Below are 57,671 nucleotides of genomic sequence, written 5' to 3' on the forward strand. Positions count from 1 at the left end.
TGGAACACTACAGTTACCACCCTACCGCATGTTTGCCGTCGTTTGCATTCTTTTGGGTACAACAGCGACTAAACGTCACCATACGAACACCTCAATGCTTTATGCATCAAATAATCTGCACTTGTGGAGGCGCCGCCTCCACAGAATTTTGTACCATGGATTAGCGTCTTCGACCATGGCTTTTAACTACGACCAAAGACACTAACCTATGGCACAAATCCGTAACCCATGACCGAATCTCCGGCTACGACAGGTAGGTGAGAGTTGGTTATGGGTTATGCCTTGTCGTCGATAGGTTAGTGTCTTCACGGCGGGTTAAAGACTCGCGGCGAAGACACTAACCTATCGAAAACCTCGGTCTAAAAAGCAGGCGGCCCCGAACGCTTATAAACATTCGGGGCCGCCTGCTGCGGTTATTCAGACCTTACGAGGCAATCTTCGCGATCTGGAACATGGACGCCGGCATTGGGCGGTCCAGCGACCAGCGAATATGCATCGGCTTAGAACCCTCGTGAGAAATGTATTTCACGGTGCCCAGGCACATGTAGGGGCTGGTGCCTATAGCATCTTTCTTGTTGCGGCGAACGAAAAGAACGATGCGGCGCCCCAACTCTTCATGATGCTGGAAGAGCTGACCCAGCTGACTTTCGGGAGTCGTTGCGTTCTGTGAATCCCACGCGAACTCCGAGGCGCTGATGGCGTAGTCCTTGTACATGGTGGTCGGTGAGAAGTGCTTTTCAGACTTCTCCAAATTCACTAGTAGTGCGGTGGTATTCGTCGGGTTGAAGGGTACGACACCGTTAACTGAGACGCCGGGGACCTTGAAGTTTTCCTCTTGGCCGCCCAGGCCTGCGAATAGTTCCTCACGGGAGTAGAGCGCGTGAGTGCGCAGGGGAATATCTTCGCCCTCAAAGAGCGGCAGGGTGGAGGTGGTGTCCGTAGCGGCGTTGAAGTTCCAGACGCTTTCTAACTCTTGCAGAATACCGCGGTTCTTACGCAGGGTTGCCAGGCCCTCGTCGAGGCTGAACTTCTCGGTAGAACCGTCCCACTTGGCGTAAGGCCAGATGGAGAAGAGGAGCATCCATGCGTGGCGGCGCTGTTCGTCGGTCATGTCCTGTTCCAGGACGTCCGTGTTCAGCAGCTCCAGGTAGGCGTTAATGCGGAACGTGTCGTGCACGTGCGTGAGCGCCTTGACGCGCTTATTCGTCTCGACGGATACGTTGTCCTGGAAAGGAAATACCAGGTCGGGGTACAGCTCACTCGCGGCCTGGAGGCTGGTCCAGGTTGTTGCGACGGGCTTAGTTACACCGGGCAGGGGTACCTTGCTGCTACGGCCGTAAATATGGGGTAGACCCATGCCGTAGCGGTTGATGAAGTCAATGACGGTGGGGCGAATGTCGGCGCCCGCGGAGTTTCGCCGCATATCTTCCAGGTAGCTTTTGGCTGTGTCGATAAGGGCATGCTGGTTCATGCGCAGGGACTCACGAATCTTCTGGATGACCTGCTTCTGGGTCAGCTCATCCAGGTGGAAGTGGCAACCGGCCGGCAGTTCGGGGCTCTCAATATCATCCACAGTCAGGGCACCTTGTCGCGCAAAAGCGCGGTACTTGCTGTGAACCATAAAGTTCTTGTTCTGGTGTCCCACAAAGTCGAGAACTGTCAGAACAGACTTCAACGGTGCACGGCGCAGGCCGCGACCCAGCTGCTGCAGGAAGAGTGTGAGCGACTGGGTGGGGCGCAGCATCAGGAGCGTGTCAATGCTTGGAATGTCGACGCCCTCGTTGAACAGGTCCACGGTGAAGATGGTCGTCAGCTCGTGGTTGTCATCCGCAAGATTCCCCATAACCTCGGCACGACGCTCGGCGGAATCCGTACCCACCAAGCAATCTGCTGGGATTCCTATTTCGTTGAACTTCTGGGCCATGTATTTGGCGTGCTTCACGCTCACACAGAACCCGAGCGCCTTCATGCGCAGGGGGTTGTCGACCTTCTCGCGTAGCTCCTCCACGATGATGCGCAGGCGGCGTTCAGCCTCGTCCTTGGTGTACAGGTTCTCCAGGGCGTTTTCGTCGTACCGGCCACCCCGAACGTTGATGCGGCGCAGGTCGGTGCCGTCGGCAATACCGAAGTACTGGAAGGGTACGAGGAGGTGGTCTTCGAGTGCGTCCCACAGGCGGATGGAGGTTGCCACGTAACCGTCAAAGTACTTGTCAGCGATGTTTACCCCGTCTTCTCGCTCGGGGGTTGCGGTCAGGCCAATAAATTCGCGGGGCTCAAAATAGTTGAAAACTTTGTCCCAGCTGGCGGCCTTAATGTGGTGGCATTCGTCCATGATGATGACGTCGAAATAGTCCGGTGCATAATTTTCGAGGGCGGCACCTGACAAGGTTTGAATGGTGGCAAAAACAGCCTCATTATATTCAGGCTTTTTGCCGCCGGTCAGGAGCTCACCGAAATTACCTTTAAGCATGACGTCGCCGAAAGTGCGGCGCGCCTGGTCAAGGATTTCTTTTCGGTGTGCAATGAAAAGCAGCTTCAGCTTTTTGCCGGACTGCTCGCAGAGGCGCCTGTAATCGAGAGCCGAGAACACAGTTTTGCCGGTGCCGGTTGCGGCCACGGCGAGGTTGCGGTGACGACCCTTAGAACGAGCGTTCTGCATTTCTTCAAGCATGCGCACCTGATGCGGGAACGGGTGCACATCCAGTAGAGACGAGTCGATATCGTACTCCAGGCCCTTGCTTTTACGGCCGGTAATATCCGCCTTGGCCAGGGCAGTGTCGAGCTCCTGTTTCTCCTTGTCAGAGGCGGTGTAAGAGGTGAAATCACCGCTCTTCCAGTAGCTTTCAAATAGGCCTTCAAACTGGCGGATCAGGCCGGGTGTAATCGGGTTAGAGATGCGAACATTCCACTCCAGGCCGTCAGTGAGCGCGGCACTGGACAGGTTCGAGCTACCCACATAGCCGGTGGACATGCCGGTATTGCGGTGGAACAGCCAAGCCTTCGCGTGCAGGCGAGTGCTGTCGCCCTGGTAGCTGATTTTCACCTCCGCACCGTACTCTTCAACGAGGCGGTCAATAGCCTTGCGGTCGGTCGCGCCCATGTAGGTGGTGGTAATAATGCGGAAAGGAATACCGCGATTTTTAATAGCTTTAAGCTGCTCACTCAAACTATTAACACCAGACATTTTCAGAAAAGAGCAGAGCAAATCTACACGGTCTGCACTTTCTAATTCTTTCTGAATTTCAGTATTGAGATTCAGGTCTTTAGAAGTATTCGTCATCAGAGCAACGTCGCTCAGAGGAATATCGGGGCGCGTAGTTTTTGCATCAGTGAGGGTGAGCTCGCGCATCTGAATTACGTTACTGTCGTCATCGGTCAGCAACGAATCGTTCTGCTCTTCGGCATCCTGCGGTAGGAGCTCCATCATGCGGTTGATGAGTTCCACCTGGTCGGCGGGGTTTTTGAGGCTTTCGAGGGCGGGAGCCAGTTGGGTAGCGAAGAACTGGGTGAGCAGTTCGGGGATGTTGTAGTCGTCTTTTTGGAGGATTTCTTCCTGCCATTGCGCGCCTTCGGGGATGGCGCGGCCCATGAGCGATGCGCTCTTGAGGTGTTCGTAGAGCCCCAGGGGGAGAGTTTCGTCAGTCGTGGTCATAGCAGCAGCCTAGCAGCCCGGGCGGTTTGCCGCTGCTTGGGTGGTCACCGGTTCACGGGGGAGGGGTGGTGGAATCCTGTAATTACAAAAATCCCGGCGGCTCCTGCATACATCCTTCCTCGAAAAGCCACATGTGTTTCGAGAAGCCACGTAATATGTTGCTTTTCGAAACACATGTGGCTTCTCGGCGATTAAACTCGGCGCACCAAACACCCCGCCCCGCACGCAGAACACACCAGCCCAAACGCTATTGATTCGCATCACACACCGGCGTTCTTAGGTATCCTTGGGGTAACACTCAGACAGAAGCCCGCCCTCCATCTCGAAAGGGGCCGCATGAAAACCTTCTGGACTAACCTACCCCTCACCATCCGCGCGGCAGTCATCTTCTGCTACGCCTACGCCGCGGTGCGCACCCTCAACCTCTTCTCTGAGGCAGGCACCGCACCGCTGACCCCGCGCACGCTCCTTGACGGTGCCCTCACCGCCGCGCTCGTCGTCGGCGCTCTCGCCCTGTACCTGGGTAACGCCCTGGGTGCCGCTCTACGCGCCCGGCGAGAAGGCTACGAGCCCCGCCCGGTCGGCATCATCGTCGCCTACGCGCTTTTCGTGGCGGTGTGCACCTACCTTATCTGCCGCCTCATCGCTTACACCGTGGAGGCGGGGCTCACCTGGCTCTTCCCGCCCGCCCTCGACCCGGTTCTGACCGCCGTGGGCATGGCTGTTCTTGGCGTGATTAACTATGTGCGCCTCGACCGCCGTACCCGCAAGGTCTGACCGGGGAGTTGCACCAGAAGAAATCCCTGTAATTACAAAAAATCTCCCGCACCGGGTGGAGCACACCTTCACGGCATGCCCCCCAGTGCGGGAGATTTCTATATCAACGGAACGCCGCAGCCTTCACGCTACAGCGCCGCGTGCACCTTACAGGCTCTGTGCCTGAATTGCGGTGATCGCAACAGTGTTGATGATGTCCTCAACGGTGGTACCGCGCGACAGGTCGTTCACGGGCTTACGCAGACCCTGCAGAACCGGGCCCACAGCGGCAGCACCCGAAGACTGCTGAACAGCCTTGTAGGTGTTGTTACCGGTGTTCAGGTCGGGGAAGACGAACACGGTAGCCTGACCAGCGACCTCGCTGCCGGGCAGCTTGGTCGACGCAATGGACATGTTCGATGCAGCGTCGTACTGAATCGGGCCCTCGACCGCGAAGTCGGGGTTCGATGCGCGCACGATCTCGGTTGCCTCGCGCACAACGTCCACGTCTGCGCCAGCGCCGGAGGTGCCGGTCGAGTAGGACAGCATAGCAACCTTGGGGGTGACGCCGAACTGGCGTGCAGTCTCTGCGGAAGCCTTCGCGATGTCGGCGAGCTGCTCTGCGTTGGGGTTCGGGTTCACTGCGCAGTCGCCGTAGACCAGAACGCGGTCTTCCATCAGCATCAGGAAGACGGAGGAGACGATCTTGGTGCCGGGGCGGGTCTTGATGAACTCGAGCGAGGGGCGGATGGTGTTCGCGGTGGTGTTCACAGCACCGGAAACCATGCCGTCGGCGATGCCCTTGTAGACGAGCATGGTGCCGAAGTACGAGGGGTCGGTCATGCGCTCGCGAGCAGCCTCAATGGTGACGCCCTTGTGTGCACGCAGCTCAGCGTAGGTTGCTGCGAAGTCCTCGGTGTACTCGTTGTTTTCGATGTCGATGATACGAACGGTGCTGGGCAGTTCGATACCTTCGGCCTGGCAAATCTCTGCGATCTTGGCGGGGTTGCCGAGCAGGATCAGGTCGCAGAAGTCGCGGCGTGCAATGATTTCGGATGCACGCAGGATTCGCACGTCGTAACCCTCGGGCAGGACCACGGAGCGGCGGTTTGCGCGTGCGGTCTCGATGAGGTTGTGCAGGAAGCGCAGCGGGGTCATGGATGCGGGGCGCTCAATTTCGAGGCGTGCGAGCAGTTCGTCCTTGTTGACGTGCTCGTCCCAGCCGCCCATTGCTGCTGCGAGCTTGCGCTGGTGGCCGCTTTCGAGGGCGCCGCGGACGCGGGAGACTGCGCGTGCAGACTTGAAGGTGTCCTTGGTGGTGGACAGCACGGGGAACGGTGCGTTGTCGATGAGGGAGCCGACTGCGGTGTTCTTGCCGGGCAGCGCGTCCAGGCCGCCGGTGAGCAGCACGCCGGAGGGTGCGGGGAAGGTCGGTGCCAGTGCGGATGCGAGGGTTGCTGCAACGATGTCTGCACGGTCGCCGGGGACGATGACGAAGTCACCGTCGACGAACTGGTTCAGGAAGTTGGAGACGTTCATTGCTGCGACCTTGATGCCGTGGATGTCGCGGCTGAGGTCTTCTGCCTTGATGCCTTCGGTGTCGAGCTTGAGGGCCTCGGCAACTTCACCGACGGTGGGTGCGTTCAGTTCGGGGATTTCGGGCAGTACGTAGACGGGCAGGTTTGCGTCGCCGCGCTTGACGGACTTTTCGATTTCGTCGCGCAGTTCGGGCTCGGCGCGGCCGACGATGATGGCGAGCAGGTCTGCCTTGGAGGCGAGCAGCTCGGTGCGTGCCACGTCAACGGCGGTGACTGCTTCTTCGACGGTTGCTTCCTGTGCGCCGACGATAGCGACGACGGGCAGGCCCAGGTCGCGTGCAATCTGGACGTTCAGGTCGAACTCGACGGAGAGTGCGTTAGCGGGCAGGTAGACGCCGTCGACGATTACGACGTCGCTGTTTGCTGCGACCTTCTCGTAGGCGGAGACTGCGCGTGCGGAGATCTCTTCAGTGTCGCCTTCTGCGATGAGTGCGAGGGCGTCGGGCATGGAGACGGCGCCGCCGACCTGCTCTTCGGCCAGGCCGAAGTGCTCGCGGATGAGGCGTGCGACGGGGTCGTCAGAGATGGTTGCACCGTCGAAGACGGGGCGGAAGAAGCCGACGCGGTCTGCGCGCTTGATGAGGGAGTCTGCTAGGCCCAGGGCGACGAGGGACTTGCCCGAGTTCTGGGACATAGCGGAGAGGTAAAGACCGGTGGTCATAGTTTTACTTTCCTTCTATGCGGATGTTCGGCGCTGGGTCCCGCGGCTGCGCAGGGGTGTATGTGCTCCTGTGCGCGGGTGCGTCGAGCTTATAGGTCATCTTCTATCTTAAGGCGTTGTGGGGGTGGCGCCTAACAGGGGGTGCGGTGCGCTGCGTCATGTGGGCGGATGCGCGGCTGTTGTTGGGGCAGGTTGCACGAATGTTTGTGCCGCCTCCCTGGTGTGGCTTGCCCGTCTAGGGGGTTGTTTACGGGTTGAGGATGCGCGTGTATCGTACGCTGTGGCCGGGTGCCCAGATGCCGCGTGCTTGGAAGTACACGCCTTCGTTGCGGTAGCCGAGCCGCTCGTAGAAGGAGAGCGCTCGTTCGTTTTCTGCCATGACCCACAGGTAGGAGTTTTCGTCCGGGTAGATGACGGATTCGTAGAGTGCCCGGCCGAGCCCGGTGCCGTGCGTGTGGTTGAGGGTGTACAGGTGCGTGAGTTTGCGGGTGCCTGCGGGCAGTTCGGTAAGGCTGTCGGCGCGTTCGAGTTCCCAGGAGGACTGCTCGCACAGGGAGAGCGCCAGGCCGACCGGCTTATCCCAATCGATGTGTGCGCCGATGGAGCAGGAGAGCCCACCGTCGGGGGTCCATCCGGGTACGTCGTAGGCGAAGAAGCCGCGCACGGTGGGGGAGGAGATGTGGCGGCGGAAGTCTTCGAGGTATTCGTTGCGTTCGGCGCGGTGGCGGGCGGTGAAGCTTTCCCCGAGCGCGTCGAAGTAGAGCGGGTCGTAGGTCTGCTCCATGCAGTCCAGCTGCAGGTTGACGTACTTTTCGGCGTCGGTCGGTTCAATCGGTGCGAGCGCGTAGCGGCCCTGACATACAAATCCCATGGGTTCTAGTCTACTCAGCCTGTTTCTGCGGAGGCGGTTCCCCGCGGGTGCGTACGCTAGGGGCGTGCGGGCTGTCGGCTAGGCTAGTCGGCTAGGCTAGAGGGTATGGCGAAAAAGAGCAGGGCACCGAAGAAATCCCAGAAGGCGCAGAAGCAGCAGAAGAACCGCATCGACGATACCGAGAGCACCCCCGTGCAGGGTGCTGCCGCTGGCGTGTACCCGATTTCCACGGGTGAGGCGGAGCTGGTCCCTGACGGCTACCACGCCGACGGCTGGCTCCTGCTCATTAACGGCGTGCAGTCTTCCCACGTGATTGTGGGCGAACCCCGCCAGCTGGATTTCGAGTACATGCGCTGGATTGCGGCGGTTGTCTCCTCCCACGTGGAGGAGCACCTGGATGCCGCTAAGCTGCGCATCACCCACCTGGGCGGCGGTGCGTGCTCCATGGCGCGCTATTTCGCTGACCTGTACCCGACCAGTCGCAACACGGTCGTTGAGCTGGATGCCAAGCTCGCCGAGTACGTGCGCGCCTGGTTCGACATCCCCAAGGCACCGCGCGTGAAGATTCGCGTGGGCGAGGCGGGTGCCGTCACCGCGACTTTCGCGCCTGCATCCCGTGACGTGCTGATTCGTGACGTGTTCGCCGGGGATACCACCCCCGAGGCGCTCACCACCGTGGAGTTCACCCGCACCGTCGCCGAGTCCCTGGCACCCGGTGGCCTGTACATCCTGAACTGCGGCGACGGGCCGGCGCTGACCGGTGCCCGCGCTGAGGCGTCCGCCCTGCTTGAGGTGTTTGAGTACGTGTGCATTGTGGCGGATTCGGCAATGTTGAAGGGCCGCCGCCGCGGCAACGTCATTATTGCCGGCTCGCACGCGCCCCTGCCGGAGGCGGGATCCGTGCAGGCTGCCGCAATCGCCCGTGAGCTTATGGGCGGAGGCGTGCCCGCCCAGTACTGGGACACCGCGCGGGTTCGTCAGTTCGTGAGGTAGCGGTTTTGGCGGTAGCTTACGTTCTTCAGTAATGACTTAAATTTTTCGACCATAGGTTAGCGACTTTGGTAGGGGCTTTTAACTACCGCCAAAGACCGTAACCTATCGCCCAATTCGGCGCCCCCTCCACGGCAGACGCTACTATAGTGGCATGCGATACACCTACCTCGGCCCCTCCGGCACCTTCACCGAATCCGCCCTGCTGAGCGTCCCCGGCGCAGCCGACGCCGAACGCATCCCCGCCACTAGCGTGCCCGACGCGCTCGCACGCCTGAACGCGGGCGAGGTGGACGCCGCCATGGTGCCCATCGAAAACTCCGTGGAGGGCGGCGTGAGCGCCACCCTGGACGCTATCGCAGCCAGCGAGGGTGTACGCATTATCCGTGAGGTGCTCGTGCCGATCCGTTTCGTGCTGGTCGCCGCGAAGCCCCTCAGCATTGAGGACGTCAAGACGATTTCCACCCACTCGCACGCCTGGGCGCAGGTGCGCGGCTGGGCGCAGGAGAACGTGCCCACCGCAGCGTACCTGCCCGGCTCCTCCACCGCGGCGGCGGCTGTCGGCCTGCTCGAAGAGGGCTGCACCTACGATGCGGCAATCTGCTCCCCGGCGCTACTGAACTACCACCCCGAACTGCACGTACTGCAGGACAACATCGGCGACAACAAGAACGCCGTCACCCGCTTCGTGCTGCTCTCCCGCACCGCCGATATTCCCGAACCGACCGGCTCCGATAAAACCACCCTGACCGTGCCGCTGCCCGCCAACCGCGCCGGCGCCCTGCTCGAACTGCTCGAACAGTTCTCCGTGCGCGGCGTGAACCTCTCCCGCATCGAATCGCGCCCCACCGGCGAAGGCATGGGCTCCTACTCGTTCAGCATCGACGCCGACGGCCACATCTACGAGGCACGCATGCGCGATGCACTGCGCGGCCTGCACCGCGTCTCCCCGACGCTGAAATTCCTCGGCTCCTACCCGCGCGCCGACCACGAAAACACCGAAGTCGACGCCATCCACTCCGACGGCTCCTTCGACGCCGCACACGAATGGGTCGAGTCGCTCTTCCCGAACGGCCGCCCCGCACAGCTGCAGCGCCACTAGCCGCCCCGCCGCTAGACACCCCCGCACCTACCCGCGCCCCACCAGCGCAAACCCCGCCCACAACCCACCGCAAGATTAGGTAGGATAAAACAGTGATTGATATTAACCTCCTCCGCGAAAACCCCGACGTCTTCCGCGCCTCCCAGCGAGCACGCGGCAAGGACGAAACCCACGTCGACCGCATCCTCGAAGCCGACACCGCACGCCGCGCACTCATCGGTGAATACGAGACCCTGCGCGCCGAACAGAACGCCTTCGGCAAGACCGTCGCAAAGGCACCCAAGGAAGAAAAGCCCGCCCTCGTCGCACAGGCGAAGGAACTCGCAGCCCGCGTCAACGAAGCAAAGGCAGCCTCCGAAGCGAAAACCGCCGAATACGAGGAACTGATCAGCAGCATCGAAAACCTCATCATCGACGGCGTACCCGTCGGCGGCGAAGACGACTACGTAGTTGTCAAGGAAGTCGGCACCCCCCGCGACTTCACCACTGAAGGCTTCGAACCGCGCGACCACCTCGAAATCGGCGAACTCGTCGACGGCATCGACATGGCACGCGGCGCGAAGGTCTCCGGCGCACGCTTCTACTTCCTCAAGGGCCAGGTAGCACGCTTGGAGCAGGCACTCATGTGGATGGCGCTCGACCTCGCAACCGAGCACGGCTTCACCATGATGACCACCCCCACCCTGGTACGCCCCGAAATCATGAACGGCACCGGCTTCAACGTCAAGCACGACGACGAAATCTACCGCCTCGAACGCGACGACCTGTACCTGGTCGGAACCTCCGAGGTGGCGCTCGCCGGCTACCACACCGACGAAATTCTCGACTTTGAGAAGGGCGCGAAGAAGTACCTGGGCTGGTCCTCCTGCTACCGCCGCGAGGCTGGCTCCGCAGGTAAGGACACCCGCGGCATCATTCGCGTGCACCAGTTCAACAAGGCTGAAATGTTCGTCTACTGCCCCGTCGAGCAGGCAGAAGAGATGCACGCAAAGCTGCTGTCCCTCGAAGAGGAAATGCTGCAGCGCTGCGGCCTCGCATATCGCGTGATTGACACCGCCGCAGGCGACCTGGGCACCTCCGCAGCCCGCAAATTCGACTGCGAGGCGTGGGTCCCCACCCAGGGCACCTACCGTGAGCTGACCTCCACCTCGAACTGCACCACCTACCAGGCGCGCCGCCTGAACATTCGCGAGCGCACCCCGGACACCGTGGACGAGGCAGGCAACGTGCGTAAGGGCCGCACCCGCTCCGTGGCAACCCTGAACGGCACCCTGGCAACCACCCGCTGGGTGGTTGCCCTCCTGGAGACTCACCAGCAGGCTGACGGTTCTGTTGTGATTCCTGAGGCTCTTCGCCCCTACATGGGTGGTGCCGAGGTTATCCCGGCAGTAGCTGCTGAGTAAGGGATTCCTGCTGGAGTGAGTCTCCACTCCGGCGGGGGATTTGGTACCTCGCGCGCTCGGAATCCCCCACCTCCGTCCCACCAGCAGGCAGACGGTTCTGTGCGTATTCCCGAGGCTCTTCGCCCGTACATGGGTGGCGCCGAGGTTATCCCCGCAGTAGCCGCTGAGTAAGGGAAACCCCGCCTGCTAAGGCGTATCAAAACCAGCTGAAAAACCCGCTCACCGCGTAAACGGTGGGCGGGTTTTTGCGTGGGCGGGTAGTCTAAGGACTATGCCTCTTTACCGTAAACTCCTTGGTGTTTCCGCGGCGCCCTCGCTACCTGCCTTCTCGAGTTTTCTCCGCGCGTGCGGGGATGAGCCTGGTAAACTAGTGACACACAACACAACACGCCCGTTTTCTCTGCGCATGCGGGGATGGGCCCGACCTCCAAGCCCGTTTTCCGAACGACGAACTTATTAACGAGGCCGTACACCTGAACTCGAATACCGAATGACTGGAAACATAATGGTGATCAATCACAAGCGACGGGGCGAAACACAGAGCGCTCCTAGCCTGCATCTGAGAGACATGCCCATCGAACACTTGTATGCGCGCTATCAAAGGATAGTGCGGAACCTGCCGAGACGGATTCGCTGGCTTGCTTTGGTATTCGCGCCAACGAGCACGAGTTTCACCGTCTTCACCGCTGGCCTACTGAATGTTGCAGGGGCTCTGATGATTACGGCAGGTATCGGCCAGGTAACGTCAGGTGAGAGGACCCCAGGCAGTGCAATTTGGTTACTCATCTTCGCTTTCCTGGCTGAAAGCCTAGGGTGCTGGGTGAAGGAACGCCAAGAGCTTATTCTCACGATCGCGGTTCGACAGCTCACATACCGCCGTTTCCGGGACATCTTTAGTAGGTCATCCCATCCGCCGGAAGCTCACGGGCATGTTCTCACATACCCAGGACAGATCAGCCAGTTTGCCTTCGTTGTTGATTTCGCCGTTTCAACCGTTCAGATTATTGCCTTTCTCGCGGCTTCGCTCGCGCTATATGGTGCAAGCGGCGCCATCGCTGCGTTGCTCATCACTGGATTGGTATTCGTCAGCGTCCGTCTCATCAACTTGGTGGGCCGACTATGGGAACAGTACGTCGCTCTAGAGGGAGAGCGTAGGCAGTGGATCCAGCGTGTAGCAAACGCGCTGCCTCGAGGGCAAAGCATCCCCAGCTGGGGTACCGCCCTAGACAAGGTCGCTAGCATCCGAAACACCGAAGAGCAGCTTCTGCGCAGACGGGTCCCGTTGCAGGTCCTGAATGGATTCCTTGAACGGGGAGCACTAACTGCGGTGCTCGCTGTGGTTGCGGTTCTCGGCGCGTGGCTCTGGCCATCCGCTCATTTCGGTATTGGAATTATTTTGGCAGCCCGCTACCTGTACGCAGCGGTGCAGAACAACATCGTAAACTATCGGGTTATTCGGCTCGCTGTGCCAATGATGCGTGAGCTCGACAAGCTCGAGTCGTCTCCAAATTGCACGGTTAAACAGCAGGACTTGGTGGGGCAGCCTTCAAATTCTAGAGAGGTGCTTGCATCTACGTCTGAGCGCGCTGAAGCATTGCGCACATCCGTGACCACCCCCGATTCTGCTTTCGTACCACGCAACCCGGAAGTGTCCCATTCGGTGTTGTCAGCGTGGCGAGCTTCTGCTTCGCCACATCAGGTATCCCGGTTCACTAGCCTCGCTTTAGGTATGGGGCTCACTGAGGATGTGATCGGGCGGTTCTGGCAAGACGCAACAACCTTGTCGTCAGGAGAGAGACACCGTGCTGCTGTCGCTATCGTTTTGGCAGACAAACCGGACTGGCTAATTTTGGACGATACGTTCGCAGCGCTTGATCCTGTAACACGAGAAGTGGTTGCCGAGAGGATCTTAGAGTGCGTGCCAACGTGCACACTTCTGGCAAGCTCGGAGGAGTACGTACCGAGTGCCTTCACCTCCGGCAATGATGCGAGGGTAGACCCTCTTGAGTTGCAGGCTCATAGCCCCGGGGCAGCTAAGGAGGCAGATGCTGGTTCGACGGATGTGAGCGAGGGACAGGACCTTCCTGACCCTGAGCCGAAGCGTGCCACATTCCGACGATCGGCCCTGTTGTTGTTTGGACCGCATTTGGTGTGGATTACGTGTGGCGCCCTACTCTTGAGCGGATCCGAAGTTGCTTTTGCATTGACGATTGCTCACAGTGATGGGCTGTCTGCTCAGGTTGCTGGAGTGTCAGCTGCTTGCGCACTGGCAGCAATTGTTGGGTCCGTCATGTTCTTTGGCCCGCTCTACTGGGCTCCCATCGCTAGGCTGAGCGATTTGCACGACCGGGTTATACGGAGGCTCGATCGATTCGCTAGTCCTAGAACAAGCGGTGCGGTCATGGGGCGGATGGGTGAAGACTTCTCCGACCTTCAGATGTCGGTGCCTAGCGCCCTGGGTTCGGTATTTATGGTCATTCTACAGACCTTTATGCTCATCGGAGGCGCAGTGGCTGGCGCCCCGCTGTTCATAATCGTTGTGTTGGCGGTAGCACCCCTAGCGATGCTTGCTATGCGTCAGGGTTCAAAGTGGATTCTCCCTGCCTCGACGACGGCTGCCAATCGCCGAGGTGACTTCATCGGGGTGGTTGGTGCCCAGGCTGGCTTACACGCTGCGCCCGTCAGTGCAGGGCTACGTCGGGCTGGAGAAGAAGCCTACGCTCATTCGGAGGCTGCATACGTCAGCAGCTCGATTCAGTTGGCGAACGCCTACGCACTGCGTACGGGACTGATTCAGTCGCTTGTGTTGTCACTGAATGTTTCTGCAGTGGTATTGGCACTGATGGTCGAAGGATCGAACTCAGTGGTTGCTCCCGCGGTCGTAATATATTTTGCAGTAACTCTGTCATCTGGCATCCAATCTACGGTGGAGACGCTGCAACAGGTTGGTGTAGTCAGCTTGACTGCGGAGCGTGTTCGGATGCTTGAAGAGTACCGGGCCGACCGTTCTTATCCGCCCGTGCGGTCTGCTGACCTGGCTCTGCTTGAGAGCGTTCTTGACTCTGGGTGTTCTATGGTTGCCTTGATTGGACCAACTGGCGCGGGGAAGTCCGTCATGCTTGATGCTCTATACCGCCGGTATCCCCAAGGCGAAGTGGTAATCGTACCAGATATCGATCCGTTCGCATCTGAAGCATCGAATTCGAGCGGGCTCATGCTTGCGCGTTCCGTGTTACGTGACGGCGCTGCCCGGCTTGTGTTGCTTGATGAGACCTTGAAGAGTCTCACTCCGTCAGAGGAGCGCACTGAGCTCGAATCGATGGCGTGCGCTATCGAAGGCAGTGACAAGCAGGTTGTGATTGTCCTTCACTCGCGCTCTAACCTTGCTTGGTTCAAAGAAGTGGTGAATTTAGATGCGTGAGCTGACCCAAGTACTACGTTTTTCTCCAAGAACTATCGCAGTAGCTGCTGAATAAGGGATTGCCCGCCTGCTAAGGCGTATCAAAACCAGCTGAAAAACCCGCTCACCGCGTAACCGGTGAGCGGGTTTTTGCGTGGGCGGGTAGTCTAAGAACTATGCCTCTTTACCGTAAACTCCTTGGTGTTTCCGCGGCGGCGGCGTTGACCGCCTCCGTCACTCGCGCCCGCAAGAACGCACGTCGCCGCGCTATCGAATTGGGTGCGCCCTTCGGCGTGCTGCCGAGCCTGCCCACCGGTGAGGCGCAGCGCGTGGGCGTGGTGTACAACCCGAGCAAACCCGGTGTTGCGGCGGCTATCGAGATTCTGGAACGTACCCTCGCGGCGAACGGTCACCCGCAGGCGCTGGTGCGCACCACCCGCGTGGACGAACCCGGCTTCGAAGCGGCGGGTGAGCTGATCGCTGAGGGTGTTGACCTGCTGATTGCTGCCGGCGGTGACGGTACGGTGCGTGCTGTGGCGGCGGCGCTGGCGCATCATGAGGGGCGCAAGCCGCGCCTGGGTATTCTGCCGATGGGTACCGGTAACCTGCTGGCGCGCAACCTGTATATTCCGGTCAGTGACGTGGCGGCGTGCATTGATATTGCGCTCAACGGTGCAGGTCAGACCGTTGATGCGATTGAGATGACGACGACGAGCACCCCCGGCGAAGAAACCGAACACACGTTCTTTGTAATGAGTGGTGCCGGCTTCGACGCGCTCGTCATGAATGACACGAACGAGGATATTAAAGCGAAGTTCGGGTGGGTGGCGTACGTGCAGTCCGGCATGAAACACATGCTGGGCAGGTCGCACCCGGTGAGTATCAGTGTGGACGGTGGGGAGCCCCGCATCTTGCCGATGCGTTCGGTGCTGATTGCGAATTGTGGCCGCCTGCAGGGCGGTATTCGTCTGGCGGATATGACGGACGTGAATGACGGCAACCTTGAGGTGATTGTGGCGTCCCCGCGTGACCTGGTGGAGTGGGGGCTGCTGATGGCGAAGGTGATGCGCCGTACGATTCTGGGTTCGCCGCGCATTGAGCTACCGGTGATTCGCCACCTGGTCGGGTCTGAGGTGGTGCTGGAGTTCCCGGATGGTGCGCAGCCGGTTGAGGTGGATGGTGACCCGGCACCGTCGGCGTACCGTATTAGCGCGCGGGTGCTGCCTGCCGCCGTGGAGGTGGCGGTTCACCCGGATGTGCTTTAGCTGGGGTGGTTTGCTTACTCGCGCCTGTTTTTTGAGGAATCGCCCAGGTGGGTGACGTATTCTCGGGAGTGTTGATGTATACACCGAGTACGTCAGGAGACAACCACCTATGAGCAACCAGCCCGCCCTTCAGCAAACCGCACCGTATCTTTCGCACCCCGCAGATTATCTGCAGGAGAAGCCGCACCGTGGCTTCTGGAAGACTGTTCTGCGTATCATCGCCTGGGGCATGTACGTTGTGAGCGTGCCCGTGTGTTTGATTGTAACGGGGGTTGTTATTGTCGGCCTGGTGTTGCTTGGCGGCTCGATTGATAACGTGATTCTTCACTTTGTGGTCATGCTGGTGATGCCTTTTGTGGCTCTGGTCCTTGGTTGTGTTGGGCTGTATTTCTTTGGTGTGAAGATTATTGGTGGTCTTTTCACGTATTCGCGGGCTGATAGCGAGGTGGAGGACCGCAGTGAGCGTTTTGTGATAGGTACGTACGAGCTCTTTGCTGAGATATTTTCGGGCCTCCCTGACATTGACTTCTTCTGACGGAGGCGGCGTCTAGGGTCTGAGCGAAAGTTAGCTCTGGACCCTAACCGCCTATATGTGACCTGGATTATGAAAGAAATCGCCGATTTTTCACTATTTCCTGAAAATCAGGGGGATAGTGAAAAAATTGGCGATTTTTTACACTATTTTTCTTACAGCCCACCTTGGTGCAGTCCTCACCTCTAAAGGCTACGACTCGGCAAAAATCCCGATAGCTAGTGGACCAACCCGCAAACGTAGGGGAGGGGCCGCACCAGAATGCGTCTTCTCCCCTGAGCTGTAGTTAAACAGAAAAGGCACCCATCGAGGGTGCCTTATGCGCAAGGTCCGAGCTTCGACCAGAATCCACCAGTACACCCCGCTACGGCTCACCCAGTATACTTCCCTGCCACGAAGTGGCAGTTACCTCAGGGTTCTTGTGTTACCTTGCTAGTTCCAACTATACCTAAGCTCTGAAAACACGACCAGTAACTAGGTTATTCCTAAAACCTAACAACCCGTCAGCCGGTCACGGGCACCGAAAAGAAAAGTACCCACCCAACTCCGCGCCTCCTGACCCCGTTAATGCTCTGATACCGCCCGCGATAAAAACCCCCGTTAAAAACACGGTCGGGGCCGTCTCGCACGCAGGCTCGAAAAGTGCGAGAATGGAGCAGAAAAGAAAACTACGAAAGAAGATACTTTCATGCTTATTCTCGTTGTGAACGCCGGTTCTTCCTCCCTGAAGTACCAGGTGCGTGACACCTCCCTGCCCGAGGCAGAGCAGATGCTGACCTCCGGCCTCGTTGAAAACATCGGCACCGACGTGCCCAACCACGAGGTCGCATTCGACATCATGTCTGAGAAGCTTGAGCCCGTCCTGCACGGCCGCGAGCTGCAGGCAGTCGGCCACCGCGTGGTGCAGGGTGCAGAGAAGTTCACCCACCCCGCCCTGCTCACCGAGGAAGTTGTCCAGCAGATCGACGACCTCTCCCCGCTGGCACCGCTGCACAACCCCGCACACGTTCAGGGTATGCGCGCAGCAATGCACAAGTGGCCCTCCCTGCCGCAGGTCGCTATCTTCGACACTGCGTTCCACTCCACCATGCCCGAAGAAGCATGGCGCTACGCAATCCCCTACGACCTGGCTGACAAGTACAGCATCCGCCGCTACGGCTTCCACGGCACCAGCCACGAGTACGTCTCCCACGTTGCAGCTGACATGCTCGGCATTGCACGCGACGAGTTCAACGGCGTTGTCGCACACCTCGGTAACGGCGCGTCCGTGACCGCTGTGAAGGGCGGCAAGTCCGTGGACACCTCCATGGGCTACACCCCGCTGGCTGGCCTGATCATGGGTACCCGCTCCGGCGACATTGACCCCTCGGCACTGACCACCATCCTGTCCCGTGAAGGCATTGACGGTGAACGCCTGGACACCATCCTGAACAAGGAGTCCGGCCTGCTCGCACTGGCTGGCTCCAACGACATGCGTAAGGTCGTTGAGGCTGCACAGTCCGGCGACGAGCGTGCACAGCTCGCACTGGACATGACCTCCTACCGCCTGATGAAGTACATTGGCGGCTACAACCTGGTTGTCGGCGGCGCGCAGGCACTGATCTTCACCGCAGGTATCGGTGAGAACTCCGGCGACTTCCGCAAGCTGGTCCTGGACCGCCTCGGCGCTCTCGGCATCAAGTACAACGAGGAAGAGAACGCTAAGCGTTCCCCCGAGCCGCGCGTGATTTCCACCGAGGATTCCGCTATCAAGGTGCTGGTCATCCCCACCAACGAGGAGAAGGCTATCGCTGAGGCTACCGAGGAACTCGTCAAGAGCCTCTAAGCCCCACGCACCCCGCCGTGTAGGCGGCTCAGCGTAAAGTAATCCGCCGCGGCACCCGTCCTGTACGGGTGTTGCGGCGGATTTCTTATGCCCGCAAGGCTGCGCGCCTCTGAGTCTCTGCACTGAGCACCGCTGCACTGCGCGCCCCGGCACTGCGCATTCCGATGCGGTGTATTCCGGCGCTGTGCATTTCGATGCTGTGGCGTACTGTAGCGTCGCGAATGGGCATTCTATGAGAAAAAGCGCATTCACATTCACTAGTAAGTGCCCAAAAACGATAGAGTGGAATCAGATAACACTCGATACGAAGCGGACGAGACATGACTCAACCCCCTGAAAACCACCAGCAGCCCGGCGGACAGTTCAACGCCCAGCCCGGCCAGCAGGCATTCCACGCCCCCGGTGAGCCCCTCCCGCAGGACCTCTCCGCCGGCTGGCTCCCCGAAGACGAGCGCCAGAAGCCGGTCAGCCCCCTGCCCCAGCCGAAGCTCTTCGCCTACCAGTCGATGCTGCCGCCGAAGGTGCTGCACGCGCTGCGTCACCCCTCCGAAATTCCGTGGCTGGTCGCCGCCTACGCGGTCACCGCGGTCGGCTACATTGTGCTGTTCATGGCGCTGGCTGACCTGTTCAGCTCGATGATGCGTTACGTCTTCAGCTCAACCGGTGAAGGCTCGGTTCGAGTACCTTCCGGCAGCACCTCCGCGAGCCTGGAAGACCTGATTTTCCAGACGGTTGGCCTGCTCATCCTGGGCCCGATTGCCATCTTTATCGTTCGTGCAATCTACTACGCGCAGCAGCGTGTTCGCGGTGTGCGCATCACCCCGACCCAGTTCCCTGAGGCGTACCAGATGCTCGCCGAAGCAGCGGAGGCGGCGGGTCTGCGCCGCGTGCCGGACGCGTACGTCATCCTCGGTAACGGCGTGATGAACGCTTTCGCGGCAGGTCACGGCTTCCGCCGCTACATCTGCCTGTACTCTGACCTGTTCGAGATCGGTGGTAAGTCCCGTGATCCGGAGGCGCTGCGCTTCATCATTGGCCACGAGGTGGGCCACATCGCCGCAGGTCACGTCGGTTATTTCCGTCTGATTTTCACTACGCTGTTCAACCAGATTCCGGTGCTGTCGAGTGCGCTGTCCCGCTCGCAGGAATACACCGCCGACAACTTCGGCTACCGCTTCTGCCCCGAGGGCGCTGAGGGTGCCGTCAAGGTGCTTGCGGCAGGTAAGTACCTGAACAAGCAGGTCAACTTCGATGAGCTTGCCGACCGTGCCGTGACCGACCGCGGTCTTGCCGTCTGGTACGTGAACCTGCTGGCAAGCCACCCCATCCTCACGTGGCGTGCGCACGCGCTGCGTGACCGCACCCAGCCGGGCCGCCTGTTCTGGCGCCCGACGGAGAACCCGGTCAAGGATGCCGCACCGCGCGTTCCTGTGCTGATTCCGGCGTCTGAGCCGGTGCACATGTGGCCTGACCCGATTCAGTCCACCGAGTTCATGCGTGAGCACCAGGACACCTGGGCTGACCACACCCTGGAAACCGTGGACGTGTACTCCAAGCCCGAGAACGCCCCCGAGTTCGATGCGAACTCTACGCTGTTCGCTGGCTGGCTCACCGAGCAGGCTCGTGCCTTCCACGGCCAGCGTTGGGATGCGTACGCTGCCGCCGGTGGCGTGCCGGCACCGGGTGCTCCCGGTGGCCCGCAGATGCCCGCACCGGGTCAGCCCGCCTACGGTCAGCAGCCTGGCTTCGGTCAGCCTGCCGCAGGCCAGCCTGCCGCAGGCCAGAACGGTGCAACCCAGAACGGTGCAGGCCAGTCCGCCCCTGAGCAGCCCTCTAATGGCCAGCCTGCTCCTGAGCAGTACGGTTACGGCCAGTACGGCAACAACTCCTCTGAGGGTGGCTCGTACGGTTACGGCTTCGACGGTGATAAGAAGTAGCCGCTGAGCCTACTCTGAACGTCTCATCTGAGCCGCACAGCTCAATAACCTTCACGAACCCGCCGGGGTGCTAACGCACTCCGGCGGGTTCGGCTGTTAACCGCCTCCTGCACACTCCTAAGCTCTCCCTGCGTGACCCCCAGGTGAGAAGGTGCGCCCGCCACGGCATCCGCTGCATGCCGCAGGCATAGAATGGACAGCATGCTTTCATCACTTCGCTCTATCAAGCTCGACCCGCTGCTGACCATGCTCATTAGCGCGGTCATCCTCGCAATTATTGTGCCGGCGCGCGGCGACTTCGCCGAATGGTTCAGCACCGGAACGAAGTTCGCGGTCGCCCTGCTGTTCTACCTGTACGGCGCTCGCCTCTCCACCGCGGAGGCTATTCGCGGCCTGACCCACTGGCGTCTGCACCTGATGATTCTCAGCTGCACGTTCGTGCTGTTCCCGCTGGTCGGTTTGGCGCTTTCACCACTGCGTTTTGTGCTCGGCGATGGGCTGTACATGGGCATCCTGTTCTTGACCTTTGTGCCCTCGACCGTGCAGGCGTCGATTGCGTTCACCTCGATTGCGGGTGGTAACGTGGCGGCGGCGATTGTGAGCGCTTCGCTCTCTTCGATTGTGGGCGTGGTGGCGACCCCGCTGCTCGCCATGCTACTGATGAACACGGGCCATATTGAGTTCTCTGGAACGGTCTTCCTGGATATCGCCATTCAGCTGTTCCTGCCGTTCGTGCTCGGTCAGCTGACGCGCCGCTGGGTGGGGGAGTTCGCTAAGAAGCCGACGACCAAGTGGCTGGATAAGTTCTCGGTCATGATGATTGTGTATTCGGCGTTTTCCGCTTCGGTGGTGCAGGGCGTGTGGACGCGCGTGGCGTGGTGGCAGATTGTGCTGCTGGTCGTGCTCATGGCGATTATTGTGGTGTTTATGCTGTGGCTGACTGACCAGTTGGCTAAGCGCCTGGGCTTCAACCGTGCCGACCGTATTACGATTCAGTTCTGCGGTTCGAAGAAGTCGCTGGCGGCTGGCCTGCCGATGGCGATTATTATTTTTGGTGCGGGCTCGCTGGGCCTGATGATGCTGCCGATCATGATTTTCCATCAGGTTCAGTTGATGATTTGTACCTGGCTTGCGGGCCGCTATGCGCGCCTGGATGTGGTGGGTGCAGCCTCCGCAAAGGAAGTTCAGTAGGGGCTTGAACCCTATCTGCCGGGGTGCTCGGCGGGTGCTATTGGGGGCCTCTGAGTCTGTGAGATAAGCCTCTGATGAGGGGTTTTAATGGGGGACTTTGGGCCGTATCAATCGGTTTATGAAGTGATGTGGCGCGCACTGCCAAAAATTCCCTGACTAGTGCATTTGTGTGCAAAATGTGGTATTTGTACTGGTCAGTTGGGTTTTTGTGGGGTATGTGCACTCCACTGCATAAAAGTGACCGAGGAGACAATCAACACTATCGGGCGTTGAGCGGCGAAAAAGCCCCAAATTTGCCCTAGAATGTTTTGTCGTGGGTTAGACAGATTCGCATCCTGTATGCAAGAATTTATGACTCACATGGGAACGGTTGAGATTCACTCCCTCACACCGCCCACGAGCGTTGATGCAGCGGATTCACTCCCCGCCCGCATCCCACATCGGAAGAGATTCACTCACTCAACCGGAAGGAAGCTCAAAACCATTTATTCACTCAAACACAACTGGATACACTCAGCTTAATGACGCGCTTAGATTCTATCTATGCGCTAATCGCTGTTTGTATCCGCCAAGAAAGAGGACACTCCATGGCTACCATCATGAGCGTGAACGTATGCGATTCCAAGTACAACGCTGACCCCACCGGCGTACGAGATTCCACTAGTGCTATCCAGAAGGCTATCGATGATGTTGCTGCGCAGGGCGGCGGCTCCGTGGAGATTCCCGGCGGCATGTACCGCGTCTCCTATCCCTTCATCGAAATGAAGCACCGCGTCGAGATTTTCGGCCACGGTCAGGCAACCCGAATCGTTGCTTTCACCGACAAGAGCATCCCGTCGTCCAAGAACGGTAGCTACGAATGCACCGGCGTTTTCCACACCGGTAGCTACACCACCCCCATGAGCGGTGGCACCAACCAGAACAAGCCCATGCGTATGGGCGTGCGTGACCTGTTCATCCGCACCAACAAGTACAACCTGCCGCTGGATTCTAAGAGCAACCAGATTTTCCTGGAGAAGCACACCCAGCCCGTCGACAACGTTGCAGGCGTTATCTTCCACACCCGCATTGCGGACGCTAACCCCGGTGAGCCGGATGCAGTTCCCACCCTGTCCAACATCGAAATCTGGGACACCGCCATCGGCGTTGCAATCCTGGGCCTGGACGACCAGGGCATGAAGATCGACAAGCTGCGCATCCGCCAGACCCTGCGCCAGGGCCTGCTCGTCGGTAAGCCCGTCGGCCACCCGCTGCGTGCCCGTGAGGGTGACACCCCCGGTGCGGCAGATAACAAGTTCTCCATGATTGACGTCTCTGACGCAAACATGAGCTTCGGCACCTACGCGGGTATCGAGATTTACACCTCTCAGTCCAAGTTCGAGGCGTCCACCAGCTGGTTCAACAAGCGTAACCAGGGTAAGAACGCCCTGTACGAGGTGAAGACCCGCCACGTGGGTGCAGGCTGGTTCATTCAGGGCACCCGCAACATGTTCATTGGCTGCACCGCCCAGGAGAACGCCGGTCACGGCTGGCTCGTGGAGTGGGGCAACAACCAGTTCATTGGCTGCCTGGGCGAGTCCTCCAGCTTCCAGGACGCTGTTACCGGCGCCGCTCGAGGCGACGAGGCGGCAAACTGGTACATTGGCCGTAACGCACGCGGTAGCCGCTTCGTGGCTCCCCGTTCGCACAACCCTTACAGCTGGGCGAAGGCTTCCCTGTACGGTTTCTACATTGAGAACAACATTCGCGATATGCACATTACCACTGCGTCCGCGAAGGATGACCGTATTGGTGATAACAACATGGTTGGCCGCCGCGTTCACGTGACCGGCGCGATGGGTGATAACGTGCTCATCGAGGTGGACCACATCCGCCACGCAACCTTCGCGCCGAAGCAGCTGGAGAAGCGCGGCAACGGCGTGTTCATGGGCTAACCCTCGCGGGTTGAGTCCTGCGAGCTGAGGCTCGTGATCACAAAATCTTAAAACGCATACGCTTGAGGGGCGGGGAGTAATCCCCGCCCCTCAAGCGTATGCGTCATATTTTATTTGTGGGTTCCGACGACCTGGTACCCGGAAGTATGAAAATCTCGAATCATTGAATATACCGTCCTCCTGTCAAGGATGGTGGTGGGTTTAGCGGTCTTGAGATTATCCGGTTCGTTTTCGTTAACGGGTACCTTGGGGTACGGAGCGATAGCTACGGTGTACCAGGAAGTTTCTTTCCAGAAAGGTTTTCCGATGGGGGTAATATCTTTAGCTGCGTAGTTGTAATGTTCCCATGTGCGGTACCACAGCTTTTGTGGGCTGCCGGCAGCACGGTAGAGGAAAGCGATGACGGTGCTGGTAGTTGCACGATCATCGGGATGGAACTTGCCATCAGACCAACCATTTGTAATTCCCTCACGTGATGCCCAGATAGCAAGAGGGTAGGTGGGCTCATAGGTCTCCACGTCTGCGTAGGGGGATACTGCGGGTAGGTTTTTGACTTCAGGGTATCCTGCTAGACGGTATAAAGCAGCGATAACGTCCATTCTGCTGGCAGAACTATTGGGAATTTCGTAAACGTTTGTAGAAATCAAGCCATTACAATATGCCCAGATATCTGCTATCTGGCCGCGTCCGTATTGCTTATCCAGGAGACAGTCACTAACTGCGCCAGTATAAAATTTACTGGGGTTGCGGTAGAGGTTGTTCCCTTCCGCATGTGCGGGGAGGGGTGCCAGCATCAAGGATGCGGCAACGCCTGCTACCCCCAATGCTTTGAGGGGGCGAGGGAGGGGGGTCATGTTACTCTCCAGAAATCGGTGATGTGAGAACGACATGTTGAGTGAATCAGCTAAATACTAGCACCACATTAAGGAATCTGAATCCCGTTGCATGTAGGCAATGTGTCACCTGCATCTTTGCCTGTCAGAGATTAAAAGGTGAAAGTATAATCCTCACCTTTAAGATTTATAAAAAATAACCCTCATGTAGAAGATGATATGAATTTATATCTAAGTGCATAAATACCCCATTGATTTCTCGGATATTGCCGTAAACTACCCATATAAGCTGCTGACTAGCAGATATATTCACTCACTACTTCTTGAATTGAGGATTCATGGCCTCTGAGAAAACAAGCCCTATGGCGGTTAATGCTCTTAACTATGATGCTGACCCTACGGGGACTAAAGACTCTACCGCCGCTATTCAAAAAGCTATTAATGAAGTAGCCGCACGAGGCGGTGGCTCAGTGGAGATTCCCGGTGGCATTTATCGTGTCACCTACCCCTTCATTGAGTTGAAGCATCGTGTAGAGGTGTTTGGGCACGGTCAGGCAACCCGCATTATTGCCACGGGTGAGAAAACCGTTGAATTTACAACTGGGGTTTTCCACACGGGAACATATAGCGTACCCATGACAAACCCAAATGAAGGTGAAAACAAACCTATGCGTATGGGTGTTCGAGACTTATTTATCCGTACAAACCCGTCTAATCTGTCTCTCTCAGACCCTAATGGATCATTCTGGAAGGAGCTTCATACGACTCCTCTTATGCCCAAGGTCGTGGGAGTCCTGTTTCATACTGAGATGCCAGATAAATCCTCAAATGAACCTGATGCTGTTCCTTTACTTTCTAACGTTGAAATCTGGGGTACTGATATTGGAGTAGCTATTCTCGGAAAAGACGACCAAGGTATGAAGGTGCACAATCTCCGTATCCGAAAGGCCCTCCGTCAAGGTTTACTAGTCGGCAAGCCTGTTGGTCATCCGTTGCGAAAGTCTAAAGACCAGAACGCTGATGGTGCAGACAATAAGTTCTCCATGATTGACGTCTCTGGGACAAATCAGTCCGGTGGTGTATACGCTGGCATTGAGGTGTACGCTTCCCAAACGAAATTTGAACTCTCCAGCAGCTGGTATAACCACCGCACCCTTCCTAAAAGCACTATCTATTCTCCTGAGAATGCTCATGCTGGTGCCGGGTGGCTCAACCGTGGCGAACGAAACATGTACATTGGTTGCACCGCCCAGGAAAATGGGGGCCACGGCTGGGTTCTGCGTCTCGGTAAAAGCCAGTTCATCGGCTGTCTAGGTGAGTCCTCCAGCTTTGAAGGAACTTTGATAGAAGGTCGTCAAGCAAAACCGATGGAGGCCGCAAATTGGTACATTATGAAGTGGGCAACAGGTTTACGGCTTGTAGCTCCACGTTCACATAACCCTAAAGACAATCTTAAAGCTTCACTGTATGGGTTTTATATTGAGGGTGGAACGAACGACCTGCAAATTATTGGTGGCTCAGTCATTGACGAGCGAATGAGCGAGAGCAACCTGAAGAATCGTAGGGTCTGTGCGGCTGGACCCCTTGGCAACCAAGTCATCTTGCAGATTGATGCGCTACAGTACCAAAAATTTACTACTGAAACCCTTAAAGAACTCCCTGGTGGTACCTGGGTCTACTAATTTACAAAATATTTAAACGTTTGAGGGGCGGGGAGTAATCCCCGCCCCTCGGCGTTTAACACCCCGCACGATGCGGCGGCAGAGGGCGCTGGCGAGAGCCGCGTGAGGCGGCAGGGGAGCGGGCATCACAGCGCCCGGTCATCGCCTCCACACGCGCAATGCGGTACCCTTGAGCAGGAGGCAGGTCTGCCGGTGCACAGACCCACACACGCCAACACATCCGCAGAAATGCGCCCAACACACCGCACCACACAAACTCAACACTGCACCCACGCAGCACCGTATTCACTTACAGCCGTATTCACTCAATTCACTCACCCGCGCCGCCTTCAGCACCGAACGCGGTACCCATCGAAAGAATTGAGCCCATCATGCCCGATACGCCCATGAGCATCAACGCCATCAACTACGGCGCAGACCCCACCGGTGCCAAAGACTCCACCGCAGCCATCCAGCGAGCAGTCGACGACGTCGCCGCACGCGGCGGCGGATCCGTAGAACTGCCCCGCGGCATCTACCGCGTCTCTTACCCCTTCATCGACATCAAACACCGCGTCGAAATCTTCGGCTACGGCTCCTCAACCGTCGTCATCGCGCACTCCGACCGCGCCATCCCCACCACCACCAACGGCCACACCGAATACACCGGCGTGTTCCACGTCGGCAGCTACACCACCCCCGTCTACGGCAGCTACAACGCCAACAAGCCCATGCGCATGGGCGTGCGCAACCTGCACATCCGCACCAATGCCGCCAATACCCCCATCAGCAGCTACTCGCTGGATGCACACACCGCCCCGCTGAACAACGTCGCCGGCGTCATCTTCCACACCCACCTGACCGGCGACCTGCTCAACGAACCGGACATCGTGCCCGTTATTGCCGGCGTGGAAGTCTGGGACACCGCCATCGGCGTTGCTGTGCTCGGCCTGGACGACCAGGGCATGAAAATTGACGACGTGACCATCCGCCGCACCCTCAACCAGGGTCTGCTGCTCGGCAAGCCCGCCGGCCACCCCCGCCGCCCCAACGAAGGCCAAAACTCCGGCGCGGCAGACAACAAGCTGCGCGGCGTAGACGTTGCCGAAGCGAACCTCAGCGGCGGCTCCTACGCCGGTATCGAGGTGTACGCGGCGCAGGCGAAGTTCGAGAACTGCTCCAGCAACAGCAACCACCGCACCAGCAACAAGAACGCCCTCTACGAGCCCGCCACCCGCCACGCCGGTGCAGGCTGGATCGTGCAGGGTGAACGCAACATGTTCATCGGCTGCACCGCACGCTCGAACGCGGGCCACGGCTGGATTGTCGAGTGGGCGCACAACATCTTCGTCGGCTGCGAAGCGGAAGGCTCCAGCTGGGCTGGCACCGTCAGCGGTGCCGCCGGTGCCGACGAGGCCGCCAACTGGTACATCAGTCGCAACGCGCGCGGTACCCGCATGGTTGCGCCCGTCTCCTACAACCCGCCGGAGAAGCCCGCCTCCCTGTACGGCTTCTACATTGAAAACAAGATTTACGACCTGCGCATCACCGAAGGCACCGCCAAGGATGACCGCATCGGTGAGGGCAATATGCTCGGCCGCCGCGTGTACATTACCGGCGCAATCGGTGCGAACGTGGTCATTGAGGTTGAGGAGTTGCGCCACTCCACCTCGCCCGCCGGTCAGCTCACCAAGGAAGCCTACAACGTGATGCGCGGTTAGCGGAGGCTGACGGAGGCTAGCAGACACGCCCGAACCGGTTCGGGACTTTCCTGTGAATCGCGGGGGAGGTGCGTGTGCCCAAGTGGGCGCGTTATGCCGCCACATATCGGCTAAGAATCAGGGCAGCTGCGAATGGAATACATACCATTCGCAGCTGCCCTGTCCATTTAAACAACATTTATGGCGCGGTTGATATAAGTCTCAATTAAATATTGAATAAAATATGAAGAGATACTTTAGACTTTCTAAAGGCGGCAACAAACAGTCCATATCACTGCACGCCAACCCCCTTTTCCTATTCGCTCCATTTGGCGACCCCGCGGTCGACCCAAAAATCGGTTCCTTCCGGCCGGTTCCCAACCACAATTACATAAGGACAGCCCATGCTTCCGGTTATCTCCCGAGTCCTCACGCCCACCACTCGCGCACGCCGCGTCTTTGCCCTCACCCTCGCACTCGCCCTCGGCGCCGTACCCGTCACCGCCGCAGTGAATGCACAACCCGCCGCCCATGCCGCTAACGCCGCAGAACCCGCAGCCAACCTGCAGCTCGTCGTCAAGGCACAGCAGCCCAAGGACGACCCCAGCTACGCCGAATGCGTCGCCACCTTCCTCGGCACCATGAGTGCCACCCCCGGCGTGTGGGCAGTCTGCCACGGCTACCTCGACAGCGAAGAGTACACCGTCACCCGCCGCCACAGCACCGCAACCGTCACCCGCGGCCAGCTCGTGCGCATGCTCTACCGCATGGCGGGTTCCCCGACCGTCAAGGACCTGCCCAAGACCTCCCCCTACAAGGATGTGGCAACCACCGACCCCGGCTACGCCGCCTACATTTGGGCAGCGGACGCGGGCATCACCTCCGGCTGGGATGACGGGCTCTTCCATGCGGACGAGTACGCCACCCGCCACACCCTCGCCGCGTTCCTGTACCGTGCCGCCGGTAGCCCCGACGGTGCCGCACAGTTGCGCCAGATCCGCCGTCCACTACGTGCCGAAGCCAAGAAGGCTGAGCAGTTCAAGACCGAAAACCGCTGGGCAGCCCGCACGCTCGGCACCTACCCCGAAGTGGACCGCGACGGTGACGGCGCGGCAGACGTGGTGGACCCCGCCAGCCCCCTGTACTTCTCCGATGCCCTGTACATGCTCAAGGCGTACGGCGATAAGGGTCTGAAGGTTGTGGGCACTCCCGCTGTTGACTAGGAGTAATACCGACCAGCTCAGCGCTAACTAGATTCAGCGCTGACTAGCGCATATATTCACCGCCTGCCGGTGCGACCCAATGGGTTGCGCAGGCGGGCGGTGCTCTGTTCCGGGTGCTGTGCTGTTCTGGCAGGTTGCGAGCGTCCGTGCTCGCCGCGTAATCGCCTCCGTGCAATGAAAGGCGCCTGCGCTGCACCCGCTAAGCTAGAAGGCATGAAGATTGCCACCTGGAACATCAACTCAATCCGCGCCCGCGAGAACCGCGTCGAAGACTGGCTCGACGAACACGACGTTGACGTGCTCGCCCTGCAAGAAACCAAAACCAAGGACGAAACCTTCCCCTTCGACCTTTTCGAATTCATGGGCTACGAGGTTGCGCACTTTGGCCTGAATCAGTGGAATGGCGTGGCAATCGCCTCCCGAGTTGGCCTCGAAGACGTGCAGCGCGGCTTCGATAACCAGCCGCACTTCGGCAAGCCCGGCGAACCCGAGGTGCTGGAGGCGCGCGCTATCGGTGCGACCTGCGGCGGCGTGCGCGTCTGGAGCCTCTACGTGCCCAACGGCCGCGGCCTGACCGACCCGCATATGGACTATAAGCTCCACTGGATGGAGGCGCTGTGCCAGAACGTGCACAACGAACTGGCTGCTAACCCGCAGTCGCAGCTTGCCCTGGTCGGTGACTGGAACGTCGCCCCCGAGGATGCCGACGTGTGGGATATAGACTACTTCCTGCGCAACGAAATGACCCACGTTTCCGAACCCGAACGCCGCGCCTTCGCCGCCCTACTCGAAGAGGGCATGGTGGACGTAGTACGCCCGCACACTCCGGGCGAGTACACCTACTGGGACTACCAGGCGGGCCGCTTCACCAAGGATGAGGGCATGCGCATTGACTTTCAGCTGTTCTCGCCCGCGCTCGCCGCACGCGTGGAACGTGCCTGGATCGATAAGGTGGAACGCGCCGGTGAAGGCGCAAGCGACCACACGCCGGTCGTGGTTGAGATTGCCGACTAATCCGAGCGTATAGCTTGCCGTAGAACCGCGTGCAGTAAGGAGGCGGGGGAGGGGTCCCCGCCTCCTTGCTGTATATGCCGGTGCTTCTGTCCTGTGTTTCTGCGCGCCTGCTCCTGGGTTTCTGCCAATATTTCAAGGTTTTCTGTGTGGCTTAGTTGAAAAGTTCGGCTAGCCGAACTATTGTTAAATTCCGCCCGGGACGACAGGCAAAAGCGCATTATGATGCCTGCGCAGACACCACCGTGTCCCTAGCGTCCCGGCGCGGTACATCCCACACATCAACCACATACTTAAACCCGTGACTTCCAATGAAGGATGCCTCATGAACGCTTTCACCCCCGCAGGCAGCAACGCACGCCGCCTCGTCCAGGCGCTCTGCGCCGCCCTCGCACTCACCCTGCTACTCGTGCTCACCGGCTGCGGTAGCACCTCCAGCACCACCGAAGGCGCTAAGAGCAGCAGCGGTAAGAAGACCGTGCTCACCACCTTCACCGTGCTCGCAGACATCGCCCGCAACGTGGCAGGCGACGACCTGAACGTCGAATCCCTCACCAAGCCCGGCGCAGAGATCCACGAGTACGAGCCCACTCCCTCCGACCTGAAGAAGGCGCACGCCGCTGACCTGGTGCTCGACAACGGCCTGAACCTCGAATCCTGGTTCGCGAAGTTCGTTGAAGAATCCCACGCTAAGCACGTGACCGTCTCCGAGGGGGTCACGCCCATCTCCATTACCGAGGACGCCTACGCGGGCAAGCCCAACCCCCACGCCTGGATGAGCCCCAGCAACGTGCAAAAGTACGTGGACGTGATGATTCGCGAATTTAGCGCCCTCGACCCGGCCCACGCCGCCGACTACAAGACCCGCGGCGAAGCCTACAAGAAGCAGCTACAGGGCGTGCGTGACGAGCTCGTCAAGGAAATCTCCACCCTGCCCGAGAACCAGCGCGCACTCGTCACCTGCGAAGGCGCCTTCTCCTACCTGGCGGCAGATGCGGGCCTGAAGGAAAAGTACATTTGGGCGGTCAACTCCGAACAGCAGGCGACCCCCTCGCAGATTTCCTCCGCGATCGACTACGTGCGCGAGAACCAGGTGCCCGCCGTGTTCTGTGAATCCACCGTCTCTGACAACCCGATGCGCCAGGTCGCAGACGCCACCGGCGCACGATTCGGCGGCGTGCTCTACGTGGACTCGCTCTCCGAGGCGAACGGCCCCGTGCCCACCTACCTGGACATGATCCGATACGACGCACGCACCATCGTTGCGGGCCTCAAGGGCAACTCCTAAACCCGGCATAAACCCGGGCTAAACCAGGGTCAAATCCGACCTCGAAAACCCCGGGTAAACCCCAAACCCCCGATAGGATAGGAGGGGCGGTCGACTTCATGGCTCCGCTCCTCCCACGCCGTTAACACCCACTCACACAAGCAACTCATCAACACACCGAAGAAACCCCGAAAGAGCCACCGAATGTCACTTCTCACCTGCGATAACGTGCACGTGAACTACGGGCCAGTCCGCGCCCTCACTGGCGCATCCTTCACCCTGGACACCGGGCGTATCTGCGGCCTGATCGGCATGAACGGCTCCGGCAAATCCACCCTCTTCAAAGCCATCATGGGGGTCGTGCCCATGCACGCCGGCAGCATCACCCTCGACGGGCAGCCCGTCGGCGGTAACCATGGCAGCCGCGGCAAGAACGCACACCACCACCGCGCTGGACTCGTCAGCTACGTGCCGCAGAGCGAAGAAATCGACTGGACCTTCCCCATCTCCGTGCGTGAGGTCGTCAGCATGGGACGCTACCGCAACCTCGGCATCACCCGCCGTCTGCGTGCCGCAGACCGTGCCGCCGTGGATGAGGCGCTCGCCCGCGTGGAACTGACCGACCTTGCCGACCGTCAGATTGGGGCGCTTTCGGGCGGTCAGCGTAAGCGCGCCTTCGTGGCACGCGCTATCGCTCAGGGCGCCCAGCTGCTGCTGCTGGATGAGCCTTTCGCCGGCGTGGACAAGCGTAGCGAAGCGATGCTCATTCAGGTCATCGAACAGCTGCGTGACGAGGGCGCGACCGTGCTGGTTTCCACGCACGACTTGGCGAGCCTGCGCCAGTTCGCCGACGAGGCGCTACTGCTACGCGGCGATATTCTGATGCACGACACCCCCGAGAAGGTGCTCGCCCCCGAGAACCTGGTGCGCGCCTTCGGCATGGAAGTGGACGCCGGCGCGTCGGTCGCTACCGGCGCTGCTACCTCCGGCACTACTACGATCAGCTCTGTGGAAGGGAAGAACTAAATGGACATCCTCAACTTTCTGGTGGAGCCGCTGACCCTGCCCTTCATGCTCCGCGCATTCGTGGTCACCGTCATCGCCGCCGCCGTCTGCGCCCTGCTCTCCTGCTGGCTCGTGCTGCTCGGCTGGTCGCTCATGGGTGACGCAATCTCGCACGCGGTACTGCCCGGCGTGGTGCTCGCCTACATTTTCGGTGCGCCCTTCGCGGTGGGTGCGGTCATTGCCGCGCTCCTGGCAGTGGCGCTCATCGGCGGGGTACGGCGCAGCGGACGCGTGCGCGAAGACGCCGCGATCGGCATCGTGTTCACGACCATGTTCGCGTTCGGTCTGGTGCTGATTTCGGTCACGCCGTCGAATACCGACCTGAACCATATCCTCTTCGGTAACGTACTGGGCGTGTCCTGGTCGGACGTCTGGCAGGTCGCCATCCTCGCGGTGGTGGTTGCCGCCGTGCTGCTGGTCAAGCGCCGCGACTTCGTGCTGTACGCCTTCGACCCGGGCTTCGCGCAGGCGGTGGGGCTGCGTCCGCGTCTGCTCGGCGCACTGCTGCTCATTATGCTGGCGCTGACCTCCGTGGTGGCGCTGCAGATCGTGGGTGTGGTGCTGGTCGTGGCAATGCTGGTTATCCCCGGCTCCACGGCGCGCCTCATCACTGACCGGTTCGTGCCGATGCTCGCGGTGAGCGTGGGTGTATCCCTGGTGGGCACGCTGACTGGCCTGTACGCCAGCTACCACGCGGATGTGTCCCCCGGTGGTGCCGTGGTCGTCACGCAGGGCATACTGTTCGCCCTGGCGTACGTGTTCGCCCCGCGCTACGGTCTGCTGGGCAGGATGCGCGCCCGCCGACTCAGCACCGTTGCAGCAGAAGCTGAGCCCTCAGCTTCCTAAAAACTAACTCAATACAGCGCTAGGCGGAGGCCCCATCTGGGACCTCCGCCTAGCGCTTTTTCTGAAATTCTTGGGGTGCGTTCCCGCCCGGATTACCGGGCTAGAAACCCGCCGCTAACGCCCTGTATCTAACGCACCGTGCGGGACACGAACAAGGAGGCGGTCGCCTCCGCACCCAACGGAATGATGGTGCCGCCGGGCTTCACCGCGCCCTCCGCGTCCGTCTCGTGCAGGTTGCCGGAACCGGCGCCGACCACGCTCACGTTCACCGCCTCCGAGAAGGGTGCACCCTCCTCAATGTGCAGGCGCACGCCGGGCACAAAGCCGTGGCCCTGCAGGTAGCGCAGCAGGCGCGGGTCGTCATCGTTAATGCGTTCGAGCACGACCGTTTCGCCGGGTTCGCACTGGCTCAGTGGCACAGTCTGCGGAAAACTAATATGCCCCGAAGAGTCCGGGATCGGGTCGCCGTGCGGGTCGCGGGTCGGGTGCCCCAACAGGGTGTCGATGCGGTCCACCATGAAGTCGGATACCGCGTGCTCCAGAACCTCCGCCTCGTCGTGTACACGGTCCCACGTGTAGCCGAGGGTCTCCACGAGGAACGTCTCAATGAGGCGGTGGCGGCGAATCATCGCCAGCGCGTAGGAGCGGCCGGTTTCAGTGAGCTCAATAGCGCCGTAGGGCTGATGCTCGATCAGGTCGGCGGCGGCGAGGCGCTTGAGGCCGTCAGATACCGAAGAAATGCGCAGGCCCATGCGTTCTGCCAGGGCGGATGCGGTGGCAGGGGTTTTGGTCCATTCTTCGAGGCTCCAGATTTCCTTGAGGTAGTTCTGGGTGCTGACGGAAAGTTCTGAAAGAGGCATAAAGATAAGTTTACCTTTTCTCTGGTTTTGCCCGTCGAGCTACAGGGTATTCAGCGCGGGCTTAAAAAGCGTCCCGCCCGGATAGTTCACCCCTGGCAGGGGGCGACCATCACGGGCGGGATCAGGTGTTCGGTTCCGCGCCGGCAGGTACAGAAGGCTGGCAGGTACCAGGTACGAAAGGCTGGCAGGCGCGAAAGAATGAGGGATGCGCGGCGGCGGTTAGGTGGCGCGGCGGCGCGAACGGTCAATACGGGTCAGCAGTTCGATGAGTGCACCGCGTGCCGCCTGCTCCTCGTGCCAGAGGGAGCGGACGAGGGTGCGGCTGACCGCCTGGGTGGTGATGCCGAGTGCGGTTGCGGCGGCCTTCTGCTGGCCGCGCACACCGGGTACAAGCAGGTTTACTACGCGCCATTCGGCGTCGGTGCGGTCGGCGCATACGCGGTAGAGCAGGCGCGCGGAGCCTGCGGCGAGGTCGGCGAGGTGGCGGTTATCGGCGCTGACGCTGATGCAGCGTACGGGTGCGCCTCCCTGTGCTTCTTCGACGGCGAGGCGTGAGAATTCGAGGGCGTCGCCGGTGCAGTCGGTGGTGCTGACGGCGCCGAGTGCGCCTGCGAATCGGGGGATGTTGAGCTCGCCGATTCCGATGCCGACCCAGAAGCCGTTATCGCGCGCGGCAATGAGCGCCGCGTGCAGTGCGTCGCTGGCGCGGTCGAAGGCGCCCTGAATTTCGTCAGGGTACGTCTGGGCGAAGGCAACACGCGGGTTGAGCTTTGCGAGTTCGTCCGACAGTGCAGTGAGTGAGTGCTGTGCGGAACGTTGAATAAAGGTTAGAACGAACACCTTCCTATTATGCCGTAAAACCTTCAACAAGCGGCGTAAGGTTCGCCGTAATACCGGCAACATTTAAACCCCTAAAAATACGCATTGATAAGGGGAATTATCGTGAGCGTGCACTGTGTGCAGAAATCCTCGAAAGGACGTAGAACACCCCCGAAAGGAAAATAATTTTCATGCAAGTGCACGTTGAATTATTCGCTTTCGGGGGCGTTGAGTGGAGTTGATAGACGGGGCTACCGCGGAACTACTGTGCGTTCGTTACCTGCGAGATATGCGGCAGCTGACGCAGCGGCTTCTGGAATACCATCACCACCAGCGACAGGAAAATGAACACCGCGTAGAACAGTGCCGTGTACGTAATACCCCAATCAACAATGAGGAAACCAGCCAGCAGAACAGCCAGCGGGGTCAGCGCCATGTTCGGGATGCCCTGCACCGAGTGCACGCGACCGATCATGTGCTCCGGGGTGGATGCGTTAATGTACGCAATGATGCTCGAATTGAAGGAGGGGAGCACAATACCCGCCAGCACAATCAGCAGGCAGACCGCCCACAGCATCGAATGAACCACCGGCAGCAGCAGGTAGCACGCCGACATGATGGCAAGTGAGGTAATACCGAGCGGGCCGAGCGCAAATTTCTCGGTCAGCGGGCCGACCAGGAACGAGCCGAGTAGCACGCCCACGCCGAAGGCGCTCGCAAAGATGCCGATGAAGAGCGGGTGTGCGCCCTCCAGGGTGTAGTAGTAGATGAAGGTGAGCGGAATACCGACCGTTCCAAAGTTCGCAAGCGTTGAAACGAACGCGATGGACACCAGCACCTTGTTCTTCAGGATGTACTCGAAACCGGCTTTTGAGTCCTGCCAGAAGCTGGTTTTCTCTCCTTCTTCCTCTTCTGCGGGCTGCCGACTAGCACCGTAGCTCTTGGGTGCGACGATGAATGCCAACAGGTTAACGACCGCATGAACGGCGGTCATGAGCACGGTCGAGAAACCGATAATAATGCCCGCGACCGGGCCGCCCAGCAGGTTGGCGGTGGACTCGCGCGTCTCACCCATGCCGGAGGCGTACCCCAGGTGTTCCTTGGGGACCACGCGGGTGATGATGGACTGTTCACTCGGGTAGTCGAAGGTAGAAATAATGGCGGCGAGAGAAATCGTGATCACCAAAACGTAAATATTGGTGACGTTGAAAACGAGGTAGAGAAGAATCGCCACCCAGGACAGTGACTGGCCAATACAGGACAGCGCCAGGCACTTTGAGGGGCCGATTCTATCAACCCACGTTCCGGATATTGCCCCGGCGCAGGTGGCAAGAACACCCGCAACGAAGAGGGTGATGCTCGCGGCCTCGGGGGAGCCGGTCAGCGCCAAAATAATGATGGGCGTGGTGATATAGCTCATCGAGTCTGAGAGCTGGTTGGCTCCAATGGCGAAAAGAGTATTTCGAAAATCTCTATTCTTGAGTAGCTCGGTGTTGACACTCATGGGGGACCTCCACGATGGGGTTTATGGTGTCGCGCGGTGTGCAATCCGTCGTGCGTAGTTTGTCGTGCGCAATTGTATGAGTGAATCTTGACAGTCGGCTGTGCCCGCCTGTTTCTGCTTGTGCTCGCCGGTCATGATGGGGTGGTTGAGGATGCACGGAGCGGCTCATCGGGAGCCACCCCCCCCGCACAAATAGTGTGTCGCGCGATACTTTAGATTCTATGAGAGATGTGAATCATATGCATGAAGTCACGTCGAAAAACTTTCCCCATTTTGAGTATTGACATTAGGGTTAGGGTGACTATAATTCAGTCTTGGTGCTTCCTCCCGGTTAAGCCCTGACTGAACCCGGCTGAGCCCGAATCAGGGCACGCCAAAGACACCCGCTACCAGGCTCCGCCAGACCCCGCAACGCAGCGAGCGGGGGAGTGTAGAAGAGCGCAAAATAAGGGCTACACTAGGCGCTACTCCACCAGACCCGCGAAACCCGACAGAGCCAGCACCTCCTCAACATCCTGCGGCACCGAGCGTGCCACCCACGGCGAATGCACCAACACCGCCCGCCACTGGCCACGCGACACCGCCACATTCAAACGATTCGGCGAGAGCACAAACCCCGCACCGCGCCCGGAATCAACCCGCGACGATGCCAACGACACCAACACCACCGCAGCCTCCTGACCCTGGAACTTATCCACCGTGCCCACACGCACGCCAGCACCCGAAGAATCCGCCAAACCAGCTGCAATCAGCGCCTCACGCACACAATCAACCTGCGCGTTATACGCCGCCACCACAATGCAATCCTCAGCCGCCAGCGGGCGCGGCTCAGCACCAGCCGCCGGAACCCACTCACTGCCCAACAACTCACGCACGCAATCCACCACCGCCTGCGCCTCCTGCACAGAACGCACCGAACAGCCCGAATGCTCCACCGGATACGACACCACACCCGGCTCAACACCCCGCATGGTGCGACCAGCCGTCGCCGCAGCGCTCGCCAACGCGTCATCATAAGACAGCCACGAAACCCGCTCGCACAACGCCGAATCCATACGCCACGACTCACCCAAGAAATAGCCAAAACGAGGATCCAGCGCCGCCGCCCCGTCAGATAACCAGCCCAGTGCCGAAACATCCACCGGGTACGGGTGCACACCCGTCGACACCTGCGGCAACTGCTGCGGATCGCCCAGCAACAGCACCGAACGCGCCGCACGAGCCGCCGCCACCGTATTCGTCAACGAGAACTGGCCCGCCTCGTCAACCACCAGCACATCCAGCGACCCGGCGGGCACGCGACGCTCACTCACGTAATCCCACACCGTGCCGCCAAAGAGCAGACCGCCCTCACCGGAAATCAGCTCGCCCAGCGCGGAATCAGACACCTCAGACCACGGGGCGTCCGGAGTCACCGACTTGCCGCGCAGACGCACCGCACGCGAAACATCAAAACCATCACGGGCGCAGCACGCCAGCATGAGATTCTCAATCACCGCATGCGACTGAGCGACCACGCCCACCTTCGCACCCTCCGCCACCAGACGCGCAATCACATGCGAAGCGAGGAAAGTCTTACCCGCACCGGGAGGGCCCTGAACCGCCACATAGGAGTGGTCGAGAGCGCGAACCGCCGCGTGTACGGCATCCACCGCGGGCAGGTCAGAGCCGGGAAAATCAACCTCACGGGGTAGATTTTCTGCATTTTTAGCGTTTGCGGCGCTCTTTTTGAGGCGCGGGGTGCGGCGGAACAGCAGGTCCGCGGAGGCGCTCTCCACACCCGTCAGCGAAGCCGCCGCATCGAGTACGCTCGGCAGGGCGCGGGACGAGGCGGGAGCACAGGAAGCGTCATCGGATACGGGGAGGTCAGGCATGAGGGCACCGTTGAAAAGCAGCCCGTGCACATCGGACTGCAGAGCCGCCTCAATCGTCGCCGTAGATACCGGATCGCCAGGACCAATACCCGAAGGCAGGGCGCGGTGCGGATCATCCTTCACGCGGATGCGCTCCTGCAGAAGCACCTCCAGGAACTCGCTGGTCGACTCTTCGGCAACCTCTTCGGGGGCTTCGGAGTCCGCAGAATTCTCGGATCCGGCACCGAAACCGCCCTGCGCCACCGCCAGCACACGCATGCCAAAGAAGCCCGTCGCCGCCAGCTCGGCGGGCACACGCTCACCCGGATTCGACGCACGGAAATAATTCAGCTGCGACTCCATACGGTCCAGCGCAATCTGCGGGCTCAACCTAGCCTCATACGCACAAAAAACCGCATGATCCGACGGCGCAATCACCAGGCTCGGGTCAGCCTCAATTCGCGCACGCAACAGACGCACCTGCGCGCCGCGCACACGATACCAGCCGGGGGCGTCCGGCACCTCGGCGGGCTCCTTCATGGCGGCGGCAAGCGCCTCCAGGTCGGCGGGGGCGTTCAGAAGAGCATGCGCATGCTCCGCCGAGAGCACCTGCACCCGGCCAAGGTGCGCGTAATCGCGACTCGCCACCCACGCCGTCGGGCCGTCCTCCAGGCGGCGAATATGCTCACGCCAGAACGGGGCACGCTCGCGGCGGTGATAGTTCGTCATGGACAGCAGCATCGCCGCCTCCAGCTCGCCGGCACCCCAGCCGTGCTCCGCCGCGTGCTCCTCCAGGGAGGCGAGCTGGGCATCCAGCAGGCACTGCAGGCGGTACTGTTCGCTGTCGTTCTCCACGGCGGCGGGCACCCGGTACATGACCGGATGCTCCTCAGTTTCCGTATTCTCGGCGGTATCTTCGGCAGTGTCTTCGGTGACGAGTTCCGGGGCTTCGGTCTCAAGGGCAAGGGAAGCCGCCGCGTTCAGGCACGCCGGGCACTCGTCGCAGGTCAGAAAATGCGGGATGCGCTCGGCAAGTTCCGCCGGTTCCGCGCCCTCGCTCAGCGCCTGGGTGAGCAACACGAGGCGCTGCTCCTGCAGGCGAATCAGCGGCAGAATACGCACCGAATCAACCCGGTGAGGTTGACTAGTCGGGGAGTGGTGCTCGGTGGGCTCCGATTCAGACTCTGCGCCGTACTCCTCCGCGCCGTGCTCCAGGTGAAGGTCAAGGCGCGCGGCATTCTCGGTGTTCTCTGTGCTCTCGGTGGCGCCGCCGGTTAGCAGGTGCGCCGCCAGGGCACCGCGCAATAGCGCCCGATGCGCCGCCTCACCCAGGTGCAGGGTGCAGATGATTCGCGCGGTATCGCCCTCGGCGGTGCTGTTCTCGGGTGCGCCGTTCATGACTGCGTACTCTAGGCGGTCGAGTTCCACCGTGTAGGTCAGTCCCGCCGCGGAGGTCGCCACCAGGGCCACCGGGCGCGCCTTACTACCTGCCCGCTCACCGGTGATCACCCCACCCTCGGTTAGCACTCGCAGGCACTCGCGGTACGCCTCACGGGCGCGCTCAGTCGGGCGCACAGTCTGCTTCTGTGCACGTTCCTGAAGCTCTACGTAGAGCCGCAGCTCGCAGGCGGAGGTTGCGGTCAGATCAGCGAGGGTGAAGGTAAGGTCCATGGTGACTTTTCTGCTGGAGGAGAGAGAAACAGGGCGGGTGTGAAACCTCGCCGTAGGGAGTGGGTACGAGCCCCGGTTGAGAGGTGTGAGCGCCCCGCGCCACCCCTCGTCCCGAGAGGTTGATTTTCAGGTTTCACGTGAAACACTACAGAAAATCAACCTACACGGGATGATTTAGAGGGCTTTCGGGGCTATTCGGGCACACATGCTAGGAGGCTGCACCCGCCGCAGTAGTAGAAACTGCCGCCTCCGAAGCAGGTGCCGAAGTCCCCGCAGAAGCACTCGGCGCGCTCGAACGGTTCGCGATTGCCGCCGCGGCAGCATCCACGCGTTCCTTCGCGGCGGGCAGCGCATCCGAGCCGCCCAGGTCGTTCAGAATAATTGCGAAAATCAGGCGGGTGCCGTCGGGTCGGGTCGCCACACCGCACAGGGAAGACACCGTGTAGAGAGTGCCGGTCTTCGCCTGCACGAAAGTGCGCGCGTGCACGGCGTTCGCCGCACCAAAACGGTCGGTCAGGGTGCCGCTAACACCCGCCACGGGGAAGGTCTGCATGAGCTGTTCGGCGTGCTCGTCGGCGTTCATGAGCGCCACAACCTGCACGAGGGTTCGGGCGGTCACGCGGTCGGTCAGGGACATGCCGCATACGTCCGCCTGCACCAGGTTTTCAATGTTCACGCCGGCATCCACGAGCGCCTGGCGTACGGTCTGCTGTGCCGCTTCGCCGCTGCCTTCCTTACCGGCGGCAATGGCGGCGCAACGGCCGAGCACCTCAGCCAGCGCGTTATCGGATTCGAGCATCATGTGCTGCGCCTGCTCAAGCAGGGTTGCCGATTCGACCGCGGCAATTTCAACTGCTTCCGCGGGGGCGGTGCGGCGCTCCGCGAGGGTGAAGCTCAGACCGGATTCCTTGCCAGCGGTGTTGAGCGCATCCACGAACGCCTGCTGGGCGGCAACCGCCGCATCATCCGGGCGTACCGGGTTGCTTGCGGTCGACTTGCCCGGCACCGTGTGCGATTCGAGGGCAATTGGGTGAATGGGCGTGATCTGGCCGGACGCCACGTCGGCGTCTTCCCAGCCGGGGTTCACGCCGGGGCCGGTGAAGAAGGTGCCGTCCAGGTACACGGGCAGCGCGGCGGTCGGCTTTTCACCCTCGTTCAGCGCCTTAACGGTCTGTTCGGCGAGGGTGGTTAGGCCTGCGCGTCCCACAATCTGCTTCGGGTTGGAGGCGCCCGCACCGAGCAGGGTGTCGCCGCCCGCCATGAGGTACAGTCCGGCGGCGTCGCGGGTTACGCGGGTGCGCAGGCGCGCCTGCAGGTTCGCGTAGCGGTTGAGTGCGAACAGGGTCAGGATTTTGAACGTGGAGGCGGGCACGCGCGCGGTGTCGGCGTTGGCGGCGTACAGGTCGGCGGGTGCGGTGGTTGCCTTGATCCTGGGTAGGTTGCCGTCCATGCCGGTGACGAGCAGGCTGTACTGCGGGTAGGTGCCGTCTGCGAAGAGCGCGGTGAGGGCGTTGCGTAGCTGCTCCTGTTCGGCCTCGGGCAGCGCGGGTGCGAGGGTCGGGGTGGCGCTCGGGGTTGCGGAGGCGGTCGCCTCGGCGGTGCCGGACGCGCTGCCGCTGGGGCTTGCGGAACCTTCGGGGCGTTTCTGTTCGGTTGCGGCGGATCCGCAGGCGGTGAGGAGGAGCATGCCGCCGAGGGTGAGGGCGGCGCGGCGGGTGAGGGTGGTGGTCTGGGTGTTGTGCTTGTTGGAAGGCATCTTTTGAGCATAGCGGGCGGATGGGGTGCCTATCGAATTTACGCGCCGATGCTGGAACGTTCCTCCCGCGCTCCTCCCGCCCTTCACGAACCCCTATCTGCCCTGCCTGGCACACCGGCGGGTCGCGCTGGCGGGCGCGGGACTAGGCGGAACGTTAACAGTGGTGTGAGCGTGGTAAATTACGCTGGTTTTGGCGCCGAATACGCGGTTTCGGTGTGCGTGAACGGGTTACAATGGGTGAGTTCAACACCTAACTTTCGCACCTTGCGCGCCGAAGTCGCCGCGAAAGTGACTCTAACTCACGAGAAAGAAGGTTCCGATGGAACTCGACGTCACTATTGAAATTCCCCGCGGCTCCCGCGTGAAGTACGAAGTGGACCACGAGACCGGCCGCCTGCGCCTGGACCGCGTGCTGTTCACCTCCATGCAGTACCCCACCGCTTACGGCTACTTCGAGAACACCCTGGGTGAGGACGGCGACCCGCTGGACGCAATGCTGATTCTGGACGTTGACGTTGTTCCCGGCGTGCTGGTTGAGGCTCGCCCGGTCGCAGTGTTCAACATGACCGATGAGGCTGGCGGCGACGCTAAGGTTCTGTGCGTTCCCACCGACAAGCGTTACGACCACATCAAGTCCCTGGCTGATGTTCCGGAGCAGCTGAAGGCTGAGATTCAGCACTTCTTCGAGCGTTACAAGGACCTGGAGCCCGGCAAGTGGGTTAAGGGCGAGGGCTGGGAAGACCTGGCTGCTGCTGAGAAGATGGTCCAGGAGGCTATCGACCGTTTCGCAGCTGAGGGTCACTAAGCTGCCGCACCGTTAGGTGCACTCGGTTTTTGGAGGGGGCGTGTTCCCCGTGTCTGGTTCGTGCGATTTTTCGTGCGTGCTGGAGGCGGTGGGCACGCCCCCTTTTGTTGTGCTCGGAGTTGTTGCCCAGGGCTTTGTCGAGGTCGATTTCAACAAGTACTTTGCGCGGTGGGGCTTGTAATATTTCTGAAAGTTCAGATTTTTAAAGATATTTCTAAAGTTCTAGTTACATAAATATTCAAGTTTAAAGTGAGATTTTAATAAACTTCAGGTTTACATTGATATATATTTTTTCACGAGAATGAAATATTTGCTTGTGAATGCTCGAAACAGTGAATTTTCAGAGTAGGGTTGAAGGAGTGTGGTGTAAGAGCGTCGACGAAGCGTAAACGCCACACACTATTGTCATCACTCAACTCAATTTAAAGGACTATCATGTCTGAACTGTCACGCCGGCATGTGTGCCGGCTTTCATCATTTGCCCTGGTAAGTTTCTTCGTAGCACCTCAGAGTACGGCATGGGGTATTCAGGGCTCTGTTGGGTCTCCCCAGCAAATAGATGGATGCACTGTTGCCCCGCTTCGTGAAGCATGGTTGCCGACTAATGGTGCAGATAATGTCATTCTGTGGTTTCAGCTTCTTCCCTTTTCGGGCCCCTATGCTGGGGTGCATGCGCTTCCTTCGATAGAACTGATGGGGAATCAAGAAGAGTCAGCCTTATATGAGGTAATTCGCCCCCATATTCGCCGTGATACAGGGCAGTGGCTGTCTAAAATTCCTTCGGGTCAGCAGATTGTGGTTGAGCTTGAACAGCTGAGTGGATCGCAAGAATACATGGTGCAGATGAGCCGTTGGCAGCCGGGTTCTATGGGATTGACAAGCCATTCTCCTGAGGGGTACCCGGCTGCGCCATCGCTGACAGTGCGTGAGGACTCGGGTCTGAAGGTGGTTCGTGCGCGTGGTGCCTCAATGGAGAGCACTGAGTATTTTTGTGGTGTCTACCACGGGGAGATGAAGGGAAACGCATCCCTTGGAGAAGATGGCGGTGCGTTTATTCAAGCTCAGCGCTGGGAATGGGGTCTTGAGGTTGATAAAGATATTTCTCAGCCGGAAGAGTTGTTTCAACGAGGGTGCTTTGGCGTGTATTTCCCGGGTCGTAGCGAATACGGCGGATCTACTGTGTCGGCTTCCTATCGGATTAGTGTTAGGACGCCGGGAGGCGTGTTGACATGTACCACAATAGCTGCCCCATAAAACAATTATGGGGGTAATCGCAGGGTTGTGGATTCGGGAAATCTTGCTCTGCAAACAGAGATGATTGATAGGGGGTTGGTGCAGATTTAATAGAATTAAACATCAAATCATCTTTATGTATAGATATTCAGGAAAAATTGGTGGGTTGGCATTCAAACTATTTGAATGCGTTTGAACTACATGGCTTAAGAAAGGAATACAATATGGTTGATTATAGTAAATCAAAGCATGTGAATGTTTTGGATTTTGGTGCAGACCCAACCGGTACGAAGGATTCCGCACCAGCGATTCAAAATGCCATTAACTCGGTGGCTGCTGTTCCCGGTGGTGGTTCTGTCGAGATTCCTTCGGGAATCTATCTTGTGAGTAATGATTTTATTAATCTCAGGGATAGGGTAGAGGTGTATGGTCATGGATTCTCAACACAAATTATTGGGTTTAATAAAAACCCGAAGATTTTAAGAGATGTTGATGGTGACGATATGGAGTGTCAGGGGGTATTTCATATGGGGTCATACAATACCTTTGTGGGTGATATGGGAACAAATATACCAATGCGTTTTGGGGTACGGGATATGTTTATTCGTGCCGCCAATCTTAATCTTTTGAATCCTAATATTCGTAAAGGATTTTTTGAGTATCAAATTGCTCAGGGTAAGCACGTTGCTGATAATTATATACCGGATAATATTGCGGGAATTATTGTTCATACAAGATATGATATTTTTAATGAACCTGAAGCTGCCCCTATTATTTCAAATATTGAAATCTGGGATACGGCAATCGGAATTGCCATCCTGGGTGAACATGATCGTGCTATGAAGGTTGATAAGGTCCGCATTCGTAAAACTCGCAGACAAGGGCTCTTGGTGGGAAAGCCGGTGGGTCATGTTCAGCGTAGAACAGAGAGTTTGAACTCTGGAGCTGCGGATAATAAGTTTGTGATGGTTGAGGTCTCTGATGCCAATCTTGGTGGCGGATATCATGGGGCAATTGAGGTGTATGGGGCTCAATGTAAATTTGTGGCATGTACCGCCTGGTTTGCTATTCGCAATAAGCCAAATTCCGACCTTTATCACGATAGAGATCAGTACCGTAGAAAGTCTGGTGCCGGGTGGGCGGTTTTTGGCGAACGAAATATGTTCATCGGATGTACCGCTCAGGAGAATGGCGGGCACGGATGGATTGTTGGATTCAAGGATAATCAATTTATGAACTGCTTGGGTGAGTCATCAAGCTATGAAGATAAACTCACTTTAAGGGGTGCAGCTCAGGCGGATCAGGCGGCTAATTGGTACATCAGCAGAAATGCTTCCGGAGCTCGTCTTGTTGCGCCGCGTTCTGCTAATCCTAAATCCGATAGGAAGGCGTCACGTTATGGATTTTATCTGGAGAATAAGCTGGATGATATTAGTATTGTGGCTGGTTCATCGCGTAATGCCCGTGATGGCAATAAATTGAATCCGGGCGGCGATCGGCACCTTTTCTTTAAGAGCGATCCCAGTGCCCCCTGGGGCGATTTCTATATTGATATTAATTTTGTGGTCAATAAGACTTCAAAAAGTCATGATATTGTCAAGAGTGACAAAAAAGACATAATAATTTAATCATTCTAAAATAATTGCGCGGAGAGTGAATTCTGAGTATCTTCAAAGGGATTCACTCTTCTTCTACTCTCACACCTTTCACCGAGGATAGAAAATGAAGAAAAACCTTTCGACCCGCGGCGCGGCGGCACTGTTGGCACTGGCTATGGGGTACATGGGTCAGGGCGTAGCCCAGGCGGCATACATTCAGCCGAAATCTGCACAGCCTATTGAAGAGCTGGAATTTGATGTTAATTGTTTTGACATGCACTTCTATTACGGCAAGAACACTATGGGCAGTTTGGATTGGGCGGAGTGTACCGGCCTGATTACGAAGAAGCAGGTTGTTGGGCTGGCCCGAACCCGTGAAGATAAGTTGCCGAACGGAGTCATGACCATTTCGCGTGGCCGCTTGCTGGAGTACCTGTACCATCTGGCGGGTTCACCCGAGGTGAAGAACCTGCCGGAGAAGTCCCCGTACACCGACCTGACTCCGGGCGATGCGCGCTATAAGGTTGCTATTTGGGCGACCCGTGTAGGTTTGACCACCGGTTGGTCTGATGGTTCCTTCCACTACGACACTCCGGCGAGCCGTGGTGCCTACTTTACTTTCCTTTATCGTGCTGCGGGTAGCCCCAAGGTGACTCTGGAATCTCTGGATGCGGCGAATGCTGTGCGTGCGGAGAAGGGTGCTACTCCCATTAAGGAAGGGAGCGAGTTGCATCGAGCAATGAGTTGGGTTTATCAGCATGCTTTAAGGAGGCCCGATGATAACCTTGATAGTGTCTGGTTGAGTGTTAGCTACACCGAGTACAATACCTGGGAAATCAATAAAATACCGGATTTCTATTACGCTTCGTACCCTACTATTTTCACCCCTCTCGCGATTCTTGATTACCACGAGGAGTTGGCACCCATTGTCGCTCGTCTGCAGTCGCTGTCCTAGCGGTAGGTGAGCGGGAGGGCTTTGCCGGGGGCGTGTTCCCCGTGTCTGGTTCGTGCGATTTTTCGTGCGTGCTGGAGGCGGTGGGCACGCCCCCTTTTTTTGTTGTGCTCCTTGGCTGTGTTTGGGGTGTTGGAAGGGCATGTGTAACCGAACTATTCTTCGGAAAACAGCCTCAGAGAGCTTCTTGGGGTGCTAATATGGGCATATTACGAATAATAGTTCGTATAAATTGAGACTCTGTAGCGGTGAGGAGGAAACCCCCATGGCATTCGACGCAACAGGGTTTGCGCAAGAATTTGGTGCGCAGGTTCGTGCCGTCCGCAAGTACGAAAAAATCACCCAAATGGAGTTGGCGTGGATGGTTGGGCTCAGCGATAAAACGATTCGCGATATTGAGCGTGGGCTACCCGGCCCGTCAATTGGTGCGGTCCTCAAGGTCGCCCAAGAGCTTGGCATTGAGCTGGCCATTACTAACCCCCTCACCTAACCCCTCCCGCACACTGCGATAGAAAACAGAACCTGGAGAAAAGCCATGACAGATGAACTGATGGCAGATGTCTATAAAGATGGTGTTCTCGCCGCATATTTGAGGCGAGATGCCAACGGGCTGATTCATTTCACCTACCGGGCAGATTATGAAGGCCCGGCAATTGCCACGAGCCTGCCTTTAGACGCGGAATATACCGCAGAATCAATTCCCCCTTTCTTCCAGAATCTTTTGCCTGAAGGCTATAGGCTCGACGTTGTCAGTTCCGAGAAAAAAATCAGCAAAAATAACACCCTGGGCTTATTGCTGGTGATTGGTTCTGACGTTCCAGGCGATGTGCAAATTATTGAGCACGGGCGGGAACTGTACACCGCCCCTGCCGCATTGGTGAATAACCCTGAGGTTGTTTCCTTTGCAGAACTGATGGGTACGGTTGACCGCCGAGGACTGCCTGGCGTTCAAGAAAAGCTGAGCGCCGTCATGAAAACTCTGCCCGTGCATTGGACGGGCGCTGGCTACGATGCGCTTCTGAAAATCAGCCCGCAACGCATGCCTGGGCTCGTGGAAAACGAAGCTGCCCACCTTACGGCGGCCGCGCTCATGGGGATTCCTGTAGCTCAGCATGAGCTTGTCTATGATCGAGATGGCGTGTCAGGTTTGATGGTCTCTCGTTTTGACCGAACACCCTCCGGGGGGCGCATCGCCATGGAGGATGGTGCACAGATTTTGGGTGTTCCTTCGGGTGAGAAATACACGGAAGATAACCCTGCTGTGACAACAGAAAGTGTCATTCAAGCAATGGTGAAAATCGCTGCTTCCCCGGCTATTGCCCGCAGGAATCTTTACATGCATTTTCTCTACGCTTGGCTGACTGGCAACGGTGACCTACACGCAAAAAATATCTCGCTCCTCAAGGGACGCCGTGGATGGGAAGTAGCTCCTATCTACGACATCCCCTGTTCGCTCGTGCACATTAAATCTCTATCCATGGCGCTTAGCGTCAACGGAAAAGATAATTCGAATCCCGGTAACGGTTCGCCGCCCGAAGATTGGAAGATTACTGTTGACGATTGGCTTGCTCTCGCAGAGACTATCGGTCTTCCGCCTAAGGTGCAGAAAGACGCTCTAACGCGTGCTCTCAAAGCGGCTCGAGCAGTTCGCTGGCCCACAGACCGAGCCGCCCCGGGATATGTTTTCAACTCGAATGCCTCACCGTTTAAGGCCATGCAGAAAGAGTTGGAACGCCGCCAGGACGAGTTTGAAGAGTACCTTCATCCGCGCTCCTAAGGCTCCTGACTTCTTGAGCCTTCGTTATTTCTAAATTTTCCTCGTGAAGTATCTATCTACATAGACACTTCGCAATTTCTATAAAGGAACCATCATGCAGAATGGACGCGCAGGACGCCTGCACCCCGCCGTCGGCACTGCCCGCCGCCACCTCGCCGCCGCCCTCGAAAAGCTCCTCGGCGCCGGAAGCATCAAAGCCACCGGACGCTCCCGCACCGCCTCCACCGCGGACGCCGCCGACCTGCCCCTGCTCCTGGTCGCCTGCAGTGGCGGCCCCGACTCCCTCGCGCTGGCGGCCATCGCCGCGCACTTCGCCCGCCGCGGCGATGTACGCGTAGGCGCCATCATCGTCGACCACGGCCTACAAGAAGACTCCGCCGCGGTCGCCGCGCAGACCGCGCAGACCCTCACCGACCTGGGGCTTCACCCCGTCATCACCGAAAAAGTGCAGGTTCCCGTCGGGAACATGGGCCCCGAAATGGCGGCGCGCACCGCCCGCTACACCGCCTTCACGAAAGCCGTTGAGGCGACCGGCGCCCGCGCCGTACTGCTCGGCCACACCCTCGACGACCAGGCAGAAACCGTGCTACTCGGCCTAAGCCGTGGCTCCGGCACACGCTCCCTTGCCGGTATGCCGCCCGTGCGCGTCGAAGGGGGCGTCACCTACCTGCGTCCCTTCCTCGGTCTGCGCCGCACCGACATACTCGACATCTGCGATGCCGAAACCCTCACCCCCTGGACCGACCCGACCAACACCGACGAAACCCTCATGCGTGCCCGCATCCGCCACAGCGTGCTGCCCTACCTGGAGGAGCACCTCGGCGGGGACGTCGCCCGCTCCCTGGCGCGCACCGCCTCCGTAGCTGGCCCCGACGCCGAATACCTCGACGAGCAGGCGCAGGCTGCCTACGAGCAGGCGCTCCTGCCCGCCGGAACCGCCGTGCGCGGCATCGAACGTGAGGACGCCGTGCTACTGGACCGTGCGCAGGTGGCGGCGCTGCACCCGGCGCTTCGATTGCGTGTGCTTGCGACCGCCTGTAAGACCGCCGGGGGAGAGAACCCCGGCTTCGAGCGACTGCAGGCGCTGGACTCTTTCACCGCCGGATACGCGGTAGCTGGGCCCGTTCAGATGCCCGGTCACGTGAGCGCGTACCGTCGCCGCAAAATTGTGCATCCGGCAACCGGTGAACGCCTGGACGTGCTCGTATTAGTGCCAACTCGACCCTAACTAGGTGCCCAGCTAGATGCCCGCGGAGCATCCTCAGCACACACTATCTGCATGGTGAGGTGCGCCGCGGCGCCGTTTTAAGCCATACTTAAGGCGAACACCATCCACATTGTCCGCTGTGGGAAGGCATGAAACCCCCGCACCCGGGGCCCCCGGCGGAGGCGCAGAGCGTCTAAAAGAATACGAAGGAATACATCGTGCAGGCTATCGACGTGCAGGACGATATCAAGAACGTTCTCTTCAGCAAGGAAGAGATTAATGCGAAGGTCGCCGAACTGGCGGCGCGCATCGACGAGGACTACGCCGGTAAGGACGTGCTGTTGGTGGGTGTTCTCAAGGGCGCCATCATGATTATGGCTGACCTTTCCCGCGCTCTCAAGGGCCACTACACCATGGACTGGATGGCTGTTTCCTCGTACGGTTCCGGCACCAAGTCCTCCGGCGTTGTGCGTATCCTCAAGGACCTGGACACCGACCTGGTGGGCCGCAACGTCCTAATCGTTGAAGACATCATTGACTCCGGCCTGACCCTCGCATGGCTGCAGCAGAACCTGATTTCTCGCGGCGCAGCTTCCGTTGAGATTTGCACCCTGCTGCGCAAGCCCAAGGTCGTCAAGGCTGACGTTGAGGTCAAGTACGTCGGCTGGGACATCGAGCCCGAGTTCGTTGTTGGTTACGGCCTGGACTTCGCTGAGAAGTACCGCAACCTGGACTGCGTCGCAACCCTGCACCCGCACGTTTACTCCTAAGCCTTCACCTCAGCAACCCTGCTGTAGGTGGTTACGCCCCGCCTCCTCACGCTTGTGGGGGAGCGGGGCGTTGCTGTACCCGCCGGTGGATGTACGTGGAGGCGGATGTATCCGCCGCGGAAGATGCACTTTCACCCCCGCCGAGTGCTACAACCCTTTAGCCCGCAGGTGAAATAGAGAAGCCCGGTACCTAGCCGCCCGCCGGGGTAGGGTACATTTAAGGTTGCATCGTTGGGTGTTCCGGCTGGCATGCCGCAACCCCCGACGGGTTACAGCCGCAACGTAAGGACAAAGCATTGGCGCAAACCCCCAATACTCCGCAGAAAGGCTCGGAGGGCTTCCTGAAGAAGCTGATTAACGGCCCCTGGTTCTGGCCGGGTGCAGCTCTCGTAATCATGCTGGCTTTCCTCATGGCCTCCTTCTTCACTCAGCCCTCGCGTCAGGTGGACACCAACGTGGGTCTTCAGCTGCTCAACGACCACCAGGTCAAGAGCGCAAAGATCTACGACGGCGACCAGCGCGTCGAGCTGCAGCTTAAGGACGACTACAAGAAGGGCAACGACAACTACGGTAAGTCGGTGCGCTTCTACTACGTGCAGCCCCGCGGCGACGAAGTTGCTAAGGCAATGGAATCCGCCGAGCTGGAAAGCTACACGGACCAGCCGGTTGAGCACAGCTTCCTGGGCTCCCTGGTGTCCCTGCTCCTGCCGATTCTGATCTTTGGTGCGCTCTTCTGGTTCCTGATGGGACGAGTCGGAGGCGGCTCCTCCGTCATGAGCTTCTCCAAGTCCCGTGCGAAGAAATTCACCAAGGACAAGCCAGAAGTCCGCTTCAGCGACGTCGCCGGTGTGGACGAGGCGCTCGCCGAGCTGGAAGAAGTCCGCGAGTTCCTGGCTGAACCCGAAAAGTTCACCCGCCTGGGTGCCAAGATCCCCAAGGGCGTTCTGCTGTACGGTCCTCCCGGCACCGGTAAGACCCTGCTCGCCAAGGCTGTGGCGGGCGAGGCTGGCGTGCCGTTCTACTCGATTTCTGGCTCTGACTTCGTTGAAATGTTCGTGGGTGTGGGTGCGTCCCGCGTGCGCGACCTGTTCAAGGAAGCGAAGAGCGACCCCGCCGCCATCGTCTTCGTCGACGAGATTGACGCTGTTGGCCGCCGCCGCGGCGTCGGCATGGGCGGCGGTAATGACGAGCGTGAGCAGACCCTGAACCAGCTGCTGGTTGAGATGGACGGCTTCGACGGCAACTCGAACGTCATCGTCATTGCTGCAACGAACCGACCCGACGTTCTGGACCCGGCGCTGCTGCGTCCCGGCCGTTTTGACCGTCAGATTGGTGTGGACGCCCCCGACATGCAGGGCCGCGAACACATCCTGCGCGTTCACGCCGCAGGCAAGCCAATCGCTAACACCGTTGACCTGGCTCAGGTTGCTAAGCGCACCCCCGGCTTCACCGGTGCTGACCTGGCGAACGTCATGAACGAGGCGGCTCTGCTGACCGCCCGCGATAACGGCAACGTGATTGACGACCGCGCTATCGACGAGGCAATCGACCGCGTCATGGCTGGTCCGCAGCGTTCCTCGCGCATCATGAACGAGCACGAGCGTAAGGTCACCGCATACCACGAGGGCGGTCACGCCCTGGTCGCGGCGGCACTGCGTAACTCCGCGCCGGTCACCAAGATTACGATTCTTCCGCGTGGTCGCGCCCTGGGTTACACCATGGTCATGCCGCAGGACGATAAGTACTCCACGACCCGCCATGAACTGCTTGACCAGATGGCGTACGCGATGGGTGGCCGTGCGGCTGAGGAAATCGTCTTCCACGACCCGTCCACCGGTGCGTCTAACGACATTCAGAAGGCAACCGACACCGCCCGCAAGATGGTTACCGACTACGGCATGAGCGCTGTGATTGGTTCCGTCAAGCTTGGCGGCGAAGACACCGAACCGTTCCTCGGTGGCGGCGGCGCTTCGGCACGCAACTACTCCGACGCGACCGCGGCAAAGGTTGACGCTGAGATCCGCGCCCTGCTGGAGCAGGCACACGATGAGGCGTTCCAGATTCTGCTGGAAAACCGCGATATTCTGGACCGCCTGGCGTTCGCCCTGCTCGAGAAGGAAACCCTGCTCGAAAACGAGATTGCCGAAATCTTCAAGGATGTTCGCAAGCGCCCCGAGCGTGAGCACTGGTACTCCAAGCCGACCCGCGAGCGTACCGACATCCCGCCGGTAAAGGCACCGAGCGAGCTGGCTCAGGAGGCGCAGAAGGCTGAGGAAGCACCTGCCGAGGCGCCGGCAGCTCCTGCTACGGCACCTACTGTTCCGGTAGCACCGGCTGCACCCGCGCAGCAGGTTCCGATAGCACCTACGCAGCCGTTGCCGCCTCAGGCGCCCCTCACCGACCCGGACGCCGACCCGACCGTCGCAATGCCCACCCAGCAGTACCCGAACTACCCCGCCCCTCCGGCGCAGCGCCCGGAGAACAGCACCCCGAACCAGAATGGAGCAGAGAATGAGCGAGGTTAAGAACGCCGTCGACCAGCCGCGTATTGAGGCTGCCGTCCGTGAGATTCTGCTCGCAATCGGTGAGGACCCGGACCGTGACGGTCTGCAGCAGACCCCGGCACGTGTGGCACGCGCCTACGCGGAGTTCTTCTCGGGCCTGCACCAGGATGCCGGCGAGATTCTGGGTACGACCTTCGACATCGCCCACTCTGAGATGGTGCTGGTGAAGGACATCCCGTTCTACTCGACCTGTGAGCACCACCTGGTGCCGTTCCACGGTGTGGCGCATGTGGGTTACATTCCGGGCCCGGACGGTAAGGTGACCGGTCTGAGCAAGCTCGCCCGCGTGGTGGATCTGTACGCTCGCCGCCCGCAGGTGCAGGAGCGTCTGACTACGCAGGTGGTGGAGGCTCTGGAGGAGCACCTGAACCCGCGTGGCGCGATTGTGGTGATTGAGGCTGAGCACATGTGCATGTCGATGCGCGGTGTGCGTAAGCCGGGCGCGAAGACCGTGACCAGCGCGGTGCGCGGTGCGCTGATGAACGGCGCAACCCGTGCGGAGGCGATGAGCCTGATCTTCTCGCAGCGCTAAGCATCGGAATGAGCATATAGCTATGCGACAGGGGGCAGGATTCTAAGGAATCCTGCCCCCTGCGCTGTGCCCCTGCGCTGTGTAGCGCATTTGTTGGGTAGTATGACGAGTGCCCTTGCGTAAAGGGCATTAGTGATTGTAAAGTTGTTACTACTAGAACCGGCACCACTGCCTGATGAATGATTGAGAATTCTGAAGGAGTACAGGACCGGTCTTCTTTTTATCTTCAGTAGATTCGGGTCTTGTTACGGTGCGGGAAGTTAAAGATTTTAAAAGCTACGGTGAGCAACTAGCCATACTCGAAGGGCGAGGGATGGCGATAGAAAATCGTGAAGAAGCGATTGAATCCCTCGCCAAGGTTAATTACTACCGTCTTAGCGGATATTGGCATGCCCTACGCCAGACTGAGCGTGATGCCTCTGGAGAGACTACCCCGGTTGACCAGTTTAGAGAAGGGGTACGTTTTGACGACGTTGTAGCTCTTTATGAGTACGACCGGCGTTTGCGTTCTATTGCACTTCCGCATTTATCCCAGCTTGAAGTGTACCTACGAGCTAGGCTGGGGTATTTACTGGGAGAGATTGACCCGCTAATTCACGAGAAGGAAAATCTACTAGATGTAGCTCCTGCAAGGAGAGAAATCTGGAATAAGTTTGTTCGGATTTGTGGTGACTCTCTTCAGCGTTCTAAGGAAGATTTCGCTGTACATCACATAGAACAATACGATGGTAAAGTCCCTGTTTGGGTGCTGGTAGAGGTTCTAGATTTGGGAGCCTTACAGACTCTATATATGATTTCTCCGCGACGAGTTCGCCGTCAGATAGCGCAGGATATGAACTGTACCGATCCGCAGCTTGGAAGCTGGATACGTTCGTTGAGAGGGATTCGGAATATCTGCGCACATCAGGCACGACTGTATAACAGGGTGCATTCCAAAGTTCTTCTACCGAGGGCAACATCCGGTAGAAGAGTTGAGAGCCCTGAAATCCGTGAGGTTATTGACCTATTCGGGGTTCCTCAACGTGAAGAGAACCATAAAATGCGTAAGACTTTCGGAATGCTCACTCTCCTCAAATATCTGATGGATCAGGGTGGAATTGGGGATACGGAATCTCTGACGCAGATTCTGAAGGAACGTCCTAATATTTCCGTTCCTGGAGTTGATGTACCGCGGGCTATGGGCATACCCCAAGGTTGGGAAGAAACCCGTTTGTGGAGCTAAAATCTCACAGATTATAGACACGCTGAAAGGGGCGGAGGTGAAAACCTCCGCCCCTTTTAGCATCGCCAAAGTGCTCCGAGAGTGTGTTCTGAGCCGGATCCCTTCTGCGGCTGTGGCGGCGCCGATAACGCCGTACCGCAGAAGCTAGAAGAGCCCCACCACTAACGCTGCAGGCGGCCCTTCGCCTCACTCGGATCATCCCAACCCAGGGCAAGCGTCACGATCAAGCCCACGGCAATAAAGCCGCAACCGGTTGCGGTGCCGAAAGCAATCCAGCGGACCGCGGGGGCGCCTTCAGCAAGCACAATGGTCACAAGCGCAGCAAGAGCCACCAGGGACAGAATCCAAGCGCCGGTCTTCATATTCACGATGAGTCACTTCCTAGAGTATGTATGTGTATGAGGTGCCCAACCCACACCGCTGTGACGCAGGCAGAGCATACCCTCCCAGGATACCCCTAAATCGGTATGCCATATGCAAATATGGCGCGCTGTGTCATCCGGCAGATTCGGTACGATTAAAACCATGACCGAATCCACCCGTGTAGCCCCCCTGCCCTGCGACGCGCTCGCCGCCGAACGCACCCTCGTCATGGGCATCCTCAACGTCACCCCCGACTCCTTCAGCGACGGCGGCCAGCACTATGCCGCCACCGACGCCATCGCCCGCGCCGCCCGCATGATCGCCGAGGGCGCCTCCATTATCGACATTGGCGGTGAGTCCACCGGCCCCGGTGCCGTGCGCATCAGCGTGGAGGAGGAGCAGCGCCGCATCCTGCCCGTCATCGAGGCAGTCGCCCAGATGGGCACCACCATCAGCGTGGACACCATGAACCCGAAGACCGCCCGCGCCGCCATCGCCGCCGGTGCGCACATCATCAACGATGTGTCCGGTCTGAACGTGAGCGATGAAATGATTGAAACCGCCGCCGAACTGCAGGTGCCGTACATTCTCATGCACGCCCGCGGCACCTCCCAGACCATGGACAGCCTGGCGGAGTACCCGCGCGGCGTGGTCACCGAGGTTGTGGAGGAGCTGACCGGCCTACGCGAGCGCCTGCTGGCCGCCGGCGTACTGCCGCAGAACCTGATTCTTGACCCCGGCCTGGGCTTCGCCAAGGGTGGCGTGCAGGATTGGGAGCTGCTCGCCGCCATTGATGAGCTACAGGGCCTGGGGCACCGCCTGCTCATTGCCGGCTCCCGCAAGCGTTTTATTGCCAACGCCCTGACCGCGGCGGATATGGCGCTGGGTGAGCGCCTGAACGCGAGCGGCTTCACCGCAACCGAGGCGGGCGAGGCAGAACGCGAGCTGTGGCAGTCGCTGTCAGAACCGCGCCCGGCTCAGCACCGTGCGGCAGCTTCGGCGGCGGTGACCGCCCTGGTGGCGGCGCGCGGCGTGTGGGCGGTGCGCGTGCACGACGTACCCGCCAGCGTGGATGCGGTGACGGTCGCCTCCGCGCTGCGTTCTGTCAGTTAAGGTTCTGTCAGCTAGAACCACCAACCCCGCCCGCAACCGCCAACTACCCGAATACTTTCTAGGAGACCCCCAATGACCCAGGCAGACTACGCACGCCACGACCGCATCACCCTCACCGGCATTACCGCCAGGGGCTACCACGGCGTGCTCGACTTTGAGAAGCGCGACGGCCAGCCCTTCGTCGTGGACGCGACCCTGTACAGCGATTTTTCCGCCGCGGCCGCTACTGATGACCTGACGAAGACCACGAACTACGCGCTTGTGGTGGACCTGATTCACCGCCACGTGACGAACGGTTCGCTGGACCTGATTGAGACCCTTGCCGTGAATATTGCCGAGGGCATTCTCGCCATGTTTGAGCTGGTGGAGGCGGTGGAGATTACCGTGTCGAAGCCGCAGGCGCCGATTGAGCTGCCGTTCGGTAACGTTGCGGTGAGCGTGTTCCGCGAGCGTGTTACTGAGCGTACCGCTGAGGACGGCCGCTAGTGGCGGGTACGGCAGAATATGCGCACCGCGCGGTGTTGGCGTTGGGCTCGAACCTGGGCGAAAGCGAAGACACCCTGGAGCGCGCCGTCGCCGACCTGGTGGCCGGTGGCGTGCAACTGGTGCGCGCCTCCGGGTTGTACCGTACCGCCCCGGTGGGTGGCCCGGCGGGTCAGCCGGATTTCGTGAACGCGGTCATTGAGGTGACCACTGACCTGGGCGCCTACGAACTGCTGAAACTGTGTAATGCGGTGGAGGCGGCGCATCACCGTGAGCGCCTGGTGCGTTGGGGCCCGCGCACCCTCGATATTGACGTGATTGACTATGACGGCGTGATCTCTGAGGATCCGGTGCTGACTTTGCCGCATCCGCGGGCGCAGGAGCGTGCTTTTGTGCTGGTGCCGTGGGCGCAGATGGACCCGCAGGCGTACCTGACGGTGACCCGGCGTGCGGAGCCTTCGGGGGAGCGGCCGGATGAGGTTCCTGCGCCGCTGAGCCGCGAGGTCGTGAACGTTGCGGAGCTGTCCCGCACGCTGGTTGGGGCGGATGAAGACGCTATCAGCTATATGCGTGAGATGAAGGTACCTGATCAGCCTTAAATGTGGCACTCTGGAAGGTAGAAGAACCTACCGAAAGGAAACACCATGAAGCCCCTGAGTTATCGGGCGATTATTGTGGCGGCTGTGTGCGGTGCCGCTGCCGCTCTTATGGTGAATTCCGTGATGATTGGCGCCGGTTTTGGTGAGCTGAATTTTTCGTGGATGCTCGGCGCGGTGTGCCTGCTGGTTGCGGCGGGTGCCGTGTGGCTGGGTGTGCAGGTGGCTCGTTATCGTCGTATTCAGACGCGTGAGAAGGTGCCGCATATGGGCCCGATTCTTGCGGCGCGTGCGGTGGCGTATGCGCAGGGTTCCATCATGACCGGTGCCCTGTTGACGGGCTGGTGCGCTGCGATTCTTGGCTACCATCTGGCGATGGTGTCGACGCGCGGTTTTTCGGTGCTCTTTTGGGAGGTTCTCGTTAATTGTGTGGGCAGTGTTGCCCTGCTGATTGCTGGCCTGTGGGCTCAGCATTGTTGTCGTATTCCGCCGGAGGATGATGAGGATGCGGCCTCCTCTTCCGGTGCTGTCAAGCCGCGAGAGGGAGGAACCTATGTCGGCTCCTAACCAGAATAGTTATTCGCCGAATGGCCAGTACGGGCAGGACGCCCAACAGGGTCAGTATGGTCAGTACGGCCAGGGTCAGCCTGCTCAGCAGAACCAGTACGGGCAGCACCAGCAGGCGGCTTACGGTCAGCCTGGTGCCCAGTATGACCAGCAGGCGCAGTATGGACAGCAGGTTCCGCCCGCTGCCGCGTACCCGAACGCGCCGCAGCCAGTGTCTTCTCAGCCGGTTTCCGCGCAAGCCGTGCCGGAGCCGCAGTGGGTGCCCGCCGCCTCCGGCTACCTGACGGTTCGTTTTGTTCACACTATTTCTGCCCTGGCGTTCCCGATTCTTGCGGGTGTTGCCCTGTATTGTGCGGGTGCGTTCTTCGGCGGCCCGGAGGCGCTACGCATCGTCGGTCTGGTGGTGGTCGCGGTGTTTGGCCTGTGGGGTCTGTGGTGGATTCTGACCACGCCGCGCCGTACTCGCGCGCTCGGCTACGCGCTGGAGTCGAATCATCTAATGGCTCGCCGCGGTATCGTGTTCCGTTCGATGAGCTCCATGCCGTACGGTCGCATCCAGTATGTTGATGTGGATTCGGGTCCGCTGGAGCGCATGTGCGGTGTTGCCCGCCTGACGGTGCGCACGGCGGGTACGACCACCGGCACGATGGTGCTGTTCGGTATTCCGCTGAACGTGGCGGAGGAGTTGCGCGCGGATCTGGTG

General features: G+C 59.4%; 44 protein-coding genes (1 of these 44 running past the window's edge). 34 read left to right on the plus strand and 10 right to left on the minus strand.

Annotated elements, in window-relative coordinates; all coding sequences use genetic code 11:
* Positions 1-424: 424 nt before the first annotated feature.
* Positions 425-3,652, minus strand: coding sequence for a DUF3427 domain-containing protein (locus RWL87_RS07080; protein ID WP_313969379.1), 3,228 nt, complete (start codon positions 3,650-3,652; stop codon positions 425-427).
* A gap of 336 nt (positions 3,653-3,988) precedes the next feature.
* Here RWL87_RS07080 and RWL87_RS07085 point away from each other — a divergent pair, with 336 nt between their 5' ends.
* Positions 3,989-4,429 carry a hypothetical protein gene (locus RWL87_RS07085; protein WP_313969380.1) on the plus strand — a complete coding sequence of 147 codons (441 nt, stop codon included), beginning with the start codon at positions 3,989-3,991 and terminating at the stop codon, positions 4,427-4,429.
* A gap of 147 nt (positions 4,430-4,576) precedes the next feature.
* Here RWL87_RS07085 and pta read toward each other — a convergent pair whose 3' ends face one another.
* Both pta and RWL87_RS07095 read right to left on the minus strand, forming a co-directional pair.
* Positions 4,577-6,667, minus strand: a complete 2,091-nt coding sequence (gene pta, locus RWL87_RS07090) for a phosphate acetyltransferase (RefSeq protein WP_313969381.1) — start codon at positions 6,665-6,667, stop codon at positions 4,577-4,579.
* 247 nt (positions 6,668-6,914) lie between these two features.
* Positions 6,915-7,538, minus strand: a complete 624-nt coding sequence (locus tag RWL87_RS07095) for a GNAT family N-acetyltransferase (RefSeq protein ID WP_313969382.1) — start codon at positions 7,536-7,538, stop codon at positions 6,915-6,917.
* 105 nt (positions 7,539-7,643) lie between these two features.
* Here RWL87_RS07095 and RWL87_RS07100 point away from each other — a divergent pair, with 105 nt between their 5' ends.
* From RWL87_RS07100 to RWL87_RS07145, 10 genes are all read left to right on the plus strand, one after another.
* On the plus strand, positions 7,644-8,531 hold the full coding sequence (locus tag RWL87_RS07100) for a fused MFS/spermidine synthase (RefSeq protein WP_313969383.1): 888 nt from the start codon (positions 7,644-7,646) through the stop codon (positions 8,529-8,531).
* A 151-nt stretch (positions 8,532-8,682) separates the two neighbouring features.
* Entirely contained in the window at positions 8,683-9,630 is a 948-nt protein-coding gene (pheA, locus tag RWL87_RS07105) for a prephenate dehydratase (RefSeq protein ID WP_313969384.1), read from the plus strand.
* A gap of 92 nt (positions 9,631-9,722) precedes the next feature.
* The gene (gene serS, locus RWL87_RS07110; RefSeq protein WP_313969385.1) at positions 9,723-11,033 is read left to right on the plus strand and encodes a serine--tRNA ligase; all 1,311 of its coding nucleotides are present in this window, start codon (positions 9,723-9,725) and stop codon (positions 11,031-11,033) included.
* 568 nt (positions 11,034-11,601) lie between these two features.
* The gene (locus RWL87_RS07115) at positions 11,602-14,454 is read left to right on the plus strand and encodes a hypothetical protein (protein WP_313969386.1); all 2,853 of its coding nucleotides are present in this window, start codon (positions 11,602-11,604) and stop codon (positions 14,452-14,454) included.
* A gap of 155 nt (positions 14,455-14,609) precedes the next feature.
* A complete protein-coding gene (locus tag RWL87_RS07120; RefSeq protein WP_313969387.1) occupies positions 14,610-15,698 on the plus strand; it encodes a diacylglycerol kinase family protein in 1,089 nt (362 codons plus the stop codon).
* 109 nt (positions 15,699-15,807) lie between these two features.
* The gene (locus tag RWL87_RS07125) at positions 15,808-16,233 is read left to right on the plus strand and encodes a hypothetical protein (RefSeq protein WP_313969388.1); all 426 of its coding nucleotides are present in this window, start codon (positions 15,808-15,810) and stop codon (positions 16,231-16,233) included.
* 685 nt (positions 16,234-16,918) lie between these two features.
* Entirely contained in the window at positions 16,919-18,055 is a 1,137-nt protein-coding gene (locus tag RWL87_RS07130) for an acetate/propionate family kinase (protein WP_049346241.1), read from the plus strand.
* Between the two features lie 320 nt (positions 18,056-18,375).
* A complete protein-coding gene (locus RWL87_RS07135; protein ID WP_049354057.1) occupies positions 18,376-19,992 on the plus strand; it encodes a M48 family metallopeptidase in 1,617 nt (538 codons plus the stop codon).
* Between the two features lie 192 nt (positions 19,993-20,184).
* On the plus strand, positions 20,185-21,183 hold the full coding sequence (locus RWL87_RS07140; protein WP_371326370.1) for a bile acid:sodium symporter family protein: 999 nt from the start codon (positions 20,185-20,187) through the stop codon (positions 21,181-21,183).
* A gap of 587 nt (positions 21,184-21,770) precedes the next feature.
* A complete protein-coding gene (locus tag RWL87_RS07145; RefSeq protein WP_313969389.1) occupies positions 21,771-23,117 on the plus strand; it encodes a glycosyl hydrolase family 28-related protein in 1,347 nt (448 codons plus the stop codon).
* Positions 23,118-23,227: 110 nt separating this feature from the next.
* Here the strand turns inward: RWL87_RS07145 and RWL87_RS07150 are convergent, their stop codons facing one another.
* The gene (locus tag RWL87_RS07150) at positions 23,228-23,971 is read right to left on the minus strand and encodes an S-layer homology domain-containing protein (RefSeq protein ID WP_313969390.1); all 744 of its coding nucleotides are present in this window, start codon (positions 23,969-23,971) and stop codon (positions 23,228-23,230) included.
* A 317-nt stretch (positions 23,972-24,288) separates the two neighbouring features.
* Here RWL87_RS07150 and RWL87_RS07155 point away from each other — a divergent pair, with 317 nt between their 5' ends.
* From RWL87_RS07155 to RWL87_RS07185, 7 genes are all read left to right on the plus strand, one after another.
* On the plus strand, positions 24,289-25,632 hold the full coding sequence (locus tag RWL87_RS07155; RefSeq protein ID WP_313969391.1) for a glycosyl hydrolase family 28-related protein: 1,344 nt from the start codon (positions 24,289-24,291) through the stop codon (positions 25,630-25,632).
* A gap of 371 nt (positions 25,633-26,003) precedes the next feature.
* Complete coding sequence (locus RWL87_RS07160; protein WP_313969392.1) at positions 26,004-27,332, plus strand: glycosyl hydrolase family 28-related protein; 1,329 nt, start codon at positions 26,004-26,006, stop codon at positions 27,330-27,332.
* Between the two features lie 383 nt (positions 27,333-27,715).
* Positions 27,716-28,534: an S-layer homology domain-containing protein gene (locus RWL87_RS07165; protein ID WP_313969393.1), complete on the plus strand. Its 819-nt coding sequence runs from the start codon at positions 27,716-27,718 to the stop codon at positions 28,532-28,534.
* Between the two features lie 213 nt (positions 28,535-28,747).
* Positions 28,748-29,548, plus strand: a complete 801-nt coding sequence (locus tag RWL87_RS07170; protein WP_070593036.1) for an exodeoxyribonuclease III — start codon at positions 28,748-28,750, stop codon at positions 29,546-29,548.
* A 322-nt stretch (positions 29,549-29,870) separates the two neighbouring features.
* The gene (locus tag RWL87_RS07175) at positions 29,871-30,833 is read left to right on the plus strand and encodes a metal ABC transporter substrate-binding protein (RefSeq protein ID WP_005507646.1); all 963 of its coding nucleotides are present in this window, start codon (positions 29,871-29,873) and stop codon (positions 30,831-30,833) included.
* Positions 30,834-31,016: 183 nt separating this feature from the next.
* The gene (locus tag RWL87_RS07180; protein WP_313969394.1) at positions 31,017-31,838 is read left to right on the plus strand and encodes a metal ABC transporter ATP-binding protein; all 822 of its coding nucleotides are present in this window, start codon (positions 31,017-31,019) and stop codon (positions 31,836-31,838) included.
* Positions 31,839-32,723, plus strand: coding sequence for a metal ABC transporter permease (locus tag RWL87_RS07185; RefSeq protein ID WP_313969395.1), 885 nt, complete (start codon positions 31,839-31,841; stop codon positions 32,721-32,723). It begins immediately after the preceding gene.
* 128 nt (positions 32,724-32,851) lie between these two features.
* On the opposite strand, the gene RWL87_RS07190 is transcribed toward RWL87_RS07185, so the two are convergent.
* From RWL87_RS07190 to dacB, 5 genes are all read right to left on the minus strand, one after another.
* A complete protein-coding gene (locus tag RWL87_RS07190) occupies positions 32,852-33,583 on the minus strand; it encodes a metal-dependent transcriptional regulator (RefSeq protein WP_303980943.1) in 732 nt (243 codons plus the stop codon).
* Between the two features lie 219 nt (positions 33,584-33,802).
* Positions 33,803-34,423, minus strand: a complete 621-nt coding sequence (locus tag RWL87_RS07195; RefSeq protein ID WP_005507641.1) for a hypothetical protein — start codon at positions 34,421-34,423, stop codon at positions 33,803-33,805.
* 241 nt (positions 34,424-34,664) lie between these two features.
* Entirely contained in the window at positions 34,665-35,906 is a 1,242-nt protein-coding gene (locus tag RWL87_RS07200) for an MFS transporter (protein WP_294616361.1), read from the minus strand.
* 464 nt (positions 35,907-36,370) lie between these two features.
* A complete protein-coding gene (locus RWL87_RS07205) occupies positions 36,371-39,430 on the minus strand; it encodes an AAA domain-containing protein (RefSeq protein ID WP_313969396.1) in 3,060 nt (1,019 codons plus the stop codon).
* A 208-nt stretch (positions 39,431-39,638) separates the two neighbouring features.
* Positions 39,639-41,186 (minus strand): D-alanyl-D-alanine carboxypeptidase/D-alanyl-D-alanine-endopeptidase, encoded by a 1,548-nt coding sequence (gene dacB / locus RWL87_RS07210; RefSeq protein WP_313969397.1) that lies wholly within the window; start codon positions 41,184-41,186, stop codon positions 39,639-39,641.
* A gap of 319 nt (positions 41,187-41,505) precedes the next feature.
* Here dacB and ppa point away from each other — a divergent pair, with 319 nt between their 5' ends.
* The 11 genes from ppa (at position 41,506) to RWL87_RS07265 (ending at position 53,846) form a co-directional block, all read left to right on the plus strand.
* Complete coding sequence (gene ppa / locus RWL87_RS07215) at positions 41,506-41,991, plus strand: inorganic diphosphatase (RefSeq protein WP_049344276.1); 486 nt, start codon at positions 41,506-41,508, stop codon at positions 41,989-41,991.
* 435 nt (positions 41,992-42,426) lie between these two features.
* Entirely contained in the window at positions 42,427-43,245 is an 819-nt protein-coding gene (locus tag RWL87_RS07220; RefSeq protein WP_313969398.1) for a hypothetical protein, read from the plus strand.
* A 203-nt stretch (positions 43,246-43,448) separates the two neighbouring features.
* Positions 43,449-44,852 (plus strand): glycosyl hydrolase family 28-related protein, encoded by a 1,404-nt coding sequence (locus RWL87_RS07225; RefSeq protein WP_313969399.1) that lies wholly within the window; start codon positions 43,449-43,451, stop codon positions 44,850-44,852.
* A gap of 94 nt (positions 44,853-44,946) precedes the next feature.
* Entirely contained in the window at positions 44,947-45,777 is an 831-nt protein-coding gene (locus RWL87_RS07230; RefSeq protein WP_313969400.1) for an S-layer homology domain-containing protein, read from the plus strand.
* Between the two features lie 262 nt (positions 45,778-46,039).
* Entirely contained in the window at positions 46,040-46,264 is a 225-nt protein-coding gene (locus RWL87_RS07235) for a helix-turn-helix domain-containing protein (protein ID WP_005504337.1), read from the plus strand.
* A gap of 45 nt (positions 46,265-46,309) precedes the next feature.
* A complete protein-coding gene (locus tag RWL87_RS07240; protein ID WP_313969401.1) occupies positions 46,310-47,551 on the plus strand; it encodes a HipA domain-containing protein in 1,242 nt (413 codons plus the stop codon).
* 94 nt (positions 47,552-47,645) lie between these two features.
* Positions 47,646-48,779: a tRNA lysidine(34) synthetase TilS gene (gene tilS / locus RWL87_RS07245; RefSeq protein ID WP_313969402.1), complete on the plus strand. Its 1,134-nt coding sequence runs from the start codon at positions 47,646-47,648 to the stop codon at positions 48,777-48,779.
* 197 nt (positions 48,780-48,976) lie between these two features.
* Positions 48,977-49,528 carry a hypoxanthine phosphoribosyltransferase gene (hpt, locus tag RWL87_RS07250; protein WP_005504342.1) on the plus strand — a complete coding sequence of 184 codons (552 nt, stop codon included), beginning with the start codon at positions 48,977-48,979 and terminating at the stop codon, positions 49,526-49,528.
* 296 nt (positions 49,529-49,824) lie between these two features.
* Entirely contained in the window at positions 49,825-52,053 is a 2,229-nt protein-coding gene (gene ftsH, locus RWL87_RS07255) for an ATP-dependent zinc metalloprotease FtsH (RefSeq protein WP_313969403.1), read from the plus strand.
* Entirely contained in the window at positions 52,040-52,624 is a 585-nt protein-coding gene (folE, locus tag RWL87_RS07260; protein ID WP_049340467.1) for a GTP cyclohydrolase I FolE, read from the plus strand. Before ftsH ends, folE begins: the two co-directional genes overlap by 14 nt.
* Before the next feature lie 313 nt (positions 52,625-52,937).
* The gene (locus tag RWL87_RS07265; protein ID WP_313969404.1) at positions 52,938-53,846 is read left to right on the plus strand and encodes an Abi family protein; all 909 of its coding nucleotides are present in this window, start codon (positions 52,938-52,940) and stop codon (positions 53,844-53,846) included.
* Positions 53,847-54,007: 161 nt separating this feature from the next.
* Here RWL87_RS07265 and RWL87_RS07270 read toward each other — a convergent pair whose 3' ends face one another.
* Positions 54,008-54,214 carry a hypothetical protein gene (locus tag RWL87_RS07270; protein WP_294627161.1) on the minus strand — a complete coding sequence of 69 codons (207 nt, stop codon included), beginning with the start codon at positions 54,212-54,214 and terminating at the stop codon, positions 54,008-54,010.
* A gap of 157 nt (positions 54,215-54,371) precedes the next feature.
* Here RWL87_RS07270 and folP point away from each other — a divergent pair, with 157 nt between their 5' ends.
* The 5 genes from folP to RWL87_RS07295 form a co-directional block, all read left to right on the plus strand.
* Complete coding sequence (gene folP, locus RWL87_RS07275; protein WP_313969405.1) at positions 54,372-55,322, plus strand: dihydropteroate synthase; 951 nt, start codon at positions 54,372-54,374, stop codon at positions 55,320-55,322.
* Positions 55,323-55,394: 72 nt separating this feature from the next.
* Entirely contained in the window at positions 55,395-55,808 is a 414-nt protein-coding gene (gene folB, locus RWL87_RS07280) for a dihydroneopterin aldolase (RefSeq protein WP_313969406.1), read from the plus strand.
* A complete protein-coding gene (gene folK, locus RWL87_RS07285) occupies positions 55,808-56,404 on the plus strand; it encodes a 2-amino-4-hydroxy-6-hydroxymethyldihydropteridine diphosphokinase (protein ID WP_313969407.1) in 597 nt (198 codons plus the stop codon). Before folB ends, folK begins: the two co-directional genes overlap by 1 nt.
* Positions 56,405-56,449: 45 nt before the next feature.
* Positions 56,450-56,968: a DUF3180 domain-containing protein gene (locus tag RWL87_RS07290; RefSeq protein WP_313969408.1), complete on the plus strand. Its 519-nt coding sequence runs from the start codon at positions 56,450-56,452 to the stop codon at positions 56,966-56,968.
* Positions 56,955-57,671 carry the 5' portion of a PH domain-containing protein gene (locus RWL87_RS07295; RefSeq protein ID WP_313969409.1) on the plus strand. The gene runs 33 nt beyond the window's last position, so 717 of the gene's 750 nt are visible here — the first part of the coding sequence; the start codon lies at positions 56,955-56,957; its stop codon lies beyond the right edge, outside the window. The genes RWL87_RS07290 and RWL87_RS07295 overlap by 14 nt, the downstream gene beginning before the upstream one ends.

This window comes from uncultured Rothia sp. (genome assembly GCF_963555405.1).
Taxonomy (GTDB): domain Bacteria; phylum Actinomycetota; class Actinomycetes; order Actinomycetales; family Micrococcaceae; genus Rothia.

What these genes read in the sequence shown, in the direction of transcription:
- RWL87_RS07080 (WP_313969379.1), bottom strand. Translation starts at nt 3,652, where the DNA reads ATGACCACGACTGACGAAACTCTCCCCCTGGGGCTCTACGAACACCTC.
- RWL87_RS07085 (WP_313969380.1), top strand. Translation starts at nt 3,989, where the DNA reads ATGAAAACCTTCTGGACTAACCTACCCCTCACCATCCGCGCGGCAGTC.
- pta (WP_313969381.1), bottom strand. Translation starts at nt 6,667, where the DNA reads ATGACCACCGGTCTTTACCTCTCCGCTATGTCCCAGAACTCGGGCAAG.
- RWL87_RS07095 (WP_313969382.1), bottom strand. Translation starts at nt 7,538, where the DNA reads ATGGGATTTGTATGTCAGGGCCGCTACGCGCTCGCACCGATTGAACCG.
- RWL87_RS07100 (WP_313969383.1), top strand. Translation starts at nt 7,644, where the DNA reads ATGGCGAAAAAGAGCAGGGCACCGAAGAAATCCCAGAAGGCGCAGAAG.
- pheA (WP_313969384.1), top strand. Translation starts at nt 8,683, where the DNA reads ATGCGATACACCTACCTCGGCCCCTCCGGCACCTTCACCGAATCCGCC.
- RWL87_RS07115 (WP_313969386.1), top strand. Translation starts at nt 11,602, where the DNA reads ATGCCCATCGAACACTTGTATGCGCGCTATCAAAGGATAGTGCGGAAC.
- RWL87_RS07120 (WP_313969387.1), top strand. Translation starts at nt 14,610, where the DNA reads ATGCCTCTTTACCGTAAACTCCTTGGTGTTTCCGCGGCGGCGGCGTTG.
- RWL87_RS07125 (WP_313969388.1), top strand. Translation starts at nt 15,808, where the DNA reads ATGAGCAACCAGCCCGCCCTTCAGCAAACCGCACCGTATCTTTCGCAC.
- RWL87_RS07130 (WP_049346241.1), top strand. Translation starts at nt 16,919, where the DNA reads ATGCTTATTCTCGTTGTGAACGCCGGTTCTTCCTCCCTGAAGTACCAG.
- RWL87_RS07135 (WP_049354057.1), top strand. Translation starts at nt 18,376, where the DNA reads ATGACTCAACCCCCTGAAAACCACCAGCAGCCCGGCGGACAGTTCAAC.
- RWL87_RS07140 (WP_371326370.1), top strand. Translation starts at nt 20,185, where the DNA reads ATGGACAGCATGCTTTCATCACTTCGCTCTATCAAGCTCGACCCGCTG.
- RWL87_RS07145 (WP_313969389.1), top strand. Translation starts at nt 21,771, where the DNA reads ATGGCTACCATCATGAGCGTGAACGTATGCGATTCCAAGTACAACGCT.
- RWL87_RS07150 (WP_313969390.1), bottom strand. Translation starts at nt 23,971, where the DNA reads ATGACCCCCCTCCCTCGCCCCCTCAAAGCATTGGGGGTAGCAGGCGTT.
- RWL87_RS07155 (WP_313969391.1), top strand. Translation starts at nt 24,289, where the DNA reads ATGGCCTCTGAGAAAACAAGCCCTATGGCGGTTAATGCTCTTAACTAT.
- RWL87_RS07160 (WP_313969392.1), top strand. Translation starts at nt 26,004, where the DNA reads ATGCCCGATACGCCCATGAGCATCAACGCCATCAACTACGGCGCAGAC.
- RWL87_RS07165 (WP_313969393.1), top strand. Translation starts at nt 27,716, where the DNA reads ATGCTTCCGGTTATCTCCCGAGTCCTCACGCCCACCACTCGCGCACGC.
- RWL87_RS07170 (WP_070593036.1), top strand. Translation starts at nt 28,748, where the DNA reads ATGAAGATTGCCACCTGGAACATCAACTCAATCCGCGCCCGCGAGAAC.
- RWL87_RS07175 (WP_005507646.1), top strand. Translation starts at nt 29,871, where the DNA reads ATGAACGCTTTCACCCCCGCAGGCAGCAACGCACGCCGCCTCGTCCAG.
- RWL87_RS07180 (WP_313969394.1), top strand. Translation starts at nt 31,017, where the DNA reads ATGTCACTTCTCACCTGCGATAACGTGCACGTGAACTACGGGCCAGTC.
- RWL87_RS07185 (WP_313969395.1), top strand. Translation starts at nt 31,839, where the DNA reads ATGGACATCCTCAACTTTCTGGTGGAGCCGCTGACCCTGCCCTTCATG.
- RWL87_RS07190 (WP_303980943.1), bottom strand. Translation starts at nt 33,583, where the DNA reads ATGCCTCTTTCAGAACTTTCCGTCAGCACCCAGAACTACCTCAAGGAA.
- RWL87_RS07200 (WP_294616361.1), bottom strand. Translation starts at nt 35,906, where the DNA reads ATGAGTGTCAACACCGAGCTACTCAAGAATAGAGATTTTCGAAATACT.
- RWL87_RS07205 (WP_313969396.1), bottom strand. Translation starts at nt 39,430, where the DNA reads ATGGACCTTACCTTCACCCTCGCTGATCTGACCGCAACCTCCGCCTGC.
- dacB (WP_313969397.1), bottom strand. Translation starts at nt 41,186, where the DNA reads ATGCCTTCCAACAAGCACAACACCCAGACCACCACCCTCACCCGCCGC.
- ppa (WP_049344276.1), top strand. Translation starts at nt 41,506, where the DNA reads ATGGAACTCGACGTCACTATTGAAATTCCCCGCGGCTCCCGCGTGAAG.
- RWL87_RS07220 (WP_313969398.1), top strand. Translation starts at nt 42,427, where the DNA reads ATGTCTGAACTGTCACGCCGGCATGTGTGCCGGCTTTCATCATTTGCC.
- RWL87_RS07225 (WP_313969399.1), top strand. Translation starts at nt 43,449, where the DNA reads ATGGTTGATTATAGTAAATCAAAGCATGTGAATGTTTTGGATTTTGGT.
- RWL87_RS07230 (WP_313969400.1), top strand. Translation starts at nt 44,947, where the DNA reads ATGAAGAAAAACCTTTCGACCCGCGGCGCGGCGGCACTGTTGGCACTG.
- RWL87_RS07235 (WP_005504337.1), top strand. Translation starts at nt 46,040, where the DNA reads ATGGCATTCGACGCAACAGGGTTTGCGCAAGAATTTGGTGCGCAGGTT.
- RWL87_RS07240 (WP_313969401.1), top strand. Translation starts at nt 46,310, where the DNA reads ATGACAGATGAACTGATGGCAGATGTCTATAAAGATGGTGTTCTCGCC.
- tilS (WP_313969402.1), top strand. Translation starts at nt 47,646, where the DNA reads ATGCAGAATGGACGCGCAGGACGCCTGCACCCCGCCGTCGGCACTGCC.
- folE (WP_049340467.1), top strand. Translation starts at nt 52,040, where the DNA reads ATGAGCGAGGTTAAGAACGCCGTCGACCAGCCGCGTATTGAGGCTGCC.
- RWL87_RS07265 (WP_313969404.1), top strand. Translation starts at nt 52,938, where the DNA reads ATGGCGATAGAAAATCGTGAAGAAGCGATTGAATCCCTCGCCAAGGTT.
- folP (WP_313969405.1), top strand. Translation starts at nt 54,372, where the DNA reads ATGACCGAATCCACCCGTGTAGCCCCCCTGCCCTGCGACGCGCTCGCC.
- folB (WP_313969406.1), top strand. Translation starts at nt 55,395, where the DNA reads ATGACCCAGGCAGACTACGCACGCCACGACCGCATCACCCTCACCGGC.
- RWL87_RS07290 (WP_313969408.1), top strand. Translation starts at nt 56,450, where the DNA reads ATGAAGCCCCTGAGTTATCGGGCGATTATTGTGGCGGCTGTGTGCGGT.